The 57,179-nt window shown below is 37.4% G+C and carries 57 protein-coding genes and 4 pseudogenes (1 of these 61 running past the window's edge); 43 read left to right on the top strand and 18 right to left on the bottom strand.

From position 1 onward, the window contains the following. On the bottom strand, nt 1-144 hold a 144-nt coding region (locus AT575_RS01650; RefSeq protein WP_174683084.1), incomplete at its 3' end, for an aminopeptidase P family N-terminal domain-containing protein. 172 nt (nt 145-316) lie between these two features. Here AT575_RS01650 and ccpA point away from each other — a divergent pair. The 5 genes and pseudogenes from ccpA to thrS all read left to right on the top strand — a co-directional run bounded on the left by ccpA (nt 317) and on the right by thrS (nt 7,729). Next, the gene (gene ccpA, locus AT575_RS01655; protein WP_102776870.1) at nt 317-1,318 is read left to right on the top strand and encodes a catabolite control protein A; all 1,002 of its coding nucleotides are present in this window, start codon (nt 317-319) and stop codon (nt 1,316-1,318) included. A gap of 213 nt (nt 1,319-1,531) precedes the next feature. Continuing rightward, nucleotides 1,532-3,004 carry an alpha-amylase gene (locus AT575_RS01660; RefSeq protein ID WP_102776871.1) on the top strand — a complete coding sequence of 491 codons (1,473 nt, stop codon included), beginning with the start codon at nt 1,532-1,534 and terminating at the stop codon, nt 3,002-3,004. A 99-nt stretch (nt 3,005-3,103) separates the two neighbouring features. Further along, complete coding sequence (locus AT575_RS01665; protein WP_102776872.1) at nt 3,104-4,105, top strand: LTA glycolipid anchor biosynthesis glycosyltransferase, IagA/BgsA family; 1,002 nt, start codon at nt 3,104-3,106, stop codon at nt 4,103-4,105. Between the two features lies 1 nt (nt 4,106). Then, nucleotides 4,107-5,440 (top strand): annotated as a pseudogene (locus AT575_RS01670) (glycosyltransferase family 4 protein). Between the two features lie 342 nt (nt 5,441-5,782). Continuing rightward, entirely contained in the window at nt 5,783-7,729 is a 1,947-nt protein-coding gene (gene thrS, locus AT575_RS01675) for a threonine--tRNA ligase (protein ID WP_102776873.1), read from the top strand. A gap of 206 nt (nt 7,730-7,935) precedes the next feature. On the opposite strand, the gene dhaQ is transcribed toward thrS, so the two are convergent. Together dhaQ and dhaS are read right to left on the bottom strand one after the other, a co-directional pair. Continuing rightward, nucleotides 7,936-8,925: a DhaKLM operon coactivator DhaQ gene (dhaQ, locus tag AT575_RS01680; RefSeq protein WP_102776874.1), complete on the bottom strand. Its 990-nt coding sequence runs from the start codon at nt 8,923-8,925 to the stop codon at nt 7,936-7,938. A gap of 3 nt (nt 8,926-8,928) precedes the next feature. After that, a complete protein-coding gene (dhaS, locus tag AT575_RS01685) occupies nt 8,929-9,468 on the bottom strand; it encodes a dihydroxyacetone kinase transcriptional activator DhaS (RefSeq protein WP_102776875.1) in 540 nt (179 codons plus the stop codon). Between the two features lie 165 nt (nt 9,469-9,633). Between dhaS and dhaK the strand changes: the two genes are divergently transcribed. From dhaK to AT575_RS01710, 5 genes are all read left to right on the top strand, one after another. Next, entirely contained in the window at nt 9,634-10,623 is a 990-nt protein-coding gene (gene dhaK, locus AT575_RS01690) for a dihydroxyacetone kinase subunit DhaK (protein ID WP_102776876.1), read from the top strand. A gap of 10 nt (nt 10,624-10,633) precedes the next feature. Next, nucleotides 10,634-11,209, top strand: a complete 576-nt coding sequence (gene dhaL / locus AT575_RS01695; RefSeq protein WP_102776877.1) for a dihydroxyacetone kinase subunit DhaL — start codon at nt 10,634-10,636, stop codon at nt 11,207-11,209. Then, complete coding sequence (dhaM, locus tag AT575_RS01700) at nt 11,209-11,583, top strand: dihydroxyacetone kinase phosphoryl donor subunit DhaM (RefSeq protein WP_102776878.1); 375 nt, start codon at nt 11,209-11,211, stop codon at nt 11,581-11,583. The genes dhaL and dhaM overlap by 1 nt, the downstream gene beginning before the upstream one ends. A gap of 10 nt (nt 11,584-11,593) precedes the next feature. After that, nucleotides 11,594-12,304: an MIP/aquaporin family protein gene (locus tag AT575_RS01705; RefSeq protein ID WP_102776879.1), complete on the top strand. Its 711-nt coding sequence runs from the start codon at nt 11,594-11,596 to the stop codon at nt 12,302-12,304. 242 nt (nt 12,305-12,546) lie between these two features. Then, the gene (locus AT575_RS01710; RefSeq protein ID WP_102776880.1) at nt 12,547-13,554 is read left to right on the top strand and encodes a DUF3114 domain-containing protein; all 1,008 of its coding nucleotides are present in this window, start codon (nt 12,547-12,549) and stop codon (nt 13,552-13,554) included. A 125-nt stretch (nt 13,555-13,679) separates the two neighbouring features. On the opposite strand, the gene AT575_RS01715 is transcribed toward AT575_RS01710, so the two are convergent. The 4 genes and pseudogenes from AT575_RS01715 to AT575_RS01730 all read right to left on the bottom strand — a co-directional run bounded on the left by AT575_RS01715 (nt 13,680) and on the right by AT575_RS01730 (nt 16,668). After that, nucleotides 13,680-14,327, bottom strand: a complete 648-nt coding sequence (locus AT575_RS01715) for an amino acid ABC transporter permease (protein WP_102776881.1) — start codon at nt 14,325-14,327, stop codon at nt 13,680-13,682. Between the two features lie 14 nt (nt 14,328-14,341). Next, nucleotides 14,342-15,042 (bottom strand): annotated as a pseudogene (locus tag AT575_RS01720) (amino acid ABC transporter permease). Between the two features lie 15 nt (nt 15,043-15,057). Next, complete coding sequence (locus AT575_RS01725) at nt 15,058-15,876, bottom strand: transporter substrate-binding domain-containing protein (RefSeq protein WP_102776882.1); 819 nt, start codon at nt 15,874-15,876, stop codon at nt 15,058-15,060. Nucleotides 15,877-15,888: 12 nt separating this feature from the next. After that, nucleotides 15,889-16,668, bottom strand: coding sequence for an amino acid ABC transporter ATP-binding protein (locus AT575_RS01730; protein WP_102776883.1), 780 nt, complete (start codon nt 16,666-16,668; stop codon nt 15,889-15,891). 261 nt (nt 16,669-16,929) lie between these two features. On the opposite strand from AT575_RS01730, the gene yycF reads away from it, so the two are divergent. The 9 genes from yycF (at nt 16,930) to AT575_RS01775 (ending at nt 27,924) form a co-directional block, all read left to right on the top strand. Further along, nucleotides 16,930-17,640, top strand: a complete 711-nt coding sequence (gene yycF / locus AT575_RS01735) for a response regulator YycF (RefSeq protein ID WP_102776884.1) — start codon at nt 16,930-16,932, stop codon at nt 17,638-17,640. After that, entirely contained in the window at nt 17,633-18,991 is a 1,359-nt protein-coding gene (gene vicK / locus AT575_RS01740; protein WP_071793482.1) for a cell wall metabolism sensor histidine kinase VicK, read from the top strand. The genes yycF and vicK overlap by 8 nt, the downstream gene beginning before the upstream one ends. Before the next feature lie 3 nt (nt 18,992-18,994). Then, nucleotides 18,995-19,804 (top strand): MBL fold metallo-hydrolase, encoded by an 810-nt coding sequence (locus AT575_RS01745; RefSeq protein WP_102776885.1) that lies wholly within the window; start codon nt 18,995-18,997, stop codon nt 19,802-19,804. A 101-nt stretch (nt 19,805-19,905) separates the two neighbouring features. After that, complete coding sequence (rnc, locus tag AT575_RS01750) at nt 19,906-20,598, top strand: ribonuclease III (RefSeq protein WP_102776886.1); 693 nt, start codon at nt 19,906-19,908, stop codon at nt 20,596-20,598. Then, nucleotides 20,599-24,144: a chromosome segregation protein SMC gene (gene smc, locus AT575_RS01755; protein WP_102776887.1), complete on the top strand. Its 3,546-nt coding sequence runs from the start codon at nt 20,599-20,601 to the stop codon at nt 24,142-24,144. It begins immediately after the preceding gene. A 25-nt stretch (nt 24,145-24,169) separates the two neighbouring features. Beyond that, nucleotides 24,170-24,967 (top strand): HAD family hydrolase, encoded by a 798-nt coding sequence (locus tag AT575_RS01760; RefSeq protein ID WP_102776888.1) that lies wholly within the window; start codon nt 24,170-24,172, stop codon nt 24,965-24,967. Nucleotides 24,968-24,969: 2 nt separating this feature from the next. Next, complete coding sequence (locus AT575_RS01765; protein WP_102776889.1) at nt 24,970-25,794, top strand: Cof-type HAD-IIB family hydrolase; 825 nt, start codon at nt 24,970-24,972, stop codon at nt 25,792-25,794. Then, complete coding sequence (ftsY, locus tag AT575_RS01770) at nt 25,794-27,404, top strand: signal recognition particle-docking protein FtsY (protein ID WP_102776890.1); 1,611 nt, start codon at nt 25,794-25,796, stop codon at nt 27,402-27,404. Before AT575_RS01765 ends, ftsY begins: the two co-directional genes overlap by 1 nt. Nucleotides 27,405-27,423: 19 nt before the next feature. Continuing rightward, complete coding sequence (locus tag AT575_RS01775) at nt 27,424-27,924, top strand: YkgJ family cysteine cluster protein (protein WP_102776891.1); 501 nt, start codon at nt 27,424-27,426, stop codon at nt 27,922-27,924. Nucleotides 27,925-28,006: 82 nt separating this feature from the next. On the opposite strand, the gene AT575_RS01780 is transcribed toward AT575_RS01775, so the two are convergent. Next, nucleotides 28,007-28,717 (bottom strand): peptidoglycan recognition protein family protein, encoded by a 711-nt coding sequence (locus AT575_RS01780; RefSeq protein WP_165778630.1) that lies wholly within the window; start codon nt 28,715-28,717, stop codon nt 28,007-28,009. A gap of 351 nt (nt 28,718-29,068) precedes the next feature. Between AT575_RS01780 and AT575_RS01785 the strand changes: the two genes are divergently transcribed. After that, the gene (locus tag AT575_RS01785; RefSeq protein WP_102776893.1) at nt 29,069-29,686 is read left to right on the top strand and encodes an SDR family oxidoreductase; all 618 of its coding nucleotides are present in this window, start codon (nt 29,069-29,071) and stop codon (nt 29,684-29,686) included. A gap of 27 nt (nt 29,687-29,713) precedes the next feature. On the opposite strand, the gene AT575_RS01790 is transcribed toward AT575_RS01785, so the two are convergent. The 4 genes from AT575_RS01790 to AT575_RS10585 all read right to left on the bottom strand — a co-directional run bounded on the left by AT575_RS01790 (nt 29,714) and on the right by AT575_RS10585 (nt 33,092). Beyond that, entirely contained in the window at nt 29,714-31,075 is a 1,362-nt protein-coding gene (locus tag AT575_RS01790) for an MFS transporter (protein ID WP_165778631.1), read from the bottom strand. A 107-nt stretch (nt 31,076-31,182) separates the two neighbouring features. Next, a complete protein-coding gene (locus AT575_RS01795) occupies nt 31,183-31,998 on the bottom strand; it encodes a TIGR03943 family putative permease subunit (RefSeq protein ID WP_102776895.1) in 816 nt (271 codons plus the stop codon). Beyond that, the gene (locus tag AT575_RS01800; protein ID WP_102776896.1) at nt 31,995-32,903 is read right to left on the bottom strand and encodes a permease; all 909 of its coding nucleotides are present in this window, start codon (nt 32,901-32,903) and stop codon (nt 31,995-31,997) included. The genes AT575_RS01795 and AT575_RS01800 overlap by 4 nt, the downstream gene beginning before the upstream one ends. A 42-nt stretch (nt 32,904-32,945) precedes the next feature. Continuing rightward, complete coding sequence (locus tag AT575_RS10585) at nt 32,946-33,092, bottom strand: SPJ_0845 family protein (protein WP_165778632.1); 147 nt, start codon at nt 33,090-33,092, stop codon at nt 32,946-32,948. A 194-nt stretch (nt 33,093-33,286) separates the two neighbouring features. Between AT575_RS10585 and AT575_RS01805 the strand changes: the two genes are divergently transcribed. From AT575_RS01805 to AT575_RS01875, 15 genes and pseudogenes are all read left to right on the top strand, one after another. Continuing rightward, nucleotides 33,287-33,670 (top strand): VOC family protein, encoded by a 384-nt coding sequence (locus AT575_RS01805; RefSeq protein ID WP_102776897.1) that lies wholly within the window; start codon nt 33,287-33,289, stop codon nt 33,668-33,670. Between the two features lie 260 nt (nt 33,671-33,930). After that, on the top strand, nt 33,931-34,659 hold the full coding sequence (locus AT575_RS01810; protein WP_102776898.1) for a response regulator transcription factor: 729 nt from the start codon (nt 33,931-33,933) through the stop codon (nt 34,657-34,659). After that, nucleotides 34,643-35,998 (top strand): two-component system histidine kinase PnpS, encoded by a 1,356-nt coding sequence (gene pnpS / locus AT575_RS01815; RefSeq protein WP_102776899.1) that lies wholly within the window; start codon nt 34,643-34,645, stop codon nt 35,996-35,998. Before AT575_RS01810 ends, pnpS begins: the two co-directional genes overlap by 17 nt. A gap of 153 nt (nt 35,999-36,151) precedes the next feature. Further along, complete coding sequence (locus AT575_RS01820) at nt 36,152-37,036, top strand: substrate-binding domain-containing protein (protein WP_102776900.1); 885 nt, start codon at nt 36,152-36,154, stop codon at nt 37,034-37,036. A gap of 63 nt (nt 37,037-37,099) precedes the next feature. Further along, nucleotides 37,100-37,963, top strand: coding sequence for a phosphate ABC transporter permease subunit PstC (gene pstC, locus AT575_RS01825; RefSeq protein WP_102776901.1), 864 nt, complete (start codon nt 37,100-37,102; stop codon nt 37,961-37,963). Beyond that, a pseudogene (gene pstA, locus AT575_RS01830) lies at nt 37,956-38,770 on the top strand (phosphate ABC transporter permease PstA). The gene pstC and the pseudogene pstA overlap by 8 nt, the downstream one beginning before the upstream one ends. Nucleotides 38,771-38,772: 2 nt before the next feature. Further along, on the top strand, nt 38,773-39,525 hold the full coding sequence (gene pstB / locus AT575_RS01835) for a phosphate ABC transporter ATP-binding protein PstB (RefSeq protein WP_071793449.1): 753 nt from the start codon (nt 38,773-38,775) through the stop codon (nt 39,523-39,525). Between the two features lie 14 nt (nt 39,526-39,539). Continuing rightward, nucleotides 39,540-40,193 (top strand): phosphate signaling complex protein PhoU, encoded by a 654-nt coding sequence (gene phoU, locus AT575_RS01840; RefSeq protein ID WP_102776902.1) that lies wholly within the window; start codon nt 39,540-39,542, stop codon nt 40,191-40,193. Between the two features lie 89 nt (nt 40,194-40,282). Further along, the gene (locus AT575_RS01845) at nt 40,283-42,415 is read left to right on the top strand and encodes a Tex family protein (protein WP_102776903.1); all 2,133 of its coding nucleotides are present in this window, start codon (nt 40,283-40,285) and stop codon (nt 42,413-42,415) included. Then, nucleotides 42,402-42,839, top strand: a complete 438-nt coding sequence (locus AT575_RS01850; RefSeq protein WP_102776904.1) for a SprT family protein — start codon at nt 42,402-42,404, stop codon at nt 42,837-42,839. The genes AT575_RS01845 and AT575_RS01850 overlap by 14 nt, the downstream gene beginning before the upstream one ends. A gap of 136 nt (nt 42,840-42,975) precedes the next feature. Beyond that, the gene (locus tag AT575_RS01855; protein WP_102776905.1) at nt 42,976-43,248 is read left to right on the top strand and encodes a PspC domain-containing protein; all 273 of its coding nucleotides are present in this window, start codon (nt 42,976-42,978) and stop codon (nt 43,246-43,248) included. A gap of 184 nt (nt 43,249-43,432) precedes the next feature. Continuing rightward, a complete protein-coding gene (hprK, locus tag AT575_RS01860) occupies nt 43,433-44,365 on the top strand; it encodes an HPr(Ser) kinase/phosphatase (RefSeq protein WP_102776906.1) in 933 nt (310 codons plus the stop codon). Further along, nucleotides 44,362-45,141 carry a prolipoprotein diacylglyceryl transferase gene (gene lgt, locus AT575_RS01865; protein ID WP_102776907.1) on the top strand — a complete coding sequence of 260 codons (780 nt, stop codon included), beginning with the start codon at nt 44,362-44,364 and terminating at the stop codon, nt 45,139-45,141. The genes hprK and lgt overlap by 4 nt, the downstream gene beginning before the upstream one ends. A 17-nt stretch (nt 45,142-45,158) precedes the next feature. Further along, a complete protein-coding gene (locus tag AT575_RS01870) occupies nt 45,159-45,563 on the top strand; it encodes a DUF948 domain-containing protein (protein WP_102776908.1) in 405 nt (134 codons plus the stop codon). After that, a complete protein-coding gene (locus AT575_RS01875; protein WP_102776909.1) occupies nt 45,560-46,102 on the top strand; it encodes a YtxH domain-containing protein in 543 nt (180 codons plus the stop codon). The genes AT575_RS01870 and AT575_RS01875 overlap by 4 nt, the downstream gene beginning before the upstream one ends. A gap of 96 nt (nt 46,103-46,198) precedes the next feature. Here AT575_RS01875 and AT575_RS01880 read toward each other — a convergent pair whose 3' ends face one another. Beyond that, the gene (locus tag AT575_RS01880; RefSeq protein ID WP_102776910.1) at nt 46,199-46,483 is read right to left on the bottom strand and encodes a DUF3270 domain-containing protein; all 285 of its coding nucleotides are present in this window, start codon (nt 46,481-46,483) and stop codon (nt 46,199-46,201) included. Nucleotides 46,484-46,638: 155 nt separating this feature from the next. On the opposite strand from AT575_RS01880, the gene AT575_RS01885 reads away from it, so the two are divergent. Next, a complete protein-coding gene (locus AT575_RS01885; protein WP_102776911.1) occupies nt 46,639-47,565 on the top strand; it encodes a peptidase U32 family protein in 927 nt (308 codons plus the stop codon). Between the two features lie 102 nt (nt 47,566-47,667). Then, entirely contained in the window at nt 47,668-48,954 is a 1,287-nt protein-coding gene (locus AT575_RS01890) for a peptidase U32 family protein (protein WP_102776912.1), read from the top strand. A gap of 49 nt (nt 48,955-49,003) precedes the next feature. On the opposite strand, the gene AT575_RS01895 is transcribed toward AT575_RS01890, so the two are convergent. Continuing rightward, a complete protein-coding gene (locus AT575_RS01895; protein WP_102776913.1) occupies nt 49,004-49,303 on the bottom strand; it encodes a hypothetical protein in 300 nt (99 codons plus the stop codon). A gap of 120 nt (nt 49,304-49,423) precedes the next feature. Here AT575_RS01895 and AT575_RS01900 point away from each other — a divergent pair, with 120 nt between their 5' ends. After that, a complete protein-coding gene (locus tag AT575_RS01900; RefSeq protein ID WP_102776914.1) occupies nt 49,424-49,639 on the top strand; it encodes a YdbC family protein in 216 nt (71 codons plus the stop codon). A 177-nt stretch (nt 49,640-49,816) separates the two neighbouring features. After that, a complete protein-coding gene (locus AT575_RS01905) occupies nt 49,817-51,466 on the top strand; it encodes a peptide ABC transporter substrate-binding protein (RefSeq protein ID WP_102776915.1) in 1,650 nt (549 codons plus the stop codon). Between the two features lie 19 nt (nt 51,467-51,485). Here AT575_RS01905 and AT575_RS10955 read toward each other — a convergent pair whose 3' ends face one another. After that, entirely contained in the window at nt 51,486-51,620 is a 135-nt protein-coding gene (locus tag AT575_RS10955; protein WP_281254329.1) for a hypothetical protein, read from the bottom strand. A gap of 54 nt (nt 51,621-51,674) precedes the next feature. After that, nucleotides 51,675-52,802, bottom strand: coding sequence for an NAD(P)/FAD-dependent oxidoreductase (locus AT575_RS01910; RefSeq protein ID WP_102776916.1), 1,128 nt, complete (start codon nt 52,800-52,802; stop codon nt 51,675-51,677). 108 nt (nt 52,803-52,910) lie between these two features. Between AT575_RS01910 and AT575_RS10960 the strand changes: the two genes are divergently transcribed. Further along, nucleotides 52,911-53,621: an ammonium transporter family protein gene (locus AT575_RS10960; protein ID WP_281254330.1), complete on the top strand. Its 711-nt coding sequence runs from the start codon at nt 52,911-52,913 to the stop codon at nt 53,619-53,621. 5 nt (nt 53,622-53,626) lie between these two features. After that, nucleotides 53,627-53,968, top strand: a complete 342-nt coding sequence (locus tag AT575_RS10965; protein ID WP_281254331.1) for a hypothetical protein — start codon at nt 53,627-53,629, stop codon at nt 53,966-53,968. Here the strand turns inward: AT575_RS10965 and AT575_RS01920 are convergent. Next, nucleotides 53,965-55,002, bottom strand: coding sequence for a DNA glycosylase AlkZ-like family protein (locus AT575_RS01920; RefSeq protein WP_245871420.1), 1,038 nt, complete (start codon nt 55,000-55,002; stop codon nt 53,965-53,967). The genes AT575_RS10965 and AT575_RS01920 overlap by 4 nt on opposite strands. Nucleotides 55,003-55,143: 141 nt before the next feature. Here AT575_RS01920 and AT575_RS01925 point away from each other — a divergent pair, with 141 nt between their 5' ends. Next, nucleotides 55,144-55,422, top strand: coding sequence for a hypothetical protein (locus AT575_RS01925; protein WP_102776918.1), 279 nt, complete (start codon nt 55,144-55,146; stop codon nt 55,420-55,422). Between the two features lie 43 nt (nt 55,423-55,465). On the opposite strand, the pseudogene lysS reads toward AT575_RS01925, so the two are convergent. After that, nucleotides 55,466-56,961, bottom strand: a pseudogene (gene lysS / locus AT575_RS01930) (lysine--tRNA ligase). A 172-nt stretch (nt 56,962-57,133) separates the two neighbouring features. On the opposite strand from lysS, the gene AT575_RS01935 reads away from it, so the two are divergent. Beyond that, nucleotides 57,134-57,179, top strand: partial view of an HAD family hydrolase gene (locus AT575_RS01935; protein WP_102776919.1) — the beginning only. Its footprint extends 857 nt past the window's final position; only the first 46 of its 903 coding nucleotides appear in the window; it begins with the start codon at nt 57,134-57,136; the stop codon falls past the right edge of the window.

Below are 57,179 nucleotides of genomic sequence, written 5' to 3' on the forward strand. Positions count from 1 at the left end.
ATCATAGATAAAAAGGAACATTTGGCGCTCATGTGGGTCACAAGCGAAGCCAGTTAAATAGTTGACTGTAATTGGGTCTGAAAAGACTGCCAATTCGGCTTCATTTTTTTTCAAAAATTCTTGGATTTGGGTGATTTTAGTCATAAAAATACCTTCTTTCTACCTCTATTTTTCCAAAAAAAGCTTAAAAAATCAAGTTTTCTTTTAGTTATTGAAAAAGTTTTCAAAAATTGCGAGTTATGACTTGAAAGTGGTTTCAAATCATGCTAGAATTGTTTTGGAAGCGTCATTTTCAAAATAGAAAGGAAGATAAAGTATGAACACAGATGATACCATTACGATTTATGATGTCGCTCGTGAAGCAGGCGTATCGATGGCAACAGTTAGCCGTGTTGTAAATGGAAACAAAAATGTTAAGGAAAATACACGTAAAAAAGTATTAGAAGTTATCGATCGTTTAGATTATCGTCCTAATGCTGTTGCTCGTGGCTTAGCAAGTAAAAAAACCACTACCGTTGGGGTTGTTATCCCAAATATTGCAAATGCTTATTTCTCAATTTTGGCAAAAGGAATTGATGATATTGCAGCAATGTACAAATATAATATTGTCCTAGCATCAAGCGATGAAGATGATGATAAAGAAGTGAACGTGGTTAATACCCTCTTTGCTAAACAGGTAGACGGTATTATCTTTATGGGTCACCATTTAACAGAAAAAATTCGTGCCGAGTTTTCACGGTCAAGAACGCCTATTGTTTTAGCTGGTACTGTCGATTTAGAACACCAATTACCAAGTGTTAATATTGATTATAAAGCAGCTGTAGCAGAAGTTATCGATATTTTAGCAGAAAATCATAAAAACATTGCCTTTGTTTCTGGACCATTAATTGATGATATTAATGGAAAAGTAAGATTAGCTGGTTATAAAGAAGGTTTGAAAGCTAATAAATTAGATTACAAAGAAGGCCTTGTTTTTGAAGCAAATTATTCTTACAAAGAAGGTTTCGAACTGGCGCAACGCGTTATTAATTCGGGTGCAACAGCAGCTTATGTTGGTGAGGATGAATTAGCGGCAGGTCTCTTAAATGGTCTTTTTGCAGTAGGCAAATCAGTACCAGAAGATTTTGAAATCATCACAAGTAATGATTCACCAGTTGTTGACTATACACGTCCTAACTTAAGTTCTATTAGCCAACCGGTCTATGATTTAGGTGCAGTAAGTATGCGTATGTTGACAAAAATTATGAATAAAGAAGAATTAGAAGAAAAAGAAATCTTGTTAAATCATGGCATTAAACGACGTGGGACAACAAAATGATAAAGCTGCCACTGGTTGGCAGTTTTTTTGATGGCTTGATTTTTATTTATGTAAAGATTAACTGAATTCCATATTCCAAAATTTCTTAAAGCATTTCTTCTCTACAAATCCCTTGTAGTAGGACTAAACGATAAACAAATGTCAGAATTAATTATATAATGGTTTTATGACATTTGAAGCAAGCAGCATCGACTAAAGATATGGGAGAAAAGAATGACAAATCAATTATTGTACCAGGCCTTTGAATGGTACTTACCGGCAGACCAAACACATTGGAAGCATCTAACGGCTGCTATTCCTGATATGCAAAAACTTGGCATCACTAAAGTCTGGTTACCCCCTGCCTTTAAAGGAACCGGTAGTAATGACGTTGGTTATGGGGTTTACGATCTCTTTGACCTTGGGGAATTTGATCAAAATGGCACTATTCCCACAAAATATGGGACTAAAGAGGAGTATCTAGCTCTAGTTGAGGCCTTAAATGATGCTGGTATTATGCCGATTGCTGATGTGGTTTTGAATCATAAGGCAAATGGTGACCAGAAAGAGGCTTTTTATGTTTTGAGAATGGATCCGGAAAATCGTCAACAGCCTATCTCAGAACCCTTTGAAATTGAGGGGTGGACTGGTTTCAATTTTCCAGGTCGGAAGAATCAATATAATGACTTTAAGTGGCACTGGTATCATTTTACTGGCATTGATTATGACGCTCGCAATAATGAAACGGGTATCTACCTGATTACAGGTGATAATAAAGGATGGGCAAATCAAGAGACTGTTGATAATGAAAAGGGTAATTTTGATTACCTTATGTTTAACGATATTGATTTCAAACACCCAGAGGTTCAAGAACATCTTAAAGACTGGGCAAAATGGTTTTTAGATACTACTGGTGTTAAGGGTTTTAGACTTGATGCTGTAAAACATATTGATGCACGATTTATGGACCAATTTATTCGTTATATTCGCGAAAATCTTGCGCCAGAACTCTATGTCTTTGGGGAATACTGGAAGGATAATGCGGATGCTACCCATCATTACCTTGATGAAGTTGATATGCAGGTGGAATTAGTTGATGTGGCCTTACATATGAATTTCTTTGAAGCCAGTAAGAGTGGCAATAGTTTTGATATGACAAAACTTTTAGATACAAGCTTAATGCAGTCGAACCCAGAATTTGCTATTACCTTTGTTGAAAACCATGATACGCAAAGTGGACAAGCGTTAGAATCACGGGTAGAAGACTGGTTTAAACCTTTAGCCTATGGTTTTATTTTGTTACGTCAAGAAGGGACACCTTGCCTCTTCTATGGCGATTACCATGGAATCCAAGGAGACCATTGGCAGGTGTCATTTAAAGAGATTATCGATAAGTTAGCCTATTTACGGAAAGAATATGTATATGGTAAACAGGTCGATTACTTTGATCATGCTAACTGTATTGGATGGACGCAACTTGGTAATGAGGAAACCGATGCTGCTTTAGCGGTCGTCATGACCAATGGTGATCGAGGTTGGAAACATATGGAAGTTGGTCAACTCTACGCTGGTCAGACTTTCGTAGATTATTTAGGACACTGTCAAGAAGAAATTACAGTTGGAGAAGATGGTTGGGCTGACTTTAAGGTAGAGCCAGGTTCCGTCTCGGCTTGGATTCCTAAATCCGCTTTGTCAAATGATAAATAATCGGAATTGTTTATAGTAGTAACAATGAGAAAATCAGCCTTTGGCTGATTTTTTTCCTCTCTAGTGAAAATTCCGATAAAATAAGCTATAATAGACTTTATGAAAGTCTTACTATACTTAGAAGCAGAAAATTATTTAAAAAAATCAGGCATTGGACGTGCCCTCAAGCACCAAATCAAGGCCTTAAAAATGGCTCATCAGGAATATACGACTAATCCAAAGGATGATTATGATTTAGTTCATCTCAATTCTTATGGACTAGCTAGCTGGCTTTTGATGGCTAAAGCGCAAAAAGCAGGAAAGAAAGTCATTATGCATGGGCATTCGACGGAAGAAGATTTCCGTGAGTCTTTTATTTTTTCCAATCAACTGTCTCCATTATTTAGACGGTATCTTTGTGCTTTTTATAAAAAGGCTGATGCTATTATCACACCAACACTTTATTCAAAGTCTTTGATCGAAAATTATGGCATTCAAAAACCGATTTACGCTATTTCTAATGGTATTGATTTAGCGCAATATGGAGCGCAGCCAGAGAAGGAGCAAGCTTTTCGGGACTATTTCCACCTAAAAGAAGGTCAAAAAGTGGTCATGGGAGCGGGTCTCTTTTTTAAACGTAAAGGGATTGACGATTTCGTAAGAGTTGCGCGTCAGATGCCAGATGTGACCTTTATCTGGTTTGGCGAGATGAACAAATGGATGATTCCGGCTGAAATCAGACGGATTGTTGAGAAAGACCATCCTGATAACGTGATTTTTCCGGGTTATATCAAAGGTGCTGTTTATGAAGGTGCCATGACTGGAGCTGATGTCTTTTTCTTCCCAAGTCGTGAAGAAACAGAAGGCATTGTCGTCTTAGAAGCTTTGGCCAGTTCGCCAGAATATAGTCCCTTCGTGATATCCCTGTCTATTCGGGTTGGGTTAATCAAGACAGTTGCTGAATTAGCTGACGATGTTCCAGGATTTGTCGCTGCCATTCAGCGGGTTCTTTCAGGACAAAGTCATAAGGTTGAGGCTGGTTATCGTGTTGCTGAAAGCCGACGCTTAGAAAAAATTGCTACTCAGTTAGTAACTACTTATCAAAAAGTTATGGAGTCCTAAGATGCGTGTAGGTCTATTTACAGATACTTATTTTCCACAAGTTTCAGGGGTCGCAACCAGTATTCGAACCTTAAAAGAGGAATTGGAAAAAGAAGGACATGAAGTCTATGTCTTCACGACTACTGATCGTAATGTTAAGCGCTTCGAAGATCCGACCATTATTCGCCTTCCAAGTGTTCCCTTTGTCTCTTTTACAGATCGGCGCGTGGTTTATCGTGGCCTTATTTCCTCTTATAAAATCGCCAAGCAGTATAACTTGGATATCATTCACACCCAGACAGAGTTCAGTTTAGGAGTTTTGGGGAAAATGGTAGCTAAAGCTTTGAGAATCCCAGTTGTCCATACTTATCATACTCAGTACGAAGACTATGTCAATTACTTTGCCAATGGTAAAATTATTCGTCCAAGTATGATTAAACCAATTCTTAAAAGTTATCTTAAGGAAATTGATGGCCTGGTTTGCCCAAGCCTATTGTTTCAAATTTAATTGATGATTATCAAATTGACATTCCAAAGCGTATTATACCAACTGGTATCGAGTTGGAAAAATATGTTCGTGATGATATCAGTCAAGAAGAGATTTTGTCTTTGAAAGATCAACTAGGTATTCAAGAGGATGAAACCTTACTATTAAGTTTGTCTCGAATTTCTTTTGAAAAAAATATCCAAGCCATTATCAAACAAATGCCGGATGTCTTGGTAGCTAATAGCAAGGTTAAGTTGGTTATTGTTGGTGACGGTCCTTATCTGGATGATCTAAAGGATATGGCAAGTGCACTAGAGCTAGATGACAATATTATTTTTACTGGAATGGTGCCGCATGAGCAAGTTAGTCTATTCTACAAAGCTTGTGATTTCTTTGTCTCTGCTTCAACTAGTGAAACGCAAGGTCTTACCTATATTGAAAGTTTGGCAACAGGTAAACCTATCATTGCCCATGGTAATCCCTATTTAGATAGTTTAATCTCTGATAAGATGTTTGGAACACTATTTTATCACGAAGATGATCTTGCTGATGCGATTATTGATGCCATTCTGGAAACACCAGAAATGTCACCAGAACTTTTGAATCAAAAGCGCTTTGAAATTTCATCACAGCATTTTGGACAATCCGTTTATACCTTTTACTTAGATACCATTATCAATAAAAGTGACCGTAAGAAACAGAAACTCAGCTTAAGAATTACGGGGTCAAGTAAGCGTGAGCCTATGAAATTGGTCCAATCTGCGAGCCACCTTCCAAGAAGAGCGGTCAAAGCAACTGCAGTGACTTCTGTCAAAGTGGTTAAAGCTCCCTTGAAAATGGTTAATGCCATTCGTGACTTCTTAGAATAAGAATTATTGTCTTTTTCTATTGCATGGAAGTGTTTGACAAATTTTAAGAAGTGACTTGAAATTTTATCAATTATTGATATAATATCAGAGAAGACAAGTTAGTTGAGACCCATCTCTATTAAGCGAGTGCTGGTTGGTGAAAAGAGCACAAGATGACTTTACTAATACTCCTTCCAATGATTTTATGCAAACATAAAAGGGTGGTTCCCTTATAACTAATCAGAGGTGTCTGGCTTTTTGTCATACACAAATGAAGGTGGAACCACGTTGCGACGTCCTTTTGAGGATGTCGCTTTTTTTGTTAAAAATATGGAAGTATTTCGATAAAAAAGGAGAGAAAAGATGATTAAAATTACATTCCCTGATGGTGCCGTTCGTGAGTTTGAAGCGGGCATCACAACATTTGAGATTGCTCAATCTATCAGCAACTCCCTCGCTAAAAAAGCCTTAGCAGGAAAGTTCAACGGTCAATTAATTGATACTACCCGTCCAATCCATGAAGATGGAAGTATTGAAATTGTTACCCCTGATCATGAAGATGCTTTTGGTGTGTTACGTCACTCAGCTGCCCATTTATTTGCACAAGCAGCTAAACGTTTATTCCCAGAAATCCATCTAGGTGTAGGTCCAGCTATTGCTGAAGGTTTCTATTACGATACAGATAATCAAGCTGGTCAAATTTCTAATGAAGATCTTCCTCGTATTGAAGAAGAAATGCAAAAAATTGTTAAAGAAAATCATCCTTGTATTCGTGAGGAAGTTTCTAAAGAAGAAGCTTTAGAAATCTTTAAAGACGATCCTTACAAAGCTGAATTGATTAATGAACACTCCGATGATGCTGCTGGTTTAACCATTTATCGTCAAGGTGAGTTTGTGGACTTGTGTCGTGGCCCTCATGTGCCATCAACAGGACGGATTCAAGTCTTCCATCTCTTAAATGTTGCCGGAGCATACTGGCGTGGTAATAGTGATAATGCCATGATGCAACGTGTCTATGGTACAGCTTGGTTTGATAAAAAAGACCTTAAAGCCTATTTAACACGTTTGGCGGAAGCTAAAGAACGTGACCACCGTAAACTTGGTAAAGAGTTAGACCTCTTCATGATTAGCCAAGAAGTAGGACAAGGGCTACCATTCTGGCTTCCAGATGGTGCAACTATTCGTCGTACCCTTGAACGTTACATCACTGATAAAGAATTGGCTTCAGGTTACCAACACGTTTATACACCACCATTGGCGTCTGTAGAACTTTATAAGACATCTGGGCATTGGGATCATTATCATGAAGACATGTTCCCAACTATGGATATGGGAGACGGAGAAGAGTTTGTTCTTCGTCCAATGAACTGTCCTCACCATATTCAAGTCTTTAAAAACCATGTTCATTCTTACCGTGAGTTACCTATTCGAATCGCTGAGCTTGGTATGATGCACCGCTACGAGAAATCAGGTGCCTTATCCGGATTGCAACGCGTTCGTGAGATGACTCTGAATGACGGGCACCTATTCGTCACACCAGAGCAAATCCAGGAAGAATTCCAACGTGCACTTCAGTTAATCATTGATGTTTATGCGGATTTCAACTTAACAGATTATCGTTTCCGCCTTTCTTATCGTGACCCTAAAGATACTGAAAAGTACTATGACAACGATGAGATGTGGGAAAATGCGCAAAGCATGTTAAAAGCAGCCCTTGATGAAATGGGTGTTGAATACTTTGAGGCTGAAGGGGAAGCAGCTTTCTATGGTCCAAAATTGGATATCCAAGTAAAAACTGCTCTTGGTAACGAAGAAACTCTTTCAACTATTCAATTAGACTTCTTGCTTCCAGAACGCTTTGATCTTAAATATATTGGAGCAGATGGTGAAGAGCACCGTCCAGTTATGATTCACCGTGGTGTTATTTCAACAATGGAACGCTTTACAGCCATCTTGATTGAAACTTACAAAGGGGCTTTCCCAACTTGGTTGGCACCTCATCAAGTTACTGTTATCCCAATTTCAAACGAAGCTCATGTGGATTACGCATGGGAAGTTGCTAAAATCTTACGTGACAAAGGTGTTCGCGCTGATGTTGATGAACGAAATGAAAAAATGCAATACAAGATTCGTGCTTCACAAACAAGCAAAATTCCTTACCAATTGATTGTTGGTGATAAGGAAATGGAAGAGAAATCAGTCAACGTCCGTCGCTATGGAAGCAAAGCAACACATACTGAAACTATTGACCAGTTTGTGGAAACTATCCTAGCTGATATTTCCCGCAAATCAAGGCCAAACGCAGAATAACTAAGTTTTACAAAACTAATACAAAAAGAGGAATGATTTTAGAAAGAAACCATTCTTCTTTTTATTTACAGTTTTATACAGAAAATCTTTTAGTCTAAGTTAGGACGTCGCTACCGTCCGAGCTACTAAAGTAAAGAATCATAAAAATAGATTTTTTCTTCATTCAAAAGGAAGCATGTAGCTTCCTTTTTGTCATTCTTTTGATATTACCAAGCAAAGGCATTGGTTGGTGCTTTGAGGTAGTCTAACCAAATGGGGTCTTTCAAGCGTGCTAGGGTTACCGATATGCCGGTCATATCTAGGCTGGTCATGTATTTGCCGTTTTTAATATAGGCAATATCTAATCCTTCTAAATCTAAGAGTTGGCCTAGGTCATTTAGAAAGATACCTTGTTCTAATTCCGTTGTGGTCCCTAAATTATTGACTAGGAGGATGAAGGCATCCTTTTCCTGCCAATGGAATTTCATTTGCAACTTATTGGTGATTTCAACCGCCAGTTGTTCAGAGGATGAAAATGGTACAGTTCGATAGCCTTCTTCACCGTGGATGCCGATTCCAAAAGAGATGTCATTTTCTGGCAGGTCGAAAAGTGGTAGGGCGGCATTAGGGATAGTCGCTGATTTTGTTGCGAAGCCAATGGTCGCAATCTCAGTAGCAAGCCCAAAGGCTACTTGCTCGAGTTCATCCAAATCTGCCCCCAGAAGCGCAGCTTGTCCCAAAATCTTATGCAAAAGAATGGTGCCAGCCAGACCCCTGTGTCGCATCTGAAAATTCTTCTTAGGCTCGACCGAAATGTCATCATGTGAAACGATGTATTTTACAGCAATACCCTCACTCCGAGCTTGATGAATAGCCTTGCTGAATTCGCGGATATCAGCCTCGAAGTTTTTGACAATGACGAAGACGCCCTTTCCTTTGTTAAGAAATCGCAGAGCTGCTAAGATTTGTTCCCAACTTGGAGGCGTGAAGAGATCTCCATAAACAGCTGCCGTCAGCATGGCGTCGCCCACAAAACCGATATGGGCCGGTTCATGTCCAGAACCACCGCCAGAAAGAATGGGGATCAGGTCAGGGTTCTGGTTTCGATTGTAAATGATTGGTTGATCAGGAAGCTTGGCCAGATGGGGATGCGCCAGTAGCATGCCTTTCATGTAATGCTCAATCATTTTATTTCTATGATTTAAAATGGTAACCATGACTTAACCTCCTTTCATACTAGCTAGAATTGTCTTTTTAATTAGGTTGGTTTCTGGTTTGATAGTCTCTGAAGTCACAAAGGCCCGAATCATATTAGCCAAAGCTCGGGAATGGTAATTTTTTAAAAATGATCGATAGTTAGCATCCAAACTCATTTTGGCTTTTGTTTCTTGCTCTGAAATAATTTTTTCTAAAAGGACTAAACAATAATCGCCGAAGTAAGTGTAAAAATCATTTTGATCTTTAATAGCAAACAATTGAGCATAAAAGCTTTTATTGTTGCTGAAGTAGAAGAGAAGCTCATCTAATAATTGAAAACCCGTAATATAGTTCAAATTATTGGTAACTTGCTCTTGCAGTTCCGTCTCAAAAATCCAATCCAAGAGTTCATATTTATCGACAAAATGATTATAGAAGGTCTGCCTACGAATGCCAGCACGATCCATTATATCGACGACTGATATTTTTTCGAAAGGCTTACTGTCCAGTTCTTTTTTAAAAGCCTTAGCAATCCGTTTCTTAGTAATCAAAGATGCTGTCATATCAGACCTCCTTCCCATTTTTGTCACTTTATCTTATTATACTTTATCAAAAATAATGAGGAAAGTATAAGGACAAATTCCGCATTTTGTCCCTTACCAAAAATAAGAGATTTCGATAAACTGAAAGCGTAAACAAAAATTTTTAGTTTTAGGGAGGACACCCAAATGAAAAAAATTATGAACCAAGCTGAAACCATCGTTGACGATATGTTAAAAGGTTTCGCTTTTATCCACTCGGACTTAGTAGAACGTTTAGATGGCTATGATGTCATTGTCCGTAAAGCTGAAAAATCAGGTAAAGTCGCCCTCATCTCAGGCGGTGGCTCTGGACATGAACCCTCTCATGCTGGATTTGTTGGCCAAGGAATGCTTTCGGCAGCCATTTGTGGAGCTGTCTTCACTTCACCAACCCCTGACCAAATCTTAGAAGCCATTAAAGCAGCCGATGAAGGTGCAGGTGTCTTTATGGTTATCAAAAACTATTCTGGCGACATCATGAACTTTGAAATGGCCCAAGAAATGGCTGAAATGGAAGGCATTGAAGTTGCTAGTGTCGTTGTTGATGATGATATTGCTGTGGAGAATAGCCTCTACACACAAGGTCGTCGAGGAGTAGCAGGAACCATCCTAGTGCACAAAATCTTAGGCCACGCTGCGCATCAAGGCAAATCTCTAGAAGAAATCAAAGAATTAGCTGATGAATTAGTTCCAAACATCAAAACCATTGGCTTAGCCCTTTCTGGCGCAACAGTACCAGAAGTTGGTAAACCAGGTTTTGTCCTTGACGAAAATGAATTTGAATATGGCGTTGGAATCCACGGTGAGCCAGGCTATCAAAAAGAAAGCATGAAGCCATCAGCAGAATTAGCTAAAGAATTGGTGACCAAATTAGCGGCTGACTTTAAGCTTGAAGCAGGTCAAAAGTATGGTATCCTGATCAATGGTTTGGGATCAACCCCTTTGATGGAACAATATGTCTTTGCTAATGACGTGGCACAATTATTAGAAAAAGCTGGAGTAGAAGTAGCCTACAAGAAATTAGGAGATTACATGACAAGCCTTGACATGGCAGGTTTATCTCTAACATTGATTAAATTAGAATCTGAAAACTGGTTAGAAGCCTTGAATGCAGAGGTTATCACACCAGCTTGGTAATGGAGGTATTATGGAACAAGAAAAAGCTTTAAAATGGATGCAACTTTTTAATGAAAAAATTCAAAAGAATAAAGATTACTTAAGTGAGTTAGACACCCCGATTGGCGATGGCGACCACGGCGGCAATATGGCGCGTGGCATGGCTGCTGTTATGGAAAACTTAGAAGGTAAAAGTTTTGAAAGTGGCGCAGATATCTTTAAAGTGGTTGCTATGCAACTGGTCAGCAAAGTCGGAGGTGCCTCAGGTCCCCTTTATGGTTCTGCTTTTATGGGAATAGCTAAGCAAGGACCAGATGCCAGCATCGCAGAACTTATAAAAGAAGGCCTAGCTATGATTCAAAAACGTGGCAAAGCTGAAAAGGGCGAAAAAACCATGGTTGACGTCTGGATTCCCGTAATAGAAGGTTTGGAAAAAGACCAGCTCAGTAAGGATGATATTTGGGCAAGCGTGGAAGCAACAAAAGATATTGTAGCGACAAAAGGCAGAGCCTCATACGTCGGTGACCGCTCCCTTGGCCACATTGATCCAGGTTCTTATTCCTCTGGTCTCTTATTTGAAGCTCTCTTAGAAACGGAGGTGAATTAATGACAGATTTAGGAATCATCATCATTTCCCATTCCAAAGGGATTGCCTCTGGCATTCGGGACTTGTTAGTAGAAGTAGCACAAGATGTGGCCATCACCTCAGTTGGAGGCACCGAAGATGGCGGAATTGGCACCAGCTTTGACCAAGTACAAAAAATAGTCGATGAAAACCCCAAAAACGATTTATTGGCATTCTTCGATCTAGGTTCGGCAAGAATGAACTTAGAGATGGTAGCTGATTTCACTGACAAAGAAATCACCATCATGCAAGTCCCAATCGTAGAAGGTTCCTACACCGCAGCAGCCCTCTTGCAAGCAGGTGTCGACAAAGAAGCCATTTTACAACAATTATCAGAATTAGAAATAAAGAAATGAGGTTTAAAGAATGTCATTTATCGGAGAATTATTAGGAACCCTAGTTTTGGTTCTCTTAGGAGACGGTGTTGTTTCAGCAGTTTGTTTAAAAAATACTAAGGCAGAAGGTTCTGGATGGATTGCTATTGCTTTAGGTTGGGGTTTGGCCGTTGCCATTCCGGTCTACATGGTTGGCTTCATGAGTGGTGCCCACCTAAACCCAGCAGTTACAATTGCCCTTGCCTTAACAGGAGGCTTCTCATGGGCTCAAGTTACTCCCTACATTATTGCCCAAATGCTTGGTGCCATGATTGGTGCAACTCTAGTTTTCCTACATTACTACCCACATTGGAAAGAAACAAAAGACGCTCCAACTATCCTTGGCTGTTTTGCAACAGGACCAGCAATTCGTCACACATGGTCTAACGTCTTGGGTGAAATTCTTGGAACAGCAGTTCTTGTCATGACCGTTATGTCATTAGGCCCAAATAAACTATCATCCGGATTTGGCCCATTGATTGTTGGTTTAGTCGTTATTGCAGTTGGTTTTGGTCTTGGTGGAACAACAGGATACGCCCTTAACCCAGCGCGTGATTTAGGTCCTCGTTTAATGCATGCGCTATTGCCAATCCCTAACAAAGGTGATTCTGACTGGTCTTATGCATGGATTCCAGTAATCGCACCTATCATTGGCGGAGCTTTGGGTGCCTTCTTATACCAAATGATTCTATCAGGTATGTAAGAATTGATGATATAGCAAAATGGACCAGGACGACCTAGTCTATTTTTTTATGAAACGGAAGACATGAGGAAGTTCAAATTGAAGTAGAAAAATAGGAAAGGAAATAAGGACTTAGTAAAATTAAGCACTTATGCAGTGGAGAAATGTATTACGTAAAATGAATCACTTGTGAAGTTAGAGAAATGAGAAATTAATAAAATTAAGCTATAATAGAACAAAGATTTTAAGGAAAGGAGCTAACCATGGGAAATCTGCAAAAAAAATATGAAACTGTAAAGAAACTCTATGCTCTTGGTTGGCCTCTGGACCTCTTAGGACGACTCGTTCGCTCTGATGATTTGGATTACCGAGTTGGTTCACCCCTCTTTATGGACTATTGGCAAGCTTCTTACCATGAAGAGAAAGGGAAGATTTTGTTGCGAAATCTTTTAGACCTGATAGGTATGCCATCAGAATTGACAGGTGACTTAAAAGAAACACAAAGATTACTGAAAGCATTTCATCCCAGTTTAAGTCCGGATAGTGACTTTTGGACCCAATTAGCAGCTTTAGTAAACAGAACTTTTCCAAACCGAACACTGGGAAAAGAAGGGGATTTAGAACGTCGTCTCCATCAATTTCGCTATCTGATTTCTAGCCAACAGGCACAGTATGTCAGAGAGCATTATAAGGACCATATTCAAACGGATAGTCAGGCTCTTGCGGATTACTTACGCCATAAGAAAGGCCCAGCTTTTTGGCGAAAATCTGTGGATTATTCATTATCAGAATCTGCTCGTCTTCACAATAAACTAAAAATTGAGGATGATCAAATCCTCTTTCCGGATAATCGTGTTTCCTACAACATTAAATTGTTAATGGGCTTCCATACGGAATTTATTTTAGACAGCAAGGGCCATTTTCTCAATGAATGTGATGCTGAGAAAATCACTGAAAATGGGGTTGTCAATGGGGCTAGTTTTAATTATGGTACGGCAGGAAAAAGGCATTGGGACTTAGATGTCGACCCCATTCGAAAACATGATCCAGCCTTTCGTCGGAAAATTGGACGAGGCTACCGCTCTCCTAAACATATTGCTAAAAAATGGTATCAAGGTCAAATGGATGAATTTGATTTATCCTATTTCAACCGAAAGGGGGCCTTTGGTCGAAGAGGTTTGTCCAGTTACGGACATGTAAAACGAAATAGCCTTTATTTCCGTTGGCACATAAGATTCTTAAAATGGCTGAAATTGTTAGGTATAAAATGATAAGTTGCGAAAATTTCTTTATTAACTCATTCATGATTCAGCCATTATAGAAAAAGTAAATTTCAATATTAAAAGCGGTTGAGATAGCAATCTCAACCGCTTTTTTTGTAAACAGTTTTTAAGCATTAATTGGCTTGTGCCCATTTCTTAGCTAATTTTCTGGAATAACTTGAAATAGCAAAGTTAATGATGAAGTAAATTAAAGTAATAAGAGCATAGAGGGCGAAGACCTGTCCGGCTTGGAAATACTTGCCCATTAATATCTGACTTTTACCAAAGAGTTCCTGAATGGCAATGACTGAATAAAGCAATGAGGTATCTTTAATGACGGTAACAAATTGTGAGATGATAGCGGGTAACATCTTACGATATGCCTGTGGGAAGACAATCACAAGAAAAACCTGACTGGGACTAAAGCCTTGTGCTAAACCGGCCTCTGTTTGTCCATGGTCGACACCATTTAGGCCACCACGAATTATTTCTGCTAGCGCAGCTGAGGTAAAGACTGTAAATGCGGTAATGCCAGCTGGCGTTGATTTCATTTGAAAGACTAAAAAGATAATGAAAATCCAAAGAAGGTTTGGTACATTACGAACAAATTCAATATAGATACCGGCTATTAATTTTAGGATTTTGTTTTTGCCATTTCGCATGATGGCCAACATGGTTCCAAAGATGGTTGATAAAATGATGGAAACTAGGGATATATATAAGGTTAATGCCAAGCCTTGCAGGATAAAGGAAAGGTTGGCGGCAGTAAATACTTGTGACATAAGCTTTCCTCCCTTTATACAGAATAAGATTTCTTATTGGCTTCTTCTTTGCGACGGGCCCAGTTGGCTAAGGGGTAGCAAAGAATGAAATAAAGTATGGCTGCCCCAGCAAAGGCTGGAACATAATTCGTTGTGTCATAGGCCCAAGCCTTGGCGGTGAACATGATGTCAGCGCCAGAAATGATGGCTACGATTGAAGTGTTTTTGATCAGGTTGACCACTTGGTTGGTCATTGGAGGCAAGATAGTCCGCACCGCCTGAGGTAACACAATTAAGCTCATGGTTTGTTGGTAGGTGAAACCTTGTGAAAGAGAGGCTTCGATTTGTCCCTTAGGGACAGCCTCAATACCGGAACGAATAACTTCGGCAATATAGGCACCGTGTAGATACCGACACAAAGAACGGCAGTGAAAAAGGTTGAGATCATGATTTTGCCATTACTAATAATAGCAAGGCCGTAGTAAACAAAAACCAACTGTACAAGTAGTGGTGTGTTTTGGTAAAGTTCAACATAGATTCTGGCAATAGTTTGATTGAGACTTTTCTTTGAGGTTGATAAGGCTCCAAAGACTATTCCTAGGACTAGAGCCAAGATTAAGGCACCAATTGACATGCCCAAAGTATATAAGAATGCTTTTGCAAAAAGCGGAAAACTTGTCAAAAATGCTTGCCATTTCGAAAGTGCAAATGGACTTTCAACTGCTAAGTAGGTCATTAATTGGCTCCTTTCTTATTCTTCTTTGGCAGGTTTTAAATTATATTGATCATAAAGTTTTTGCAAAGTGCCATTTTGAGACCATTTCTTAATCAAACTATTGATATAAGTGGTTAATTTTGCATTGGCCTTAGTACTAGCAATACCGTATGATTGTTGATTAAAACCGTCAGATAATATTTTTGTCTCTTGGCTAAGGTAGCCAGTAAGGATTGATTTATCGACTGAAAAAGCATCGATGCGTTTTGAATATAATGAGATTGCCAGTTCAGGATATGAGCCTAGCTGAACAAATTTAAAGGAAAGCTGATTGGCTTTGGCATATTCTTCAATAGCAGCTTTAGTGGTAGACCCTTGTGCAACACCAATGGTTTGTTTGTTAAGCTCCTTAAGATTGGAAATTTTGCCAGACTTATTAACTAAAAAACCAACTTCATCTCGATAATATGGGTCGGAGAAAGAGTAAGCTGCTTGGCGTTCAGGCGTGATGGTATATGTAGCAATAATCATATCCAATTGACCGTTGTCCAAAAGAGCTTCCCTTGTTTGAGCCGTAACAGCAGTAAAAACGGGTTTCACTTTTAGTGATTTAGCAATTTTGCGTGCTAGGTCAACTTCCATACCTTCATATTTACCCGTCTCAGCACTATAATAACCAAAGTTCGGCACATCTTGTTTAACACCGATTCTTAATTCTCCAGATTTTTTTTTCTTTTGAATAGCGGAGCTTTTAAGAACAGCTTGATCATCTGCTTGTGTGTTAGAAACGCTTAGAAGATTGAGACTTAAGAGAGCCAGTAGGCTGAAGAGAATCCATTTTTTCATCTTATTCATCTGAAATCCTCCTTAAGAACGAACTTTTTTCTTAGCTTGAACTTTTTCACTAGTATGGTTAATAATTTTACTTAAGAATTGTTGGGCACGGGGTTCTTCTGGATGGTCAAAGAAGCCTGCGACATCGGTTGTATCAACAAGTACTTCACCTTCTGCCATAAAGATGATACGATCGGCAACTTCTCGGGCAAAGCCCATTTCATGTGTAACAACGATCATATTTGTTCCATCAGCAGCTAAATTTTGCATAACAGCTAAAACATCACCAATGGTTTCAGGGTCAAGCGCGGATGTTGGTTCATCAAAAAGGAGTAGTTCAGGATTCATGGCAAGACCACGGGCAATAGCAATCCGTTGTTTTTGCCCACCAGATAACATAGATGGAAATGCATCTTTACGATCCCACATATTTACAAAAGTTAAATATTTTTCGGCAATAGCCTCAGCTTCTTGTTTTGATTGGCCCAAAACTTTTATAGGTGCTAAAGTAACATTTTCTAACACAGTTTTGTGAGGATATAAATTAAAATGTTGGAAGACCATACCAACTTCTTTTCGAAGGGTGACTAATTCTTTATTGCTACTGTTAACAATCTCATGTCCATTGACAGTTAGACTGCCTTCTTCGATTTTTTCTAAGCCATTTATAGTGCGAATTAGAGTGGATTTTCCTGATCCGGAAGGTCCAAGGAGAACAACCACCTGCCCTTTTTCAAAACTTAAATTAATGTTTTTTAAAGCGTGATAGTCTCCATAATACTTGTTAACATTCTTAAATTCAATTAGTGCCATAGTATCCTCCTAAATAAGCTTATGTCATAAAATATGACATATAAAGTGTTGCTATATTTTATCATAGGTCTAAATTTCTGTCAATATATTCAGAAAATTGTAAGTATTGTTGAAATTTATTTGTTAATAAAGGCTGTCATTGTCTTTTATACTTAAAATTTGGTATAATTAAAAGGACATTAATATGAATTGAGACCCTAAAAGACAGTGCCGTTTGTTTTTTAGAATAATAATGAAAGTTGAAAAAAGAGGAGTTCTCACATGAAAAAAATTCTTATCGTCGATGATGAAAAGCCGATTTCAGATATTATAAAATTTAATCTTACTAAAGAAGGCTATGATATCATCACTGCCTTTGATGGTCGTGAGGCTGTTGCAGCATTTGAAGAAGAAAAACCGGATTTAGTCATCTTGGATTTGATGCTTCCAGAGATGGATGGTTTGGAAGTTGCGAAAGAAATTAGAAAAACCAGTCATATTCCAATCATTATGCTTTCAGCCAAAGATAGTGAATTTGATAAAGTTATTGGTCTTGAAATTGGTGCGGATGATTATGTCACTAAACCATTTTCAAACCGTGAATTATTGGCCCGTGTAAAAGCACATCTGCGTCGCACAGAAACTATTGAAACAGCTGTGGCTGAAGAAAATGCTTCTTCAGGTAATCAAGAATTAACAATCGGTAACTTGCAAATCTTGCCAGATGCTTTCTTAGCTAAGAAATATGGAAATGAAATTGAGTTAACCCATCGTGAATTTGAATTATTACACCACTTAGCTAATCACATGGGGCAAGTTATGACCCGTGAACACCTCTTGGAAACTGTTTGGGGTTATGATTACTTTGGTGATGTGAGAACTGTTGACGTAACTGTTCGTCGTTTACGTGAAAAAATAGAGGATACACCAAGTCGTCCCGAGTACATCCTAACTCGTCGTGGCGTTGGTTACTACATGAAACAACATGACTAAAGATATAATTGGAAATTTATCCTTATTTGAACTTGCTATCCTTTTATTACTCATTTTTGTTGCTGTTTACTTTATCTATTTGGCGATTCGCGATTATCGAAATGCTAAAATCATAAAGCAAATGAGTCTCAAAATGCGCGATTTGATTAATGGTCGCTATACAGATGATATTACTGGTAAAGCCGATATTGAATTGATTGAATTATCTGAGCAACTAAATGACCTTTCTGATGTTTTCCGCCTTACCCATGAAAATTTAGCCCAGGAGAAAAATCGTCTAGCAAGTATCTTAGCTTATATGAGTGATGGGGTTTTGGCAACAGACCGGACTGGTCAGATTTTGATGGTTAATGAGACAGCACAGAAGCAGTTGAATATTAGCCGAGAAGAGGCTCTCAAGAAAAATATTACGGATTTGCTTGGCAGTGATTCCCCTTATACCTATCGGGAATTGGTTTCCAAAACACCAATTGTTACCATAAACCGTCGCGATGAAACGGGTGAGTTTATTACCCTTCGGCTGCGCTTTGCCTTGAATCGACGTGAAAGTGGCTTCATCTCAGGTTTAGTTGTCGTTTTACACGATACAACGGAACAAGAAAAAGAAGAAAGAGAACGCCGTCTCTTCGTTTCTAACGTTAGCCATGAATTGCGGACGCCATTAACATCAGTTAAGTCTTATCTTGAAGCCTTAGATGAAGGTGCCCTAAAAGAAGATATTGCACCAAGTTTCATCAAGGTTTCATTGGATGAAACGAATCGGATGATGCGGATGATTTCGGATCTTTTAAATCTATCTCGTATCGATAACCAAGTTACTCGTCTTGCTGTTGAAATGACCAATTTTACAGCTTTCATGACATCTATTTTAAACCGTTTTGATTTAGTGCGAAATCAAAATACAGTTGCGGGTAAGAGTTACGAAATCATCAGAGATTACCCAATTACTTCAGTTTGGTTAGAAATTGATAATGATAAGATGACTCAGGTGATTGAAAATATTTTGAATAACGCCATAAAATATTCACCTGATGGTGGCAAAATCCGAGTTAAAATGAAAACGACTGACAGTCAATTAATCATTTCCATTTCGGATCAAGGTTTAGGGATTCCTAAAAAGGATTTGCCACTTATTTTTGACCGATTCTACCGGGTCGACAAGGCTAGGAGCAGGGCTCAGGGGGGAACTGGTTTGGGCTTAGCGATTGCCAAAGAAATTATTAAACAACATAATGGCTTTATTTGGGCCAAAAGTGATTACGGTAAGGGCTCGACCTTTACAATTGTTCTGCCATATGAAAAAGATGTTATGTCGGATGATGACGATGAATGGGAGGACGAAATCGACTAATTTATGACACAAGAAGGATTTAAATACAGTATCTTGGCTTCAGGTTCTTCAGGGAATAGTTTCTACTTGGAAACGCCTAAGAAAAGAATCCTAGTTGATGCTGGATTAACAGGAAAGAAAATTAGCAGTCTGCTGGCAGAAATTGATCGCAAGCCGGAAGATTTGGATGCTATTTTAATTACACATGAACACTCAGACCATATCAAAGGTGTTGGTGTGCTAGCTCGGAAATATCATTTAGATATTTATGCCAATGAAAAAACATGGCAGGTTATTGACGAACGCAATATGATTGGTAAGATTGATGTGGCACAAAAACATGTTTTTGAACGCGATAAGATGATTACCTTTGGAGATTTAGATATTGAAAGTTTCGGAGTCAGTCATGATGCTGCTGATCCTCAATTTTACCGTTTTATGAAGGATAATAAATCTTTTGTCATGCTAACCGATACTGGTTATGTTAGTGACCGCATGTCGGGTATTATTGATAATGCAGATGCTTATTTAATTGAATCCAATCATGACATTGAAATTCTCCGTTCGGGTTCCTACCCATGGAGCCTGAAACAAAGAATTTTATCAGACATGGGGCATTTGTCTAATGAAGATGGTGCTAGTGCTATGATTCGTAGCATGGGTAATAAAACCAAAAAGATTTTTCTCGGTCACTTAAGCAAGGAAAATAACATTAAGGAATTAGCTCATATGACTATGGAAAATCAATTGGCAATGGCGGATTTGGCAGTAGGAAGTGACTTTACCGTTCATGACACATCACCAGATACAGCTATTCCCTTGTCAGATATTTAAAAAGCTATAAAATCAAGAAAAAAGCAAGTGGTTCAAGCAGTCACTTGCTTTTTTTGATATAATAGTAGAGTCTGTATGCAGACCAAAGAAAAGGAGTTATTATGAAAAATTTAAAAGTCCAATTAAAAGAGTCTTTTAACATTGTCTTTAATGACAATGATCTACTTGAAACAGCTTTTACTCACACCTCTTATGCTAATGAGCATCGCCTCCTAAACATTTCACATAATGAACGTTTGGAATTTTTAGGAGACGCCGTTCTACAACTCATCATCTCGGAATATCTTTTTAGCAGATATCCCAATAAACCTGAAGGGGATCTTTCCAAATTACGATCAATGATTGTTCGTGAAGAGAGTCTGGCAGGCTTTTCTCGTTTTTGCTCTTTTGACACTTACATCAAATTAGGTAAGGGTGAAGAAAAATCTGGAGGCCGTAACCGTGATACTATCTTAGGAGATCTTTTTGAGGCCTTTTTAGGAGCTCTCTTATTGGATAAGGGAATTGACAGTGTTCGTGCCTTTCTCAATCAAGTCATGATTCCACAAGTTGAAAAAGGTAATTTTGAAAAGGTCAAGGATTATAAAACAAGTCTTCAGGAAGTGCTCCAAGCTAAAGGCGATATCCAAATTGATTATCAGGTTGTCAAAGAAAGTGGTCCAGCTCATGCCAAAGAATTTGAAGTGGCAGTTTTTGTCAACCAGGAATTAGTTAGTCGAGGAGTGGGCAAATCCAAGAAAATTGCTGAGCAAAAAGCAGCCCGAAATGCCTTGAAAGAGTTGAGTGAGGAATAAATGTTTTTAAAGAAAATTGAAATGCAGGGCTTCAAATCATTTGCGGATAAAACCAAGATTGAGTTTGAAAAAGGGGTCACTGCAGTTGTAGGACCAAATGGTTCTGGGAAATCCAATATTACAGAAAGTCTCCGTTGGGCACTGGGTGAATCTAGTGCCAAAAGTCTACGTGGAGGCAAAATGCCAGATATTATTTTTGCCGGGACAGAGAGCCGAAATGCTTTAAACTTTGCTGAAGTTGCTATCGTTTTGGATAATTCGGATGCTTTTATTAAAGATGCTGGCAAAGAAATACGTGTTGAACGCCATATCTATCGTAATGGTGATAGTGACTATTTGATTGATGGAAAAAAAGTCCGTTTAAGGGATATCCATGATTTATTTATGGATACAGGTTTAGGTAGAGACTCATTCTCTATCATTTCTCAGGGCCGTGTTGAAGAAATTTTTAACAGTAAACCAGAGGAAAGACGAACAATTTTTGAAGAAGCGGCCGGTGTCCTTAAGTATAAAACACGAAAAAAAGAAACCCAAAGCAAATTAACCCAAACACAAGATAATTTAGATCGTCTTGATGATATTATCTATGAATTAGAAACTCAAGTAGGACCTTTGGAAAAACAAGCTAAGGTTGCCCGAGAATACAATCGTCTTGAGGATGAACGGAAAGAACTTCATCTTTCCATTTTGGTTGAAGATGTCAAAGCTGATAAAAAAAGATTGGCAGAAACTGAAGAAAGTTTAGCAAAAGTTCTAGAAGACTTGAAAGCTTATCATCAGCAAAGAGAAGCACTAGAAGTTGAAAACCAAAAACTGAAAGCTAAACGCCAAGAATTAATTCGTGAAAGTGAAAGTAAGCAAAGCGAACTTCTTGAACTAACCAAAGCTGAGGCTGAACTCAAAAGTCAAATTGATTTGATTAAACTCGAAACGAGTCAAAAGAATGAGAAAAAAGCAGAAACCAGTACTCAAATTGCCAACTTAGAAGCAGAACTTGAAACACTCATGCATTCTATTGATGAAAAAAAATCAGCCTTAAACACCATTGAAAGTAGAAAAGAAGAGAATACTCAATCTCTAAAAGAGATTCTAGAAGATTTGCAACGTTTCTCTGGTGATCCAGATCACTTATTGGAAAAACTCAGAACCGATTACCTTGCATTAATGCAAGACGAAGCCCGAGTAAGTAATCAACTCACTTTATTGAAATCAGAATTGGCAAAGGAAGATCTTGCTAAAGAAAGACAAGCTCAGACCTTAATCCAGCAAGCTAAACAAGTTAAGGAATTTAAGCAAAGCTATGAGGAACTTGCAAATAGCTATCAAGAGACAAGCAACCATTTGCAAGAGCTCTTACAAGACTATCAAGAAAAAGCTAAGTCTATACAAGGTCTAAAAGAAGCTTATCAAATGGCACAAACTAAGCTTTTTGATTATTTGGATCAGAAGAAAGCGAAAGAAGCAAGGCTAAATAGCTTAGAAGCCATCCAAAAAAATCATAGTCAGTTTTATGCCGGTGTCCGTGCCGTTCTGCAAGCTTCAAACCAATTACAAGGAATCCTAGGTGCGGTAAGTGAACACCTTAGCTTTGATACTCAGTACCAAACAGCGCTTGAAATTGCTTTAGGAGCAAGTAGCCAAAATATTATTGTCAAGGATGAGGCAGCAGCCAAGGCAGCCATTGCCTACCTTAAGAAAAACCGTCAGGGTCGTGCTACCTTCTTACCTTTAACAACAATTAAAGCCCGTTATCTTGCAGATACACAATTATCACAATTGCAAAAATCTGAAGGTTTTCTTGGAACGGCAGAATCCTTAGTAACCTATAATGAGGAATTAGCTCATATATTCAAAAATCTCTTAAACATGACAGTTATTTTTGATACTATCGATAATGCCAATAAAGCAGCTAAAGCACTTCACTATAAGGTCCGCATAGTCACCTTGGATGGTACGGAATTGCGACCAGGTGGTTCTTTTGCCGGAGGTGCTAATCGCCAAAATAATACCACCTTCATTAAGCCGGAAATGGATAATATCCAAGCCAGTTTAGAAGACCTACACCAAGAAATCCGTAATAAGGAAAAAGAAGTGGCTGCTCAAAAAAATGCCGTCGAAAGTGCTGAAGAGTATTTAACTAAACTTAAGGCAGAAGGTGAAGCTTGTCGCCTTCAAGAACAAGAGTTATCCTTCAAAGTGACTCAATTACAAGAAAAGCTAGAGGATGCCCAAGCTATTCTAGATAACTTGCAAAACTTGCAAAAACAAGATAGTCAGCGGAATTTCACTGAAGAGATAGCTGAATTAGAGGCAAAATTGCAAGCATTAAATGTTCGAAAAACTGATCTTAATCAGGAAATGGAAACGATTAAAACAGATAAAGACAGTATCAATCGCAAAAAAGCCAGCTTAACAGAAGCTCTGGCCCAAGCTCGCTTGGCTGAACGAGACATTGCCAATGAAAAACGCTTTGAGGAAAGTCATTTGCACCGACTCCAGGCAGATAAAGACCAAAAAGAAGAAAACTTAAACCAATTACAAACCTTTCTAAACAGCCATATTTCAGAAGAAGATATTACCCGTTTACCAGCTTTAGAGACTCATCTGGGTGAAATTGCAGAGCGGAAAAGTTCTGTTGAACAGCATTTAGTACGACTCCGCTTTGAAAATGATGACTATCAGGCGCAGCTGGAAGAATTAGAAGAAAAGCTGCTTCGTGAACAAAGCAAGAATGAAGATTTTATCCGTAAACAAACCAAAGCAGAAGCTGACTTGGAACAGGTAACAGGACGCTTACGAAATCATGCTAAGACCTTAACGGAAGAATTCCAAATGAGCTTTGAAGAAGCTGAAACGAAAACTCAAGTCATTGAAGATATTACTTTGTCTAAGCAAGAGCTCCAAAAAATTCAACGTCAAATCCGTGCCTTAGGTCCAATTAACAGTGATGCCATTGCTCAATTTGAGGAAGTTTCGGAAAGATTACAATTTTTAAATGGACAAAAGGCTGACCTAAATAAGGCTAAGAATATGCTTCTTGAAACAATTGCCCAAATGGATTCAGAGGTTAAGGCTCGCTTCAAAGTGACCTTTGAAGCTATTCGAACAAGTTTCCAGGAAACCTTCAAACAAATGTTTGGTGGCGGTTCTGCCGATTTGATTCTTACCGATGGTGACTTGTTGACTTCGGGAATTGAGATTTCCGTGCAACCTCCAGGGAAGAAAATTCAGTCCCTCAATCTCATGTCTGGTGGTGAAAAAGCACTTTCTGCTTTAGCTCTGCTATTTGCCATCATCCGCGTTAAGACCATTCCATTTGTTATCCTTGACGAGGTTGAGGCCGCATTGGATGAAGCTAATGTAAAACGTTTTGGTGACTATTTGAACCGTTTTGATAAGGATAGTCAGTTCATTGTTGTTACCCATCGAAAGGGAACGATGGCTGCTGCCGATAGTATATATGGGATTACCATGCAGGAATCAGGTATTTCGAAAGTAGTCTCTGTAAAACTTAAAGATTCAGAAAATCTCAGCTTTTTGAATTAGGAGCTGAAAAGGAGATAGATGATAAATGATTAAATTATTAGCCAGTGATATGGATGGAACTTTTTTAGATAATCAGCGCAGCTATGATAAAGAGCGATTAGCTGCACTCTTACCCAAATTAAAGGAAAAGGGAATGGTTTTTGCTGTTTCTAGTGGTCGTTCTTTATTAGCTATAGATCATTTATTTGAAGATTTCTTAGATGATATTGCTGTTATTGCTGAAAATGGCTCAATTGTTCAGTACCAAAATCGCGTGATTTTTGCTGATTTTATGACTAAGGAGCAGTATATTGAAATTGCCCAAGCTATTTTGAAGAATCCTTTCTATGTTGAAACAGGAATGCTATTTTCTGGTCAGAAAGGGGCCTACATTTTACAAGGTGCTAGCCAAGATTACATTGACCGTATGCACCTCTATTATGAAAATATCTCGGTAATAAATGATTTTGATCAGATGGATGATGACTCAATCTTTAAAATTACAACCACTTTTACCAGTGATACCGTACTTGAAGGAAGTGACTGGTTAGATCAGCAAATTCCTTATGTTTCAGCTGTTACAACAGGTTTTGAGTCCATCGATATTATTTTATCAGAGGTCAATAAAGGATTTGGTATTGATCACCTCTGTCAGGCACTTGATATCACCCCTGACCAGGTTATTGCTTTCGGTGATAATTTAAACGATTATCAGATGTTGGAATATGTGGGTCATGCAGTAGCAACAGCAAACGCTCGTCCAGAAATAATAGCAATTGCTGATGAAGTGATAGGCGACTGTAATGAGCAATCAGTCATGACCTATATGGAAGGGTTGGTTTAGAAATGACATATAAAATTTTAGCTTTGGATTTAGATGGTACACTCTTTAACACTGAAAAAATTGTCAGTGATGCCAATAAAGCTGCCCTTCAAGCTGCAAAAGAAAAAGGGGTTAAAGTTGTCATTACAACTGGCCGTCCTCTAGCAGCAATCGGTAATTTACTTGAAGAATTAGACTTAATTCATGAAGATGATTATAGCATTACCTTCAATGGTGGTTTAGTCCAAAAAAATACGGGACAAGTTCTTGATAAAAGCTCTTTAACTTTTGAAGAAGTTGCCTATGTGCATGACCAACTTAAAACAATTGGTTTGCCTACAGATATTTTATCAGAGGGAACAGTATTTAGTATCCCCAGTCCAGATGGTCGTAAAAGTCAATATCAACAAGCAAATCCCCTTTTAAATTTTGTTGAATTAGGGTCATTAGAAGACTTATCAAAAGATATTATTTATAATAAAATTGTAACCGTTACAGATGCTGACTTTATTGATCAGCAACTGGCTAAATTACCAGAAAATACTTTTGAAGCTTTTGAATATTTTAAATCACGAGATATCATCTTTGAAGTTATGCCTAAAGGCGTTCATAAAGCATTTGGTTTACAGTTATTGGGTAAACATCTCGGTTTTGAAGCTAAAGATGTGATGGCAATGGGTGATGAAGCAAACGATTTTACCATGTTGGCTTGGGCTGGCTTAGGGGTAGCAATGGCTAACGCAGTCGATGAAGCGAAACAAATCGCAGATGTTGTCACTAGCCTAAGTAATGACCAATCCGGAGTGGCTGAAGCCGTTCAAAAATACATATTAGATGAGGTAAACTAATGGGATTATTTGATAGATTATTTGGTTCCAAAAAAGAAGACAAAAAAGAGGAACTTGATTTACCTGAATTGACTGAGATTGAAGAAGATCCTCCGCAAGACCTTGAAAGTCTTGAAAATAATGAAGATACTCAAGTGTCAGAAGATGACTTGTTCAGTTCTAATATCGAGCAAACTGAAAATGAGAGTCTCTCTGACTTGGCTCAAGAAAGTTTAACAGAGACTCAAGAACAAAATTCTCTTGACGACCTTGAAAGGTCGCAATTGACTCCTCTTGAAACCGTCAGTCTTGATGAGACTATAATCAATTCTGATTCAGAAAAAGTAGTCATTGGACAAGAAGCTTCAGAGCCTGTTGATTTAAAACAAGAAGTTTCAGAATATGTTAATACAGAAGAAGATTCAGAACAGGTTATTTCAGAACCCATGCAAATTGAACCTATCTATTCCGGCAATGAGGAAGCTGAATTGGCTGAAATCAATCAGGGTGACAGTAATCAAAATGAAAATGATGAGGTTAAAACTAGCTCATACTCCGTTATGGATGAGTATTATCAACGAAAAGCTGCTTTTGAAGAACAATTACGACAAGGGACTTTTTCCAAACAAGAAAGTTCAGACTCAGATGCTGAAGTTGGAACAAACCAACAGACTGTGGACTTGGCAAACGGAGTACAGGAGTCAGAAAGTGATCAGGAGAAATACGATCGCTCCTTGAAAAAAACCAGAACAGGATTTGCTAGTCGCTTAAATGCCTTTTTTGCCAACTTCCGTAGTGTCGATGAAGAATTTTTTGAAGAATTAGAAGAGATGCTGATTCTGTCAGACGTTGGTGTGACTGTTGCAACGAAGTTAACTGATGAGCTCCGCCAAGAAGCTAAATTAGAGAATGCGAAAAAGCCAGAGGCCTTGAGAAGGGTTATTATTGAAAAGCTAGTCGACATTTATGAAAAAGATGGCGTCTATAATGAAAAAATTAATTACCAAGACGATTTAACTGTTATGCTTTTTGTTGGTGTTAACGGGGTCGGAAAGACAACTTCTATTGGGAAATTAGCCTATCGTTATAAAGCTGAAGGTAAGAAGGTGATGTTGGTTGCGGCGGATACATTCCGGGCAGGAGCTGTGGCTCAGTTGGTTGAATGGGGTCGTCGCGTCGGTGTTCCTGTTGTTACCGGTCCTGAAAAAGCAGATCCAGCTTCAGTTGTTTTTGATGGAGTAGAAAGAGCTGTAGCTGAAGGTATTGATATTTTATTGATTGATACAGCTGGTCGCTTGCAAAACAAGGAAAATCTAATGGCTGAGCTTGAAAAAATGGGGCGTATTATTAAGAGAGTTATTCCAGATGCACCACATGAAACCCTCTTAGCATTAGATGCGTCAACAGGACAAAATGCTTTGAGCCAAGCTAAAGAATTTTCGAAAATCATGCCGCTAACAGGACTTATTTTAACGAAGATAGATGGAAGTGCCAAAGGTGGTGTTGTTCTAGCTATTCGTCAAGAATTAGATATCCCGGTTAAGTTTATTGGTTTTGGTGAAAAAATTGATGATATAGGTGAATTTGATTCAGAAGACTTTATGAAGAGTCTTCTTGGTGATTTAATTTAACCCATTTAGAAAGAAAATCATGGCAAAAACTGTAAGTGTTGATATTGAGCATTACAAAGACTTAGCTCAGCAAAAACAAGCTGAACACCGAAAATTTTTAGCTCAATTAAAAAAGAAACCGCCAAAAAATTTAGACAAGCTTGTCCAAGAAATTCATAGGGAAGTTTTTCAAGAAATTGATTGTACGGCCTGTGCTAATTGTTGTAAGACTCTGGGTCCACTTTTTACGGAAGCTGATATTGAACGGATTTCTAAGCATTTTCGAATGAAGTTAGCAGCTTTCGAGGACCTCTATTTACAAGTAGACGAAGATAATGATAAGATTTTTAAGAGTATGCCCTGTCCATTTTTAGGGGATGACAATCTTTGCAGTATTTATGATGTTCGACCCAAAGCTTGTAGAGAATTCCCGCATACGGACCGGAAGAAAATCTATCAAATTAACCATTTGACTATTAAAAATACCTTGACCTGTCCGGCAGCCTACCTCTTTGTTGAAAAATTAAAAACGCGTCTATAAAAAAGAAAGTTTTCTTCTCTGACCACTCTTAGCAACTGCTAAATTTGGCTTTTGAGAAAAAACTTTCTTTTTTGATGTCATATTAATCTAATTGATTGTAATAGGCTTGAACCAATTGTAGAAAATCAGCCATGGTGTAGCTGGAATTGAAATAGGAATAAGCAGAACGGTTCCAGTAGTCGCTAGGATCGACATGGTCGGTTCCTCCTAGGTAAAGGGAGACCATTTCATGACTCCATAGGGAGCCTTGGCCATTTTTTTGACCTAATTCTAGGGGTAATTGGTATTTTTTTAACATTTGAGCACTGTAATAGGCAGCGTTAGCTAATTGCAAGGCAAAGCTATCAGGGCTATACTCATGTGGCATTTCAAATTGGATGTAATGGGGATTGGCCTTTGGCCCAGCACCTTGAGCCATAAAGTTATCTTTGGCTATTTTTCGGATTTCCTGGCTATCAATAAAGGTATGGACAAAGACACCATCTTTGGGGTAATTTTTGGTCATATAAGTGACTTCATCATCGATAGTAGTGCTTTCAGTTCCAGTATCATGGATGATTATCCCTTTAGGTTTGGAAGGAAAATCGAGGTAGGGAATCTGATTAAAGGTTTTGACATAAGCAGTTTCAATTTTCCCTTTGGGGTAGCCTAAAGATTGGATATATGCATTGATTGGGTTGCTCTGATTAATACTCAGTGAAGAACTATCAATAAGGTAACTATGATTTTGCTCCTTAATTTTGGCAAAGAGAACTTTTTGTCCCCGATACCAGCCCAAGTGATAGCTAGTCACTATGACCTCTTTATTTTTAGTTAGGACTTTTGGAAAGAGGAGGAGGTTGGAAGAATAGGCTTTGCTGTTTTCTGATTTGATTATGGCTGTTTCTGGGTTATCATAGGATTTAATACTGATAAGCATAGATGAAAAGATAAAAACTAGTAGTACTGCAATAAGGAAGAGGATCCACTTTAGTCTTGTCTTGTGTCTATGACTTAAATTTTTAGGAATTTTTATTTTTTTAGGAATCATATTTTATATTGTAACAAAAAAGAAGTTGGTTAGGCATTTTAATTGATTGATTAGTCTGTTTTGACAGACAAATGAATTCTCTATATACTGAGAGAAAAAAGAAGGTGGACGGAAATGAAACTATTGATTGCTGGTGGATCAGGCTTTTTAGGGCGTCAGCTGATTGCGACAGCTCTGGAAAAGGGACATCAAGTGACCTATCTTGCCAGACATCAGGCAAAAGGGTTAGTATTTGCTAGTCAACAGGTCACCTTTTTTGAAGCTGATTTATTAAAAGATAATCACTTAGATTTATCATCTTATGGATTTGATTTAATGATTGATTTTGTGGGTGCCATTAAGCCAAGTCAATTAGATAAGCTAAATGTCCGAGCAACCAAGTCAGCCATTAAAATCTGTCAAGAGAGTCACATTAAACATTTTGTCTATATTTCTGCCAGTGGCGGTTATCCAGCCTATGTTAGAAGTAAAAGGCGAGCAGAGGAGCTTGTAAAATTGAGTGAAATAAATTATCTGATTGTCAGGCCAGGACTCCTGTTTGCAGAAGAACGACCTAAAACTATTTTCCAAGCTTGGGTTTTAAGATGCATACTCGGGCTACCATTTATTAGATCTAAACTGAAGCACTTGGCGCCAGTCAGCACAATAGAAGTGGCAAATAAGATTTTTGCAGCAATAGAAGATGAAATTCCAAATACTTTACTAACTTTTGAATCTCAAAAAAATCCTTAAGTCATCTTAAGGATTTTTTGTGTTATCTTATTTTCCTTTTTTCAAGGATGAAAACATTCCAATGTAGAGCAGATAATTTAGGAATGCGAAAATAGCGAATAAGAAGTAAACAGAACCCACCCCTTTAGAAAAAGTAGAAGCTTGGTTGGCCATAATTGCAGCAAGGGCTGTCCCAAGGGCACCGGCGAACTGTTGCATCATTTGAAAGATAGCTGTCGCATCAGCGTTTTTTGAAATAGGAAGATTACCAATAGCAGTAGTTAAGGTATTATTAAAGGTCATATTGCGTCCAATAGTGAAGACAATATAGAGGATTGTAAATGGAAGAATCGAAAAATTCGGAATCATGATAGTAATTAGAACTAATGAGAGGAAGAAGAGGCTGTTACCAATGTACAATGATAATTTTGGCCCTTTTTCGTCGTAGAATTTCCCTAAAAGTGGAGCTAGAAAGGCCCCCAGTAATGTTCCTGGTAAGAGTGTCATACCAGCAGTAGAACTACTCGCAATTTTTTCCAAGACGATAAAGTTGGGGGTAATAAAATTAATGCCCAAATTAATCATCTGGAATGTGAAGAAAGGAATCAATCCAAAACTCACAGATGGAATTTTTAAAATACGGATATCAAGAAAGGGTTCCTTGCGATGTAAACTTTGATAAAGAAAGAGAGCAAAAGTTACTAAGAAAATCAGGAGATACCAAACATTAAGTCCAGCTTTTTCTAGGCTTGAAATCATTAATAAGGCCATTGTCAAACTAATAGAGAGAGCAGTAAAACCAATGAAATCAAAAGAAACTTTTTGACCTTTAGGAGAATCAACCAAATAAGGGTAAGCAATAAGACTTGCGATAATCGGAAAAGGTAAGATGCAGATAAAAATCCACTGCCAAGCAAAGTGACTAATCATAAAACCACCATATGTTGGACCAAAGGCTGGCGCAAGACTGATAATAAGTCCACCCAAGCCCATGTAAGTCCCGATTTTTTTCTCAGGAACCCGTTCTAAAATGATGTTAAACATTTGGGGCATAATAATCCCAGTAGCAACACCTTGTATGACCCGAGAGAGAAGCATTACCCAAAAAGAAGTTGTTAAGGCTGCTAGTAAGGTTCCAAAGATCATGAGACTTGAAGCGGTGAAAAAGATTTGACGTTCGCCAAAATTCTTTTTTAATGCTGCTGAGGCGGTGGTCATGATAGCAACAGCTAATAAATAGATTGTGGTGATCCACTGCAAATGACTTAGGGGTTGATGATAAACGGACATCATTTTTGGAAAGGTCACATTCATACTGGTTTCAGACAGGATACCTGAAAAACCAATCATAGCAATGGCGATAATAGCCATTAAGGTTTCTTTACTTACTTTTTCAATTTTTGTGTGCATTATTCCTCCTTGAGAATTTTATATTCTAGTTCGATTTTTGGACAAGATAAAAGAAGGGAAAGCTCACCAACATGTGGATAAAATTGAGAAGCTTTCCACTTCATATTTTAAAAGATACGATAAACATAAGGATTATTTGGCTTATTGGTTTCCTGAACCTGTTCAATATGAAGAACAGGTAGGGTTTGATCAAGTTCCTTACTATATTCGGATTGTATTCGACCTTTGATTGTTAGCCAAGTATTGTTTGGATAAGAAGTTTTATTTCCCGTTGTTAACAAACCATAGACTCCCGAGTCAGCAATACAGTGGATAATACCGAAACGGAATAGGAATTGATAGTGTTCATGTCCCGGTTCGTTGTAAACAAATCCAGTGTATTCAATATCACGATTGGTGAATTCATCAGGATAAAGATAGATTAACTCCATAACCTCCATGTAATTGTCAGTTGTAATGGTGACGGGTTGATTTCCTTGGTACTTTTTCAATTCCTTACGCATCTCTCTTTGATAGGCAGACTTTGTAAAGTAAAGACTCGTGTCAGGTTTCAGATATTGGACAGTTGTTCCATCATCACTTGTCCCTGATCGAGTTGAACCAGCTGCCAATGGGAAGGTGTACCCTTTGGCAGATACTGTCGTTGAATCTAAGCTAACTGTTGGGATAAACAATCCAATAAAGACTGGGATTATTAGTATTATTGGACTGGTAATAATAGCCAATTTTCCCTTAAGATGACTCTCTGTCTTGATATTTTTCATCCAGGTATATAGCTGGATAAGGGCTAATAAGAAAGAGAGAATCATTGAAATATAAGCTAAATAAGAGTAGCGCGTGTTGATGTATTGATCCAACTTACCAGATAATTCTAGGTACATGGTCAATTCAAAATAGGCTGCTAAGATAAGAAAGCGAATCATCCAATCACCCCCACTCCTAAACAATATAAGACGATAACCATAACAGAAAGGCTAATAAACTGAATGATAAATTTGCCTTTAAAAGCTTTGGTCATCATCATCAGATTTTTAATATCAACCATGGGTCCAATTAATAAAAAGGCCAGTACAGGCGCAATACCAAAAGTTGATAAGAGTGAAGCACCAATAAAGGCATCAGCTTCTGAACAGAGGGATAAGATAAAGGCCAAAAGCATCATAACTAAAATTGCCGTTAAGGGGTTGTGCCCAATTGTTGTTAAAATTCGCGTTGGCACATAAATCTGCATGGCAGAAGCAATCATGGTTCCGAAAACTAAATAGCGGCCAGTATCAAAGAATTCATCGATGGCATGAACCAGCGCTAAATAAATTCTACTAGGCCACGATTCTCCCGCGTAATTATGGAAGTGAATGTGGTTGTCGCCTTCTTTTAAGATATCCTCGTCAAGCACGAAAGCTAGCATAGAGCCGATTGTAATGGCTACGATAATAGCTCCTAGAAGTCGCAATATCAAAAACCGCAGGGAATTCCCAAAAGCCGAATAGGTCGCAAAGAGAACGATTGGATTAATAATCGGAGCTGTCGCTAAAAAGGGGACGGCGGTATAACTTGGAACTTTCTTCTGTAAGAATCGATTGATAATGGGAATGATACCACACTCACATGAAGGAAAAACAAATCCGATAAAAGTACCAAAAAGGACACGGGGAAATTTGGACTTAGGTAAGTATTTTTGCACTAAATCGGGCGTGACAAAGACTTCAATGCAGCCAGATAAGATGGTGCCCAACAAGACGAAGGGTAACGCTTCAATAATGATGGAAAGAAAAATAGCAAACCATTGGAGGACACTTGGTGGCAAATTAGAAAAGAGGTTTAGCATAGGAGACCTCCTATAAAAAGATAAGAATCAAGCTGTAAAGACTTAATCATTCTTTTTTTCCTTGTCAGCAAGTTCATCAATCAGTTTGCCTTCAGCATCCACATTGATTGGTTTATCAAAATTTGGAATTGAAGCAAAGCCTGCCATCATTTTTTCAAGATCATCATTTTTTTTATGGGTAATAGCCATTTGGAATACCAACTTTCATTCAAGATATTCCTATTATACTATCTAATTGAAAGAAATGAAAAGAAAAATTCAAGTTGACTTTTTAAATTGATGAAGAAAAGCAGAGGATAGTATAGGAAATTCCTTTCTTTCTACAAGTCAGAAAAAATGTAAAAGAGTATACTATAATTAAGAAAAAATGACGAGGTAATTTTATGAAAGTAAAAGTAGAACACATTGGACTTTGGACTAAAGATATTGAGGCTATGAAAGACTTTTATTGTAAGTATTTTGAAGCCAGGTCAACAGAACTTTACCATAATACCAAGACGGGTTTTTATTCCTATTTTCTAACATTTGAATCAGGTGCTCGTTTAGAATTGATGCACCGCGAAGACATAGCGGAAAGTCATCCAGACAGTCTTGGTTTTGCTCATTTAGCTTTTTCATTGGGATCAAAAGATGCCGTTGATGAGTTTGCTTATTACATGCAAAGTCAAGGTTTTCCTATTCAAAACGGTCCAAGAACAACAGGTGACGGCTACTATGAAGCCGTTATTCATGATCTAGAAGGTAACATTCTTGAATTAACCATCTAACTTGGAAAAATGTTTTTATTTACAAGCTTGAAGAGTCTGGGTCATATTCCTAGGCTCTGATTTTTTTGTCAGGCTTAATATATAAAAAGTCGATAATTGGCATCTTTAATAATTCTAAAAATAGTGAAAAATCTTTGGTTTTTCTGTAGGAAAAGTTGGCTAAAAAAGCTGATAGCACTTACATTTTTCATTTAGCGACTTAAAAAAGATTTTTCTTAGAATTATGATATAATGACAATTATAGGAGTAGATAGTAGAAAATGAAAAAACAGATTTTATTAGTTGATGATGAAGAACATATTTTGCGTTTATTGGACTATCATTTGGAAAAAGAGGGTTATGCGACTGAGCTCGTTGGTGATGGTAGATCAGCATTAAAATTAGCTGAATCAGAGCATTTTGACTTTATTCTTCTCGATATTATGCTCCCACAATTAGATGGTATTGAAGTTTGTAAACGGATTAGAGCAAAAGGCATTAAGACCCCAATTATGATGGTATCAGCTAAGGGAGAAGAGTTCGATAAAGTTTTAGCACTTGAACTAGGGGCTGATGACTATATGACCAAACCATTTAGTCCTCGTGAACTAATTGCTCGTCTCAAGGCAATTTTAAGAAGAACAGAAAAAGAAGACCAGCAGACTGACGATAGTATTGGCTTACCCGAAGAATACTGGAAGGTCAACAATCTTCTCATTTATCCAGAGCGACATGAGATTTATAAAAATCAAGAGTTGCTCAATTTAACGCCAAAAGAATTTGAACTCTTGTTATATTTAGTTAAACATCCTAATATGACTTTGACAAGAGAAAGATTACTAGAACGTATTTGGGGTTATGATTTCGGACAAGAAACCCGATTAGTTGATGTTCATATTGGAAAGTTAAGGGAAAAAATTGAGGATGATCCTAAAAATCCAAAATTCATCAAAACGATTCGTGGCTATGGCTATAAATTTAAGGAGATAAAGGATGAAAAAGAATCTTAGACTTTTACTCATCTTTCTAGCTATTGCTATTTTGGCACTTGTTTTATCTCTCTTAAATCCGAAATGGCACATGCTTTTCTTGTTAATAACCACATTTTTCATCTTATTGTCCTACCTACCTCTACAGAGATTATTAGAGTGGGAAAAACAATTTCAAGTCTTAGGCACTGGCAAATTTGTCAATCCAGATAGTTTTTTTCCAAAAAGTCAGGAAGACTTGAAGGTTACTTTTACGCAATTTGAAGCAATGCAAAATAAACTGGAATCTTGTCACGAAGAACACGCCAGACTTTCCGGTAACTTGGAAGCTCTTATTTCACATTTAACGATGGGGATGTTGCTTGTCAATAAAGAAAAAGAAATTGTAATCTATAGTAAATCCCTACCAAACTATTTTCCGGAAGCTGGTCAGTTTTTTGAGCGAATTGAGGATATTGGAAGAACAGATATCAAGGCAGCGGTTTCCCAAGCCTTTGATACGCGACTTACAGTAAAAAAAGAATTAAAAGGATTCCACGATGGTGACTTAATTCTTGAAGTGACGGCTATTCCCATTTCTAATCAAGCAGGAGAAGTTGAACAAGTACTTGTTTTGCTTTATGATTTAACAACCATCAGAGCTTATGAAAAATTGAATATGGATTTTGTTTCGAATGCCTCACATGAGTTACGGACTCCGGTTACCTCCATTAAAGGTTTCGCTGAAACCATAAAAAATATGCCGGAAGATGAAAAAGAATTAAAAGCAGAGTTTTTAGATATCATTTATAATGAAAGTTTACGCTTAGAACACATTGTGGAACACATGTTAACTCTTTCAAGGGTTAAAAAGACACAGTTGCAGAAAACGCATTTCTCAGTAAACGAATTCCTTCGATATATTGGCAATAGTATGAAACACCAGTTGGGTCAAAAACATTTACAATTGGATTTTGCCTTGGACCAAGATTTAACAATCGAGTCAGATAAGTACCTCTTGTCACAAATATTACTCAATTTGATGTCAAATGCCATTCGCTATACTGATGAGGGTGGAACAATTACTATATCAAGTCATTTTGATGGCCACCACTTAGGAATATCGGTAAAAGACACAGGGATTGGAATTAGCCAAATCGAATTAGATCGAATATTTGAACGCTTCTATCGGGTAAATAAGGGTAGGAGTCGTCAGAGTGGTGGAACTGGTCTTGGTTTGTCTATTGTAAAAGAATTAAGTCAAATATTAGGTGGCGAAGTTACCGTCCAAAGTCGACTTGGAAAAGGAAGTCAATTTACACTGACTTTGCCAAGCTATCTCATTAGAGAAATGACAGAAAATCGAGAAAATAAGAATTAGTCAATAGACTAATTCTTTCTTTTTTTGATAAAAGTTCAAGATTTACAAAATCTTTACAATAATCACTCATAAATCTTTACAAAGAGTTGGTAGACTATAAAGTGTAGGAAAACTACAACAGAATTTATCAAAAAATAAAAAAAGGTGAATATTATGAAAATGAAAAAAATGCTTACGTTAGCAGTTCTTGGTTTATCAGGATTTGGTCTTGCAGCATGTGGAAATAACAATGCAGATTCTGGTTCAGATGCATCTAAAAGTGGTGGTAAAATTGAAGTAATCACACGTGAAGACGGATCAGGTACTCGTGGAGCATTTACTGAAATCACTGGAATCTTGAAAAAAGATGGTGACAAAGAAGTTGATAACACATCTAAATCAGCAGTTGTTCAAAACAGTACAGAAGGAGTTATCTCAGCAGTATCTGGTAACGAAAACGCTGTAGGATATATCTCACTTGGTTCACTTAACGACAACGTTAAAGCACTTAAAGTTGATGGTGTTGAAGCTTCATCTAAAACAGTATTAGATGGTGAGTACCCATTACAACGTCCGTTCAACATTGTCTTCAATGAAGAACTTTCAGAACTTGGAAAAGACTTTATCGCATACATCCATTCTAAACAAGGTCAAGCAGTTGTAACTGACAACAAATTCGTTGAAGCTAAAACAGAAACTAAAGAATACACTTCACAAAAAATGTCTGGTAAACTTTCAGTAGTTGGTTCAACATCAGTTTCTCCACTTATGGAAAAACTTGCTGAAGCTTACAAAAAAGAAAATCCAGATGTAACAATCGACATCACATCAAATGGTTCATCTGCAGGTATCACAGCAGCACAAGAAAAAACTGCTGACATCGGTATGGTATCTCGTGAGTTAACTCCTGAAGAAGGAAAAGGACTTAAACATGATGCAATCGCTCTTGACGGAATCGCAGTAGTTGTTCATAAAGACAACAAAGCAGAAGAAATCAGCATGAGCGCAATCACAGATATCTTCACTGGTAAAGTAACTAGCTGGGATAAAGTAAAATAAGTCGATTAATTTGTAAGGGAGACTTAGGTCTCCCTTACTTTCATTGTTTAGAAAGGAAAGCATGTGAAAAAACAAGCTTTTAGAGAAGAACTATTTAGAATCATATTCTTTCTAAGTGCAGCAACTGCTATTATTGCAATCTTGCTCATTTGTATTTTTATTTTCATGAATGGTTTACCATTTATAGCCAAATATGGGGTCGGCAATTTCTTGTTAGGAAAGGACTGGTCACCATCTAATTCACCAGCAAGTTTTGGCATTTTGCCAATGATTTTAGGATCATTTTTAATTACTATTGGAGCAATTATTCTTGGAGTACCTACAGGTATCTTTACATCTGTTTTTATGGTTTACTACTGTCCAAAACAGCTCTATACCTTCCTAAAATCTGCAGTAAACTTAATGGCAGCTATTCCATCAATCGTTTATGGTTTCTTTGGTTTACAATTACTTGTACCTTGGATCAGAACCTTTGCAGGGAATGGGATGAGTGTTTTGACTGCTTCAATTCTTTTGGGAATTATGATTTTACCAACTATTATTTCTTTGTCTGAGTCTGCGATTAGAACAGTACCTGCCACTTATTATTCAGGTAGTTTAGCTTTGGGTGCAACACATGAAAGAACCATTTTTAAGGTTATTTTACCTGCAGCTAAATCAGGTATCTTCTCAGCAATCATTCTAGGAATTGGTCGTGCAATTGGTGAGACCATGGCCGTGATTTTAGTAGCAGGAAATCAACCGATTATCCCAGCTGGTATATTTGAAGGTACTCGTACAATGACGACTAATATTGTCCTTGAGATGGCCTATGCCTCAGGACAACATAGGGAAGCTTTGATTGCAACATCAGCAGTATTGTTTGTTTTCATTCTATTAATCAATGCTTGCTTTGCTTACGTGAAAGGAAAATCAGCTCATGAGTAAATATATTTTAAAAAGCTTGGTTTATCTTTTTACCATTCTTACATTCGGATCCCTTTTCTTAATCATAGGATTCATACTTGTAAATGGTCTTCCAAGTATTACACCTAAATTATTTGAGTGGACCTATACTTCAGATAATGTTTCCTTGATGCCAGCCATCGTATCAACAGTTATTTTGGTCTTTGGTTCCCTCTTATTAGCCTTGCCTATCGGTGTTTTCGCAGGTTTCTACTTGGTTGAATACGCGAAAAAAGGTTCGGTTTGGGTTAAAATTATTCGTATCGCAGCTGATACCCTTTCCGGAATTCCGTCAATCGTTTTTGGTTTGTTTGGGATGCTCTTCTTTGTAGTCTTTCTAGGTTTCCAGTATTCATTACTATCCGGTATTTTAACATCGGTTATCATGGTATTACCTGTTATTATTCGAGCAACAGAAGAAGCCTTACTTTCTGTAAATGATAGCATGCGTCAAGCCAGTTATGGACTTGGTGCAGGAAAATTAAGAACAGTATTCAAAATTGTCCTACCCGTGGCCATGCCTGGAATTTTATCAGGGGTTATCTTAGCGATTGGTCGTATAGTTGGTGAAACAGCAGCTTTGATGTATACTTTAGGGACTTCTACCAATACACCGACAAGCTAATGGCATCAGGTCGTTCTTTAGCACTTCACATGTATATGTTATCAAGTGAAGGTCTCCACGTTAAAGAAGCTTACGCGACAGGGGTTATCCTAATCATTACTGTCTTAATTATTAATGCAATTTCTAGTTTATTATCTCGCCGTCTTGTGAAAGGAGCATCCTAAGAATGGGAACTTTTTCCGTAAAAAATTTAGATTTATACTATGGGGATTTTAAAGCCCTTAAAAACGTTTCAATTGAATTACCGCAAGGTGAAATCACTGCCTTAATTGGTCCTTCAGGATGTGGAAAATCGACCTTCTTAAAAACCTTAAACCGGATGAACGATCTGGTAGCCGGATGTCGTATTGAAGGTGAAATTGAACTAGATGGTAAAAATATTTATGATAAAAACATGAATCTTAATACCCTTCGTAAACGTGTTGGTATGGTTTTCCAACAACCTAATCCTTTTGCAATGTCAATATATGATAATGTTGCCTATGGGCCAAGAACACATGGTATTAAAGACAAAGCAACACTTGATGCTTTAGTTGAAAAATCTCTCAAAGGTGCTGCCATTTGGGACGAAGTTAAGGACGACCTGAAAAAAAGTGCTATGTCTTTATCTGGTGGACAACAACAGCGTATCTGTATTGCTAGAGCATTAGCGGTTGAACCGGACGTCCTACTTATGGATGAGCCTACTTCTGCCTTAGACCCAATCTCAACTTTGAAAATTGAAGATTTGGTTCAAAATTTGAAAAATGACTATACCATTATCATTGTTACACACAACATGCAACAAGCTTCACGGATTTCGGATAAAACAGCATTTTTCTTAACAGGAGAAATTTGTGAATTTGGTGATACGGTTGATATTTTCACTAACCCACAAGATAAACGGACAGAAGATTATATCTCTGGACGCTTTGGATAGAGAAAGGATAAGTCATGAGAGACCAATTTGAATTAGAATTACAAGAGCTTGAACAACGTTTTTTGGAAATGGGCAACGCCGTTTTAGAGTCAGCATCAAAAGCATTACTAGCATTAGCTGCTAAAGATGTTGCAATGGCGGAATTAATCATTAAAGAAGACAAGTTAATCAACCAATCTCAGTTGGAGATAGAATTAGCCTGTGCTCGTCTTTTGGCCTTGCAGCAACCACAAGTAACAGACTTACGTTTTGTTCTTACCATCATGTCTGCTTGTTCTGACTTAGAACGTATGGGTGACCATATGGCAGGTATTGCCAAAGCGATTCTTCACTTGAAAGAAGTTGATACGCTTGAAGCTATTGAAGAACGTATCCATGAAGCTGGTCAAAAAGCCCTTAAAATGATGGCCGATTTATTAGCTGCTTTCCCTCGTCATAATGCTGATAAGGCAATCACAATCGCAAATCAAGACGAGGCAATTGATGAGTTGTATTATTCAATCTCAAAAGAAATATTAACTGTTATGAAGGAACAAGAAACATCGATTCGTAACGGTGCCCAATATCTATACATGATAGGTCACGTTGAACGCTTTGCAGATTATATTTCAAATATTTGTGAACGTCTTGTATACTTGCAAACAGGTGAATTAGTAGAATTAAATTAAAAATCAATCACGCTATTCGTAGCGTGATTTTTTTTATAAATCACCATCTGCCAAGTGGGAGTAAGGATTTATGATATAATAGTCATACTATGGAAAATAATATTATTGAACGTATTGCTAGTGATTTAAAAATTTCACAAAAGCAAATTGAAGATGTTTTAGCACTAACAGCTGAAGGAAATACTATTCCCTTTATTGCCCGTTACCGTAAAGAAGTTACTGGGAATCTTGATGAAGTCACCATTAAGGCTATTATCGATCAGGAAAAAGCATTAAGTAACTTGGCAGATCGTAAAGAAACTGTCTTGGCTAAAATTCAGGAACAAGGGAAATTAAGCGAATCCCTTAAAGCTAGTATTTTAGCAGCTGAAAAATTAGCTGATGTTGAAGAGCTTTATCTACCTTATAAAGAAAAGAGACGGACAAAAGCGACAATTGCTAGAGAAGCTGGTCTCTTTCCACTTGCTAGATTGATCTTACAAAATGCTCATAATCTCCAAGATGAAGCTGGGAACTTCATTTCTGAAGGTTTTCCAACGCCTGAAGCAGCTTTGGCGGGTGCGGTTGACATACTGGTCGAAGCCATGTCAGAGGATGCTAAATTACGCTCTTGGACTTATAATGAAATCTGGTCTTATTCTGAGATAACTTCAGAACTTAAAGATCAAAGTTTAGATGAAAAGCAGATCTTCCAAATCTACTATGATTTCGCTGATAAAGTTTCAAAAATGCAAGGTTACAGAACCTTAGCACTCAATCGTGGTGAAAAATTAGGCGTTTTAAAAGTTGCTTTCAATCATCATTTTGATAAGATGACACGCTTTTATAGCGTTCGCTTCAAAGAAAGGAATCCATACATTGATGATGTTATTCAACAATGTATCAAGAAAAAAATAGTACCAGCAATGGAAAGACGTATTCGAACTGAACTTACGGAAGCGGCAGAAGATGGTGCTATTGGTCTTTTCTCGGAAAATTTACGTAACCTTCTATTGGTTTCACCACTTAAAGGGAAAATGGTATTAGGATTTGACCCAGCCTTTCGAACAGGAGCTAAACTAGCGGTAGTTGATCAAACAGGAAAATTGATGACCACGCAAGTGATTTATCCCGTTGCCCCAGCAAGTCAGGCTAAGATTGCTCAAGCTAAAAAAGATTTAGCAGCTATTATTAATGACTTTAAGATTGAAATTATTGCAATCGGTAACGGAACAGCTAGTCGTGAGAGCGAAGCCTTTGTAGCAGATGTATTGAAAGATTTCCCTGACTGTTCTTATGTCATCGTAAATGAAAGCGGAGCCTCTGTTTATTCTGCCTCAGAATTGGCCAGACATGAGTTCCCAGATTTAACTGTCGAAAAACGCTCAGCTATTTCCATCGCCAGAAGACTTCAAGATCCATTGGCAGAATTAGTTAAGATCGATCCCAAATCCATCGGTGTCGGTCAATACCAACATGATGTTAGTCAGAAGAAATTATCTGATAATCTAGACTTCGTTGTTGATACAGTGGTGAACCAAGTTGGAGTTAATTTAAATACAGCCAGTCCGATTCTCTTATCGCATGTTTCTGGACTAAATAAAACTATTTCCGAAAATATTGTTAAGTACAGAGAAGAAAATGGTCGCATAAAATCTCGTGCTGAAATTAAAAAGGTTCCACGTTTAGGTGCTAAAGCCTTTGAACAAGCAGCAGGATTCTTAAGAATTCCAAATGCTGAAAACATCCTTGATAATACCGGTGTTCATCCTGAGTCCTACCCGGCTGTTAAAGAACTCTTTAAAAAATTAGTCATAACAGAGCTTGATGAAGCAGCAAAAGCTAAATTAAAGTTTGTGGATAAAAAAGCAATGGCTGCTGAATTAGAAATTGGTTTTGAAACCTTAAAAGACATCATTGCAGATCTCTTAAAACCAGGTCGCGACTTACGTGATGATTTTCAAACTCCGGTACTTCGCCAAGATGTCCTTGATCTTAAAGATTTAGTCATTGGACAAAAATTGGAAGGGACTGTTCGAAATGTCGTTGATTTTGGGGCCTTTGTCGATATTGGTGTCCATGAGGATGGTTTAATTCACATTTCTGAAATGAGTAAAACTTTTGTCAACCACCCTAGTCAAGTCCTTTCAGTTGGCGATTTAGTCACTGTCTGGGTTTCTAAAATTGACTTAAACAGACACAAAGTCAACCTCTCCCTACTTGCGCCAAATGAATCTCACTGATTATGTCAGAGAAGTCTCGGTGGAAGACTTCGGAAAAGAGTTTCGACATTGGGCTAGCTGGAATAAAAGGTTGAAATCAACAGGGGGGCGATTTTTTCCCAAAGATGGGCACTTAGACTTTAACCCAAAACTTTACCAGGAATTTGGACTGGAAGTCTTTCGTCAGATTGTTCGTCATGAGCTCTGCCATTATCATCTTTATTTTGAGAATAAAGGCTACCGACACCAAGATCAAGATTTTAAAAAGCTTTTGAGGGAAGTTGATGGGCTCAGGTTTGCACCCAAAAGTCAGCAAGAAGGACAATACAAGTATTATCGCTGTCAGAATTGTCAAATGCTCTACCAGCGCAAACGACGTATCAATACAAAAAAATATTTTTGTGGACGTTGCCGAGGAAGTTTGCTTGAAATAAGCAAGTCTTAGACGATAAATATTCTTAGGGTAAGAAAAAGCTAATTTTGAAAAGCTAATAATTTAAAAGAAATCAGTCGAAAGACTGATTTCTTTTTTACCTCTAAAGGTATAAAATAATATTAATGAAGATAAAAGGAGTTTTATCATGGAAAGTAAATTTTATAAACAAAGGAAGAATCGATTAGTTGCAGGTGTTGTAGCTGGTTTGGCCGATAAATACGGATGGGATTTACCAGTCGCACGAGTCCTAGCTGCTTTATTGATGTATTTCTCTGGCTTTGGACTTGTTATTTACATAATGCTAGCCATTTTCTTACCATATAAAGAAGATTTGATTGGTAAAGGAACTAATTATGGACCACGCAAAAGAAAAAATGCAGATCCAGCCAACGATGAAGATGATGGTTGGTCTTGGTAAATAAAGCTCTTTGAGGTAGATGCCATAACAGGAAGCATTTACCAAAAGTCAATAGCTTAAGTAAAGTCTTTATTTCCCAAAATAAAGACTTTTTCTGTCAAAAAAATTCACTAAAAGCCCTATTTCTAAGTCTCTGTTTCAGTTATGTTTTTGATTTATGGTATAATAAAAAAAAGGAGAAAATATGACTGTAACAGTAAAAAAACTTGCTGATAGACTGCGTTTAGAAATCATCTATGGTACCGATGAGATCATGAAAAAGGAAATCACAACATCTGATATTTCTCGCCCAGGATTAGAGATGACAGGCTATTTTGATTATTATTCACCAGAGCGGATACAACTCTTTGGGATGAAAGAATGGTCTTATCTAACTAAGATGACATCACATAACCGTTATTCTGTATTAAAAGAGATGTTTAAAAATGATACCCCGGCAGTTATTATTTCAAGGGATTTACCAATACCTGAAGAAATGATTCAGGCAGCAGAAGAAGAAGGTATTGTTCTCTTAAGAAGCAAGGTTTCAACAAGTCGACTTTCAGGTTCTATTTCTTACTATTTGGATTCGCTATTAGCAGAACGGACAAGTGTACATGGTGTCCTAATGGATATCTATGGAATGGGTGTCTTAATCCAAGGTGACTCAGGTATCGGTAAAAGTGAAACGGGATTGGAGTTAGTCAAACGTGGACATCGGTTAGTTGCTGATGATCGAGTTGATGTTTATTCTAAAGATGAAGAAACCTTATGGGGTGAACCAGCTGAAATTTTACGTCATCTTTTAGAAATCCGTGGTGTTGGTATTATTGATGTCATGTCTTTATACGGTGCTAGTGCGGTTAAAGACTCTTCTCAAGTTCAATTAGCTATCTATCTTGAAAATTTTGAAGCTGGAAAAGTGTTCGATAGACTTGGGAATGGTAATGAAGAAGTCGAATTTTCTGGCGTTAAAATCCCTAGAATTCGGATTCCAGTCAAGACAGGACGTAACGTTTCAGTCGTTATCGAATCTGCTGCCATGAATTATCGAGCTAAGCAAATGGGATTTGATGCAACCAAAACCTTTGAAGACCGCTTGACGCAATTGATTAGCAAGAATGAGGAAGTTAGATGATCGATCCAATAGCCTTTAAAATTGGACCCTTAGCCATTCATTGGTATGCTATTTGTATCATGTTAGGCTTATTCTTAGCTGTTTATCTTGCTAGTAAAGAAGCACCACGTAAAAATCTTACAAGTGATGATATTATTGATTTTATTTTAATCGCTTTTCCGCTAGCTCTTATCGGAGCCAGACTTTATTACGTGATTTTTGAGTGGTCCTATTATTCACAACATTTAAATGAACTTTTTGCTATATGGAATGGTGGAATAGCCATTTACGGGGGATTGATTACCGGTGCAATTGTTCTCTTTATTTATTCTTATTATAAAGTGATTAATCCGATTACCTTTTTAGATATTTTGGCACCAAGTGTGATGATTGCCCAAGCTATTGGACGGTGGGGGAATTTTATTAACCAGGAAGCCTATGGTAAAATTGTAAGTCATTTAGATTATTTACCAGCCTTTATTCAAAAACAAATGTTTATTGATGGGCATTATCGAACACCAACTTTTTTATATGAATCCCTTTGGAATTTAATCGGGTTTACAATAATTTCAATTGTGAGACGGAAGAAGCATTTTTTAAAGGAAGGTGAACCATTAGCCTTTTATTTAATTTGGTATGGTATTGGGAGATTTATTATTGAGGGAATGCGAACGGATAGTTTAATGTTCTGTGGCTTTAGAGTTTCACAAATTGTTTCATTAGCCCTTATTATTTTTGGAAGTATTTTTGTTATTATTAGACGTCAAATGAAGGAAGTCCCTTACTATCAAAAATAGGGAAAGAGGAGAAGAATATGGATTTAGTCGGAATTGCCCTTATTATTATTGCATTAGCTTTTGTTGCTTTAGTTGTTTTCTTAATTTTAGTATTGAAAAAAGTTTCAGCAACAATTGATGAAACAAAAAAAACAATTAGCATGTTAACAAGTGATGTAAACGTCACACTTTATCAAACCAATGAAATTTTAGCAAAAGCCAATGTTTTAGTTGAAGATGTTAATGGAAAAGTATCCACTATTGATCCATTATTTGTTGCTATTGCAGACCTATCTGAAAGCGTTTCGGACTTAAATGTTCATGCTCGGAGTTTAGGTCATAAAGCAAGTACTGCAACTAGTCAAGCTTCAACAATTAGTAAAGCAGCACTTGTTGGAAAAGTTGCCAATAAATTTTTTAACAAAAAAGGAGAAAAAGCATGAGTAAATTTTTAAAATCATTAGTGGTCGGAACAGCTACAGGACTTGCAACAGCTTATTTCTTAGGTACTGAAAAAGGAAAAGAATTAAAAGCACGTGCTGAAAAGGCTTATGAAGCTTATAAAGAAAATCCAGAAGAATACCACCAAATGGCTAAAGAAAAAAGTAATGAGTATAGCCACTTAGCTAAAGATACCTTTAACACTTATAAACAAAAATTTGAAACTGGAGAAATTACTCCTGAGCAAGTTTTTGAAACTGTTAAAGAAAAAACAAGTCAGTTTGTTCAAAAAACAAGTCAACAATTTACTGAAGAATCAGAACATGATTACACTGAATCAAGTGATGTTAATCTTTCAGAAGAAGATGTCATTATTGATTACGAGGCTATTCAAGAAGCTGGAGAAAATTCAGAAATGGCAGAAACAATTCCTGTTATGACTGAATTAGATCCTGAAACAAGTAGTGATTTAGGTGAAGATAGCTTACAAGCTGCTCAAACACCAGAGTTTTCAGAAGAACATTCAGAAAGCAACTTTTAATCCCAAAACAGACTTTGTCACTGACAAAGTCTGTTTTTATGTTCATTTTTTTAAAAGTTTTTACAATTGAAAAAAGTTCTGACTGGAGTCAGAACTTTAGGATAGGAATGAATGAATTGATTTTGTTAATTTTGAAGTTGCACCGTAGCTAACAAAGCTAGAGATTAAGAAAGCCCATAGGGGAGCTAAATTCATAGCGAGTAGGACAAATGCGATTAAAACAGTAATCATGGAAAAAATAGCAACACGTGCAAAGAAGAGTAATTCTTCTAATTTTGAACTTTGGGTATTAAATTCTTGAAAATCTTGATACTTTGGTTCAAAGTCAGCTTCTTGATAAAGATAATCAAATTCTTCTTGCTTCTTTAATGGTGAAGGCATAGTCCACTCCTTTCTTACGAGATACTAAGTCATTTTACCATAAAAAATGACTTTTGTCACTACTATTTAAAATATTTGAAAATTTAAGCACAAAATGGCGAAATTGACAAGAAATGTGCTTTCAGGTTGAGATAAATTTGGTATAATTGAATCCTATGGAAAAAATAATTGTAACAGCTACTGCTGAAAGTATTGAACAAGTAAAACAACTCTTAGCCATTGGAGTTGATCGCATTTACATTGGTGAAGAAAATTACGGCTTGCGTTTGCCTTATAATTTTTCAGAAGATGAGATTCGGCAAATTGCCAGCCTAGTGCATGAAGCTGGAAAAGAACTTACTGTCGCTTGCAATGCCTTGATGCACCAAGATATGATGGATAATGTTAAGCCATTTTTGGATTTGATGAAAGAAATTCAAGTGGATTACTTGGTTGTCGGAGATGCTGGTCTTTTTTATGTCAATAAAAGAGACGGCTACAACTTTAAGTTAATCTATGATACCTCAGTTTTTGTAACTTCTAGTCGACAAGTCAATTTTTGGGGACAACATGGTGCAGTTGAAAGTGTGTTAGCAAGGGAAATCCCTTCTGAAGAGCTCTTCCAATTAGCGGAAAATCTAGATTTTCCTGCGGAAGTATTAGTTTATGGGGCATCAGTTATTCATCATTCAAAACGTCCTTTGCTGGAAAACTACTATCATTTCACTCATATTGATGACCAGGTCACAAGACAACGGGGGCTATTTCTTGCTGAACCAAGCGACCATGATAGTCACTATTCTGTCTATCAAGACAAACACGGAACGCATATCTTTATGAACAATGATATTGATATGATGTCCAAGTTAGGTCAGCTATATGAGCATCGATTGGGCCATTGGAAATTGGACGGTATCTATTGTCCTGGTGATAACTTTGTCGAGATTTGTAGCTTGTTCTTGCAAGCAAAAGATCTGATTGAAAATGGCCAATGGAGTTTAGAGAAAGCAGAAGAGCTTGATCAAAAAGTAAAAGATTTACATCCAAAGGGTCGAGGTCTAGATACTGGCTTCTATGATTTTGACCCAAAAACAGTTAAATAAGTAACTTTTCCTTAAGTGCGAGTTTTGCTATTTCAAGGCTTGAGGAAAAATTTTTATACATAGATTTTTATCTACCTATCTTGAAAATAGAAAGAAAAAATAATGACAAATAAGAAAAAAAGACCAGAGGTTCTCTCACCTGCTGGAACTCTAGAAAAATTAAAAGTTGCTATCGATTATGGTGCAGATGCCGTTTTTGTAGGTGGTCAGGCTTACGGTTTACGTAGTCGGGCAGGAAACTTTTCAATGGAAGAATTGCAAGAAGGAATAGACTACGCCCATGCTCGGGATGCTAAGGTCTATGTAGCTGCAAATATGGTTACCCATGAAGGTAACGAAATCGGTGCTGGCGAATGGTTCCGCCAATTACGTGATATGGGCTTAGATGCTGTCATCGTTTCAGATCCAGCCCTAATTGTTATTTGTTCAACTGAAGCTCCTGGCTTAGAAATTCACCTTTCCACTCAAGCTTCATCAACCAACTATGAAACCTTTGAATTTTGGAAAGAAATGGGCTTGACCCGTGTTGTTTTAGCCCGGGAAGTTAATATGGCTGAGCTAGCTGAAATCCGTAAACGGACTGATGTAGAAATTGAAGCCTTTGTTCACGGAGCTATGTGTATCTCATATTCTGGTCGTTGTGTTCTTTCAAACCATATGAGTCATCGCGATGCTAACCGAGGAGGCTGCTCTCAGTCTTATCGTTGGAAATACGATTTATATGACATGCCATTTGGTTCTGAACGTCGTTCTTTGAAGGGTGAAATACCAGAGGAGTATTCCATGTCTTCAGTGGATATGTGTATGATTGACCATATACCTGATTTAATTGAAAACGGCGTTGACAGCTTGAAAATTGAAGGTCGAATGAAATCAATTCATTACGTGTCAACCGTGACTAACTGTTACAAAGCTGCCGTTGATGCCTACATGGAAAGTCCAGAAAAATTTCATGCCATCAAAGAGGAACTTATTGACGAGCTTTGGAAGGTTGCACAGAGAGAATTAGCGACAGGCTTTTACTACGGAACGCCAACTGAGAACGAGCAACTCTTCGGTGCCCGCCGTAAAATACCACAATATAAATTTGTTGGCGAAGTTGTCGCATTTGATGATGACACCATGACCGCAACTATCCGCCAACGCAATGTTATCCATGAAGGGGATCGGATTGAATTTTACGGACCAGGATTCCGTCATTTCGAAACAATCGTGACAGATCTTCATGATGAAGATGGCAATAAAATTGACCGTGCACCAAATCCAATGGCTCTCTTAACCATTAGTTTACCGCAAGTTGTGAAGCCAGGTGACATGATCAGAGCCTGTAAAGAAGGATTAGTAAACCTCTATAAAAAAGATGGAAGTAGCCAAACCGTAAGAGCATAATAAAAAAATGATGATAGAAGAGATTTTCTTGCTCTTTCTACCATCGTTTTTATTTTGTATGAGGTAAGGGAGAAATTTTTTCAATGTCTTTTAAAGTGATTATCGAAGTCAATTTGTTTTGACTGTTATTGAAAATAATTTGTCCTTCATTTTTATCATATTTAACAATAAGACCAGTATAGCTTTTTTGATTGGCGATAAGATGGACTGGTACTTGTTCACTTACTGCCTTTTTAATCTTCGTAATAAGTTGGTTATGGTTTAATGAAATCTTACCATGTTTTTCTCTAGGTTTACTTTCTATAAAATCGATAAGGTGGTCTTTGAGAATAGTCATAAATGATTTCATAGCTAAATTCCTTTTTTCTTGTTAAAATAGTTTTATAGTATTTTACCTTAAATCATAAAATTTTTAAAGAAATAGCAATTTTTTCAAAAGATTTTCGAATCAACTATTAGGAGGATAAAAATGGCTGAATTCACATTTACAATAGAAGAACATTTATTAACCCTTTCTGAAAGTGAGAAGGGTTGGACAAAGGAATTAAATCGTGTCTCCTTTAATGGTGCAGAACCTAAATGGGATATCAGAACCTGGAGTCCAGATCACACCAAGATGGGAAAAGGAGTTACTTTAAGCAACGAAGAGTTTGACAAGTTGGTTAAAGCTTTTAAAGAAAACTAAAATGTTCTTCAATCAAAAAAAATAACCTAGATATCATCTAGGTTATTTCTTAATCTTTGTGGATAAAAATACAATAGAAAAAATTTTCTAAATTGTTTGACAATTAATAAAACTAGTGATATGATTGAATATATAACTTATTTATTAAAAGTTAAGAAAATAATAGGAGCTATTTTTATGAAGGAATGGAAAAAATATGCAACTTTAGGGCTTGTGGCACTTTCAACAGTGACTCTGGTTGCTTGTGGTGGGCAGTCTAAGGAAACCAAGACTGGCTCAAAAGATGTGATTAACTGGTACACACCGACTGAAATCATTACATTAGACATCTCAAAAAATACTGACCGGTATTCTGCAATGGCCATTGGAAATTCTGGTAGTAATTTACTCCGTGTTGGTAAAGATGGAAAATTAGTCGCAGACTTAGCTGAAAAAGTCGATATTTCAGAAGATGGTAAAACTTATACAGCAACATTACGAGATGGTCTCAAATGGTCGGATGGATCTGATTTAACAGCTGAAGACTTTGTTTATACATGGCAAAGGATGGTTGATCCTAAAACAGCTTCTGAGTACGCCTATTTAACAACAGATGCTCATTTGAAAAATGCTGATAAGATTCTGTCAGGCGAAATCAAAGATTTTAGTCAATTAGGTGTCAAAGCAGAAGGGAATAAAATCATTTTTACTTTAGACACACCAGCACCACAGTTTGAAAGCTTACTGTCTTTCTCTAACTTCGTTCCTCAGAAAAAAGCTTTTGTTGAAAAAGCGGGTAAAGATTACGGGACTAATTCAGATAAACTCATTTATTCCGGTCCTTACACAGTCAAAGACTGGAATGGTACAAGTGGTAGTTTCAAACTTGTCAAAAATAAATATTATTGGAATGCTAAAAAAGTAAAAACCAAAACAATCAATGTTCAAACGGTCAAAAAGCCTGATACAGCAGTTCAAATGTATAAACAGGGACAATTGGATTTTGCTAATATCTCAGGTACTTCAGCAATCTTTAATGCTAATAAGAATAATAAAGATATGATTGAAATTGCTGAAGCTCGAGCTGATTATATTGTTTATAATGAAACAGGTTCTGTAAAAGCCTTAACTAATGCTAAAATTCGTAAGGCACTTAACTTAGCTACAGACCGTGAAGGTTTGGTCAAAGCAGCTGTTGATACAGGTTCTAAAGCAGCTAAAGCTTTAGCACCAACTGGTTTGGAAAAACTAACTGATGGGACAGATTTAAGTGAACACGTTGCTCAACCATACTCTTATAATAAAGAAGAAGCGGCTAAATTATTCAAAGAAGGCTTGCAAGAACTTGGGGTGGATAAGCTAACTTTAACAATGGAAGCTGATTCTGATAATCCGGCTAAAAAAGCTGCTGTTGATTACCTAAAAGAAGCTTGGGAAAAGAATCTACCTGGATTCACTCTTGAAGAAAAATTTGTTACCTTTAAACAACGCCTAAAAGATACTAGCAACCAAAACTTTGAAATTGCCTTTGTTAGTTGGGGTGGTGATTATCCAGAAGGATCAACATTCTATGGATTATTCACAACAACATCTGATTACAACTATGGTAAAATTGCTAGTCCAGAATACGACAAAGCCTATAAAGAAGCTTTGACTACTCATGCTTTAGACAAAGATGCAGCTGCTGATGACTACAAAGCCGCAGAAAAAGCCCTATATGAAGGTGCTCATTATAACCCACTTTATAATCTTTCTAACGCAGGCTTACAAAATCCAAACGTTAAAGGATTGGTTCGTAACTCAACTGGTCTCGATGTAGACTTTTCTCAAGCTTATAAAACAAAATAAAAAATAAGACCTTAGGGTCTTATTTTTTTAGGCGATCAGCAAGGCCAATTAAGATTAGGATAAAACCTAAAATCAAGAAGCTCATCTTATGACTACTTAATCCATAAATGATAAAAATAGCAGCTGAAAGATAGGAAATGTATTCTTTTTTCATGATAACTCCTTTAAGAAACTTTCTCTTATTGTACCATAAATTGGCCTTTCACTCCTAACAATCACAGTTGACTTGGCAACAAGATAAGTCATCCAAATACATTTGATTTGCTTTGAAAAAAGCGACTTCTTCTGGATTTAAAGTCCAATTTTCCCGTTTGGCTATTTCAGCAATGACTGGTAAAAAGCGTTGACGGAATTTATAAATGTAACAAAAAATGGTTTGTCCCTGTCTCAAACTAGGACCAATTAAGAAACAATTATCTTGGACGGTCGATTCATCCTTTTCATTGACTTTGGGTAATTGCTGAGCATCATAGTCAAAAAGGTCAATGCCATCTATTAAGTGACAACAGTTGCGAAATCCGGTTGCTAAAATAGGTTTATGATGACTATTGGCGCAAGACCCATCCTCAAAAGTCACATGATAAATCTGCTTAATAAGTTCAATCTTGCGAGCTTTTTTACCTTCTTTAATGTGAATATGGTATTTAGGATCTGATTGAATATGTTTCAGTCTTACTTTTGTTATTGGTGACAGAGATATACTGGGGTCGGGATTATCTTCTTTAGCCCCAAAACAATCAGTGAAAAGATGAACCTCATTCCCTAAGTAAGCCAGATGGGTTAAGGCATCACAAGCACTCTCATTTCCGCCAATAATGATAAAGGGTTTGTCAGAAGTGACATGAAAATGCTCAACATGGCCGTAGTGCATAGCTAGTTCAGCACCTTGGATACCGGTGGTATTTGGATTTTGAAATTCACCGGTAGCAAGAATCAGATACTTTGCTTGGTAGAGTCCCTGACTGCTATCAAGTTGATAGTAACCATTTGATTTGTTAATCTTAGTAACCTGACAGTTTTCTTGTACAGCGATGCTATAAGTTTTAGCAACTAATCTTAAATATTGACCATACTCTTGCCCTGAAAGATGTTCCTTTTCAAATGAATAAGCAGGAGAAGTGTCTGGAATAACGGCATTCATATCTGGAAAACCGAATCCATTACTGGTAAAAGAAGGGGTGATAAACTGAGTGGTTTTTGGCCACTTATGAAAACTATCGCCAATAATTCCTTTCTCTAAAATAATATAGTCTTTGATTCCAAGTCGTTCTAAACTTGCTGCAAAGCCAATCCCAGCTGCACCGGCACCAATGATAATAATCTTATAGTTCTTCATACAATCTCCTTGACAAAAATAAAAATCTGCTTTAAAATACTTAACCAGTTAAGTAAAAACTAGTCTCAGTTTAACAAAAGAATTTTAGTTTGTAAAGGATGGTTACTTGTGTTTCTATTTATTTGTATCTTAATGATGTGGTTGATGATTTTTGGCGTAGGAATGACCTATTATGCCAATCTTTCTGGAAAACTAAGTGGAAAAATCATTTTCCAGTTTGTTATCCTCATTCTAATGGCCTCTTTAGCATGGTTGCTTTGGGGTTATGGTCTTTCCTTCAGAACTAGTATTTGGTCGGTACTTTTTGCCGGAAACATAAAATTGAAAGATAGTCTTGAAACTTTCTTTCAACTCTGTTTCTTTCTTTATGCCATCGTAATGCTTGTCGGTTCTGTTATGGATCGTTTAAGAACTGGCCAGCTAATCTTACTCGGAGTGCTTTGGATGACTTTTGTCTACTGTCCACTAGCATACCTGATTTGGAATCCAGAGGGCTTCCTTGCACAGCTAGGTGTTCTAGATTTTTCAGGTGGTATCGTTGTACATCTATCAGCGGGTTTTTCAAGTTTGGTCTTAGCACTTTTGCTTGGACCAAGTCCTCACCTGCATAATGACCCAGTAGAAGTGAAGTGGCATTATCTTGGCATGCTTTTCATTACCCTTGGCTGGTTTGGGTTTAATGCCGGTCCTGTAGGTGAGTTAAATCAGCAAGCAGGCCTGGTTCTGATAAATAGTCTCATTGCTATTATTGCTGGCGGGATCAGCTGGTCAGTAGCGGAATTCTTGATTGAGAAGAAAGAATCAGCCCTGCAGTCTTAAATGGGATGGTTGTTGGACTGGTCACCAGCACAGCTGGTGTTGGCTATCTTGCTCCCTGGCAGATGCTTTTGATTGTCAGTATTTCTTCTACTATAGCATTTTTAGCCATGTGGCAACTGAGACTAAGAAACTTAGTTGATGATGTGGTCGATTCTTTCGCCATGAATGGTGTAGGAGGTTTTTGTGGTTCACTAGGAATTCTTTTATTCTATCCAAGCCATTTGATTGCACAGTCAATTTCAATTTTATTAACGATTCTCTTATCGCTTTTTATGACTTGGCTAATTGCAAGGTCTGTCGTTTGGGAAAGATTTAAACTAATCGTCTTTTTGAAAAGCTTGATTTAAACAATTTCCTCATATGTAACAGAATGCAAAAGACGCTTCATCATCTGACAATAATGGCTAAAGACTTTTTCGATTTCTTTTTTATCTTTTTTGCTGAAAGCTTTTAAATAATTGACTGTAAAACGAATATCTTTCTTACTGACTTTAAAAGTCCAAGTAGCCTGTAACTGTCCTTTTTTCAAGATTAAGGCTGAAATCTGGCCGGCTTTTTTCCAGACTAAAGGAGCTAAACTTGGTGGAATGAGTAAGTCTTTATGATGGTAAGCAACTAGTAAGGGATCAAATTTTCCAATCACTAAAATATTTGGTAAGTCTATTTCAGGTTTTAAGGCTTGATAGTAATAAGTTACCTTGTTAAAGCTTAAAGACTTACTGTTTGGCAATGGGATATTGGTTATTTCTGACAGTTTTAGTCCGAAAAAGTGAGCTGCATCTGACAAAGTAGCAGGGCCATAGAAGGCAAAATAGGCTTCTAGTAGCTGGCTTTCAAGATCCAGATTTGCTTCGGAGGGTAGATTATCCCAAAAAACCAAACGATCCTCTGCTTGAGGATACCACTTATGATAAAGTTGACCCTTGCGTGAATGGAGTAAGAAGAGAGCGCTCCATTGGAAAAGAACTTTACTATGAGGTTGAAAGTTTTCTAGGAGCACTTGTCGTTCGACGGGCTTTAGCAATTGATTGGCTAATTGTTCTTGAAGCTCTTCCAGTTGGTGGCCTTCTTGACTCAGGTAATTTTCAGGCCATAATTTTTGGTGATCTAAAAAGCGGCAAATGGCTTTCCATTGCTCATAGGCAAAAAAGTGATAGGTTTGCCGTTGCCCCCAGGCTAGGATAGCATTTTGTGCTAGCTTTTCGAAAGTTTCTTTCTGGTCTTTTGGTAAACGGATAGCGATATTAAAGAGGGCATGATTGAGGTATTGAGCTTGAATTCCTAAGGATTTTTCCAAGAGTTCTTCAGGTGATGTGAATGGTTCAAGTAAACCGTGGTTATTAAAGCGATTGGCTAAGAGTAAATCTCTGGTGTTGTCCATGACACTAACTTTCTTCATAATATTTTTGAAAATCTAATAATTCATTATAGCATAGGAAGACAGAGAAATGTGGGATGCTCTTGCTATAAGTATTTGAAAAGCCTGACAATAAAGGATATAATGGCAGTAGGAGGATAGCTTATGTCACTTAAATTAATGCTCTTAGCAGTGGTTATTGGAATTTTACTTTTTGTCATTTTCTTTATGAAAACACGCATTAAAGAACAAGAAGAAATGATACCGGGTGCTGCCTTTCCAAATGAAAATGAACCTGTAATTGCTGCCGAAATCTCAGATGAACTCAAAGCAAAACTGCTAACACTCAAAGAATCCGGTCAACTGATTAAAGCCATCAAACTATTAAGAGACCATACTGGATTGGATTTGAAAACAGCCAAAGAATATGTCGAAAATTTATAAGCCAGCAAAAAGCCACTAATTGATATTAGTGGCTCTTTTTATTTTAAAGATTTTTCATGGTTGGGAATAGTAGAACATCGCGAATAGTTGTCGTATCTGTTAACAACATGCAAAGTCTATCAATACCAATACCAAGTCCACCTGTAGGTGGCATACCATATTCTAAAGCTTCAACGTAGTCGTAGTCAATACCAGTTGCCTCATCGTCACCCATTTCCTTAGCTTGAGCTTGCGCTTCGAAACGAGCTAATTGGTCAATCGGATCGTTCAACTCCGTGAATGCATTAGCATATTCTTTGGTAACGATGAACAATTCAAAACGGTCAGTGAAACGAACATCATCAGCATTTTTCTTAGCCAATGGTGATACTTCTACGGGATGTCCATAAACAAATGTAGGTTGGATAAGTGTTTCTTCAACAAATTCTTCAAAGAAAGCATTGATGATATGACCAACAGTAGTGAAATGAGATTCAAGTGGCACATATTTTTCTTTAGCTAAAGCTTGTGCTTCCTCAACTGACATTTCTTTCCAGAAATCAATCCCAGTAACTTCTTTAATAGCATCAACCATGTGAAGACGTTTGAATGGTTCATTGATCCTGATTTCTTGTCCTTGATATTCAATTGGGCCATCACCTTTAACGGCTTTAGCAGCATGTTGAATGATACCTTCTGTTAAATTCATGATGTCTTGGAAGTCAGCATAAGCTTCGTATACTTCAATCGACGTAAACTCTGGATTGTGGGTTGCATCCATACCCTCGTTACGGAAGATACGACCAATCTCATAAACACGTTCCATACCACCAACAATTAAACGTTTCAAGTGAAGTTCAGTTGCGATACGAAGTACCATATCAATATTTTGCGCGTTATGATGAGTAATGAATGGACGAGCAGCAGCACCACCAGCTTCGTTGTGAAGAACAGGAGTTTCAACTTCTAAGAAATCTTTGCCATCTAGGTAGCGACGAATTTCAGAAATAATTTTTGAGCGCGTGATGAAGCGGTCAAAGCTTTCACGGTTAGAAATTAAATCCAAATGACGTTTACGGTAAATGGTTTCAATATCAGTTAAGCCATGGAATTTTTCAGGTAGTGGACGAAGGGCTTTTGATAAATGAGTTAAATGAGTGGCTTTAATGGACAACTCGCCCATATCAGTACGCATGATTTCGCCTTCAACACCAAGAAAATCACCTAAGTCAGCTTTTTTGAAAATATCATAGTTTTCTTCGCCAACAGAGTCTTTACGAACATAGATTTGGATTTGACCTTGGCGGTCTTGGATATGAGCAAAACCAACCTTTCCTTTACCACGCTTGGTCATGAGACGACCAGCATGATAGCTGTTTCGTTTACTTCGTGTAAGTCTTCTTTTGATTTGTCAGCATATTTTGCTTTTAATTGTTCAGAATTGGCTGTTCTTTCGAATCGTTTTCCGAATGGATCGATGCCTTTTTCTGCCAAAGCCGTCATTTTTTCACGACGGACAATCTCTTGGTCATTTAATTCTTCGATATGTTGATTTGACATGAGTTCCTCCAATAAGTTTTCCCTTTTATTGTAACATAAAAGCCTTTAGAATACACCCTATTTTTCCTTGGATTCAATGCCTTTAAAGGAGATAATACTATTTCACTATTTGAAATCAACAAGAGAAAATAGTATAATATGACAGACATTACAAAAGAAGGAAATGAGACTCATGATTACAGCCATTGTTTTTGACGTTGATGATACTATCTATGACC

This window comes from Streptococcus penaeicida, from assembly GCF_002887775.1.
GTDB lineage: Bacteria > Bacillota > Bacilli > Lactobacillales > Streptococcaceae > Streptococcus > Streptococcus penaeicida.

What these genes read in the sequence shown, in the direction of transcription:
- ccpA (WP_102776870.1), top strand. Translation starts at nt 317, where the DNA reads ATGAACACAGATGATACCATTACGATTTATGATGTCGCTCGTGAAGCA.
- AT575_RS01660 (WP_102776871.1), top strand. Translation starts at nt 1,532, where the DNA reads ATGACAAATCAATTATTGTACCAGGCCTTTGAATGGTACTTACCGGCA.
- AT575_RS01665 (WP_102776872.1), top strand. Translation starts at nt 3,104, where the DNA reads ATGAAAGTCTTACTATACTTAGAAGCAGAAAATTATTTAAAAAAATCA.
- thrS (WP_102776873.1), top strand. Translation starts at nt 5,783, where the DNA reads ATGATTAAAATTACATTCCCTGATGGTGCCGTTCGTGAGTTTGAAGCG.
- dhaQ (WP_102776874.1), bottom strand. Translation starts at nt 8,925, where the DNA reads ATGGTTACCATTTTAAATCATAGAAATAAAATGATTGAGCATTACATG.
- dhaS (WP_102776875.1), bottom strand. Translation starts at nt 9,468, where the DNA reads ATGACAGCATCTTTGATTACTAAGAAACGGATTGCTAAGGCTTTTAAA.
- dhaK (WP_102776876.1), top strand. Translation starts at nt 9,634, where the DNA reads ATGAAAAAAATTATGAACCAAGCTGAAACCATCGTTGACGATATGTTA.
- dhaL (WP_102776877.1), top strand. Translation starts at nt 10,634, where the DNA reads ATGGAACAAGAAAAAGCTTTAAAATGGATGCAACTTTTTAATGAAAAA.
- dhaM (WP_102776878.1), top strand. Translation starts at nt 11,209, where the DNA reads ATGACAGATTTAGGAATCATCATCATTTCCCATTCCAAAGGGATTGCC.
- AT575_RS01705 (WP_102776879.1), top strand. Translation starts at nt 11,594, where the DNA reads ATGTCATTTATCGGAGAATTATTAGGAACCCTAGTTTTGGTTCTCTTA.
- AT575_RS01710 (WP_102776880.1), top strand. Translation starts at nt 12,547, where the DNA reads ATGGGAAATCTGCAAAAAAAATATGAAACTGTAAAGAAACTCTATGCT.
- AT575_RS01715 (WP_102776881.1), bottom strand. Translation starts at nt 14,327, where the DNA reads ATGTCACAAGTATTTACTGCCGCCAACCTTTCCTTTATCCTGCAAGGC.
- AT575_RS01725 (WP_102776882.1), bottom strand. Translation starts at nt 15,876, where the DNA reads ATGAATAAGATGAAAAAATGGATTCTCTTCAGCCTACTGGCTCTCTTA.
- AT575_RS01730 (WP_102776883.1), bottom strand. Translation starts at nt 16,668, where the DNA reads ATGGCACTAATTGAATTTAAGAATGTTAACAAGTATTATGGAGACTAT.
- yycF (WP_102776884.1), top strand. Translation starts at nt 16,930, where the DNA reads ATGAAAAAAATTCTTATCGTCGATGATGAAAAGCCGATTTCAGATATT.
- vicK (WP_071793482.1), top strand. Translation starts at nt 17,633, where the DNA reads ATGACTAAAGATATAATTGGAAATTTATCCTTATTTGAACTTGCTATC.
- AT575_RS01745 (WP_102776885.1), top strand. Translation starts at nt 18,995, where the DNA reads ATGACACAAGAAGGATTTAAATACAGTATCTTGGCTTCAGGTTCTTCA.
- rnc (WP_102776886.1), top strand. Translation starts at nt 19,906, where the DNA reads ATGAAAAATTTAAAAGTCCAATTAAAAGAGTCTTTTAACATTGTCTTT.
- smc (WP_102776887.1), top strand. Translation starts at nt 20,599, where the DNA reads ATGTTTTTAAAGAAAATTGAAATGCAGGGCTTCAAATCATTTGCGGAT.
- AT575_RS01760 (WP_102776888.1), top strand. Translation starts at nt 24,170, where the DNA reads ATGATTAAATTATTAGCCAGTGATATGGATGGAACTTTTTTAGATAAT.
- AT575_RS01765 (WP_102776889.1), top strand. Translation starts at nt 24,970, where the DNA reads ATGACATATAAAATTTTAGCTTTGGATTTAGATGGTACACTCTTTAAC.
- ftsY (WP_102776890.1), top strand. Translation starts at nt 25,794, where the DNA reads ATGGGATTATTTGATAGATTATTTGGTTCCAAAAAAGAAGACAAAAAA.
- AT575_RS01775 (WP_102776891.1), top strand. Translation starts at nt 27,424, where the DNA reads ATGGCAAAAACTGTAAGTGTTGATATTGAGCATTACAAAGACTTAGCT.
- AT575_RS01785 (WP_102776893.1), top strand. Translation starts at nt 29,069, where the DNA reads ATGAAACTATTGATTGCTGGTGGATCAGGCTTTTTAGGGCGTCAGCTG.
- AT575_RS01790 (WP_165778631.1), bottom strand. Translation starts at nt 31,075, where the DNA reads ATGCACACAAAAATTGAAAAAGTAAGTAAAGAAACCTTAATGGCTATT.
- AT575_RS01795 (WP_102776895.1), bottom strand. Translation starts at nt 31,998, where the DNA reads ATGATTCGCTTTCTTATCTTAGCAGCCTATTTTGAATTGACCATGTAC.
- AT575_RS01800 (WP_102776896.1), bottom strand. Translation starts at nt 32,903, where the DNA reads ATGCTAAACCTCTTTTCTAATTTGCCACCAAGTGTCCTCCAATGGTTT.
- AT575_RS10585 (WP_165778632.1), bottom strand. Translation starts at nt 33,092, where the DNA reads ATGGCTATTACCCATAAAAAAAATGATGATCTTGAAAAAATGATGGCA.
- AT575_RS01805 (WP_102776897.1), top strand. Translation starts at nt 33,287, where the DNA reads ATGAAAGTAAAAGTAGAACACATTGGACTTTGGACTAAAGATATTGAG.
- AT575_RS01810 (WP_102776898.1), top strand. Translation starts at nt 33,931, where the DNA reads ATGAAAAAACAGATTTTATTAGTTGATGATGAAGAACATATTTTGCGT.
- pnpS (WP_102776899.1), top strand. Translation starts at nt 34,643, where the DNA reads ATGAAAAAGAATCTTAGACTTTTACTCATCTTTCTAGCTATTGCTATT.
- AT575_RS01820 (WP_102776900.1), top strand. Translation starts at nt 36,152, where the DNA reads ATGAAAATGAAAAAAATGCTTACGTTAGCAGTTCTTGGTTTATCAGGA.
- pstB (WP_071793449.1), top strand. Translation starts at nt 38,773, where the DNA reads ATGGGAACTTTTTCCGTAAAAAATTTAGATTTATACTATGGGGATTTT.
- phoU (WP_102776902.1), top strand. Translation starts at nt 39,540, where the DNA reads ATGAGAGACCAATTTGAATTAGAATTACAAGAGCTTGAACAACGTTTT.
- AT575_RS01845 (WP_102776903.1), top strand. Translation starts at nt 40,283, where the DNA reads ATGGAAAATAATATTATTGAACGTATTGCTAGTGATTTAAAAATTTCA.
- AT575_RS01850 (WP_102776904.1), top strand. Translation starts at nt 42,402, where the DNA reads ATGAATCTCACTGATTATGTCAGAGAAGTCTCGGTGGAAGACTTCGGA.
- AT575_RS01855 (WP_102776905.1), top strand. Translation starts at nt 42,976, where the DNA reads ATGGAAAGTAAATTTTATAAACAAAGGAAGAATCGATTAGTTGCAGGT.
- hprK (WP_102776906.1), top strand. Translation starts at nt 43,433, where the DNA reads ATGACTGTAACAGTAAAAAAACTTGCTGATAGACTGCGTTTAGAAATC.
- lgt (WP_102776907.1), top strand. Translation starts at nt 44,362, where the DNA reads ATGATCGATCCAATAGCCTTTAAAATTGGACCCTTAGCCATTCATTGG.
- AT575_RS01870 (WP_102776908.1), top strand. Translation starts at nt 45,159, where the DNA reads ATGGATTTAGTCGGAATTGCCCTTATTATTATTGCATTAGCTTTTGTT.
- AT575_RS01875 (WP_102776909.1), top strand. Translation starts at nt 45,560, where the DNA reads ATGAGTAAATTTTTAAAATCATTAGTGGTCGGAACAGCTACAGGACTT.
- AT575_RS01880 (WP_102776910.1), bottom strand. Translation starts at nt 46,483, where the DNA reads ATGCCTTCACCATTAAAGAAGCAAGAAGAATTTGATTATCTTTATCAA.
- AT575_RS01885 (WP_102776911.1), top strand. Translation starts at nt 46,639, where the DNA reads ATGGAAAAAATAATTGTAACAGCTACTGCTGAAAGTATTGAACAAGTA.
- AT575_RS01890 (WP_102776912.1), top strand. Translation starts at nt 47,668, where the DNA reads ATGACAAATAAGAAAAAAAGACCAGAGGTTCTCTCACCTGCTGGAACT.
- AT575_RS01895 (WP_102776913.1), bottom strand. Translation starts at nt 49,303, where the DNA reads ATGAAATCATTTATGACTATTCTCAAAGACCACCTTATCGATTTTATA.
- AT575_RS01900 (WP_102776914.1), top strand. Translation starts at nt 49,424, where the DNA reads ATGGCTGAATTCACATTTACAATAGAAGAACATTTATTAACCCTTTCT.
- AT575_RS01905 (WP_102776915.1), top strand. Translation starts at nt 49,817, where the DNA reads ATGAAGGAATGGAAAAAATATGCAACTTTAGGGCTTGTGGCACTTTCA.
- AT575_RS10955 (WP_281254329.1), bottom strand. Translation starts at nt 51,620, where the DNA reads ATGAAAAAAGAATACATTTCCTATCTTTCAGCTGCTATTTTTATCATT.
- AT575_RS01910 (WP_102776916.1), bottom strand. Translation starts at nt 52,802, where the DNA reads ATGAAGAACTATAAGATTATTATCATTGGTGCCGGTGCAGCTGGGATT.
- AT575_RS10965 (WP_281254331.1), top strand. Translation starts at nt 53,627, where the DNA reads ATGGTTGTTGGACTGGTCACCAGCACAGCTGGTGTTGGCTATCTTGCT.
- AT575_RS01920 (WP_245871420.1), bottom strand. Translation starts at nt 55,002, where the DNA reads ATGGACAACACCAGAGATTTACTCTTAGCCAATCGCTTTAATAACCAC.
- AT575_RS01925 (WP_102776918.1), top strand. Translation starts at nt 55,144, where the DNA reads ATGTCACTTAAATTAATGCTCTTAGCAGTGGTTATTGGAATTTTACTT.